This window comes from Alkalilimnicola sp. S0819, assembly GCF_009295635.1.
Classification (GTDB): domain Bacteria; phylum Pseudomonadota; class Gammaproteobacteria; order Nitrococcales; family WHIW01; genus S0819.
The window spans coordinates 1-55,523 of sequence record NZ_WHIW01000005.1; the positions used below are offsets into that span (position 1 = coordinate 1).

Sequence of the window (55,523 nt, forward strand, 5' to 3'; positions counted from 1 at the left end):
GCCGGCTCGACCTGGAGCAGACCCTCAAGCGATACTGTCATCTCTACAATCACCACATCCCGCAGAAGGCGCTGGGGCATAAAGCACCCATACAGGCCATGCGGGAATGGCAAAAACGGCGGCCGGACCTATTCGTCAAAGAAATCAGGAATCACCCGGGACCCGACACGTAGGCAGCTCAGAAATAAAAATAGAGCCGTCCGTGGCTCAAAGTACGGTTCGCTGCCGCGTAGGCAGCTCAGAAAGTTGATCGTTACGCAATATTTAACATGGCCGTGTTCGCTGCCGCGTAGGCAGCTCAGAAATAAAGGTGCCGGGGCCGGAACCGGCCACCAGGGTTCGCTGCCGCGTAGGCAGCTCAGAAAAGAGACGAACCGACTCCGCGCCATGTGGTGAAGTTCGCTGCCGCGTAGGCAGCTCAGAAAGACCGGAAACCCGTTTCTGGATCTGTGTTTATGTTCGCTGCCGCGTAGGCAGCTCAGAAACTCACCGCCAGTGGCGCTAACGTGGGCACCAAGTTCGCTGCCGCGTAGGCAGCTCAGAAAAAGGACGGACCTGTTTTTAGGAGTACATACAAGTTCGCTGCCGCGTAGGCAGCTCAGAAAAGTTCCAGCGCCTGGTACTTGGAATTGTTTTTGTTCGCTGCCGCGTAGGCAGCTCAGAAATCCACCACAACGGCCACCGGGCGGGCGGCATCGTTCGCTGCCGCGTAGGCAGCTCAGAAAACCTAGAACGGGATTTCGGCTTCCCAGTGCGGGTTCGCTGCCGCGTAGGCAGCTCAGAAATTGCAGCGTGACATATTCCCGCTTGTCATTTTGTTCGCTGCCGCGTAGGCAGCTCAGAAATTTGTAGTTGACCCGAACTGTATTAGCCTCCCGTTCGCTGCCGCGTAGGCAGCTCAGAAAATCACAGGCAAAGCCAGGCGTGCTGTATCAGTGTTCGCTGCCGCGTAGGCAGCTCAGAAATTGGCCAGGCGGTAGTAGCTGATCAGCTTGTCGTTCGCTGCCGCGTAGGCAGCTCAGAAAAAGCGCAGCGACCGCCAGCACCGTTTGCGGCGGTTCGCTGCCGCGTAGGCAGCTCAGAAATCACAGATCCCTATGCGGCACAATCGGCACGCGTTCGCTGCCGCGTAGGCAGCTCAGAAAAGCACGGGGCGGCAGCGCCGCCCCGGCTTGTTGTTCGCTGCCGCGTAGGCAGCTCAGAAAGCGCCCTCGTAGCAGTCCACTAGCATGATGCTGTTCGCTGCCGCGTAGGCAGCTCAGAAATTGATGCCCATTTCAGGAAGCGCTCCGTACCCGTTCGCTGCCGCGTAGGCAGCTCAGAAATGAAAACCCGATGGGGTTGCCGTCATGGGACAGTTCGCTGCCGCGTAGGCAGCTCAGAAAGTTGTGTTCGTGACGGGTGGCGAACTCCGCTTCGTTCGCTGCCGCGTAGGCAGCTCAGAAAGCTCGGAAACCGTCCGGGCCGCAATCGACGAAGTTCGCTGCCGCGTAGGCAGCTCAGAAAACGGCCACCGGGCGGGCGGCATCGCACACCGCGTTCGCTGCCGCGTAGGCAGCTCAGAAACATTCGCGCCGCGCCCACCGCCGTTGCCGCCCCGTTCGCTGCCGCGTAGGCAGCTCAGAAAAAGGGATAGACGGCTCAGCTCGGAAGCGGTGCGTTCGCTGCCGCGTAGGCAGCTCAGAAACAGCATCCGCGCCTTGCTGCGCACTGCTATTGGTTCGCTGCCGCGTAGGCAGCTCAGAAATCGGCGCTGGAACGGGCGACGGTCACCACGGTGTTCGCTGCCGCGTAGGCAGCTCAGAAACGGAACCCCGAGCCAATGCGTCCTCGGGCATAGTTCGCTGCCGCGTAGGCAGCTCAGAAATGTGCGTGGTGTCCCGGGCGCGGGTGCCGATGGTTCGCTGCCGCGTAGGCAGCTCAGAAATCGATGCAGTCCCCGTTATAGATGGCGTATTTGTTCGCTGCCGCGTAGGCAGCTCAGAAAAAGCGCGGTCAGGCGCTGGTCGGCCAGCTCGTGTTCGCTGCCGCGTAGGCAGCTCAGAAAAGCTCGGTGATGTGGTCGCGCACTGCGCCCTCGTTCGCTGCCGCGTAGGCAGCTCAGAAAATGAAGAAGACCGCCCTACTCCTGCTCGCCCTGTTCGCTGCCGCGTAGGCAGCTCAGAAATATTACTACCAGGTGCCGCCGGGCCAGGAAGAGTTCGCTGCCGCGTAGGCAGCTCAGAAAGCAACTACGCAACCGCCAACCCAGATCTATCGGTTCGCTGCCGCGTAGGCAGCTCAGAAATGCCCGTAGACGCCACCACGGCACTCGTCCGCGTTCGCTGCCGCGTAGGCAGCTCAGAAAATTGAGTTGATGCGTCAAAGGGTGGCCACTGTGTTCGCTGCCGCGTAGGCAGCTCAGAAAAACCCCCCAAGCAGGCCGACGAAGCCGACACTGTTCGCTGCCGCGTAGGCAGCTCAGAAAAAGCCCCCGCGCGAGTTCATGGCAACGCCTGAGTTCGCTGCCGCGTAGGCAGCTCAGAAATACATGAGCGAGCTGATGGTTGACTGTGCCGCGTTCGCTGCCGCGTAGGCAGCTCAGAAATCCCAGCGCTGATAGGGCCAAGTGGCCTTTTCGTTCGCTGCCGCGTAGGCAGCTCAGAAATCCAGAGAATCCACGTCGGTCTTGAACAGATGGTTCGCTGCCGCGTAGGCAGCTCAGAAAATCCCGTAACTGCTCACGGCCTGTCCTCCAGCGTTCGCTGCCGCGTAGGCAGCTCAGAAAATTTGGCCTTTGTAGTTGACCCGAGCTGTATTGTTCGCTGCCGCGTAGGCAGCTCAGAAATTCTGGTTGTTCCGGTAGAACTCGCCGACCGGGTTCGCTGCCGCGTAGGCAGCTCAGAAACCACCACACCGGCGTTGCCTGCGCTCTGGGGCGTTCGCTGCCGCGTAGGCAGCTCAGAAATTCCCGCTGTTTGACTTGGGTACGTCCATACAGTTCGCTGCCGCGTAGGCAGCTCAGAAAATGTCGAAGGCGGCCGATCTCCTGCGAGTAGCGTTCGCTGCCGCGTAGGCAGCTCAGAAAGTTGTCGCTGATGATCTCGGTCTCATCGGTGAGTTCGCTGCCGCGTAGGCAGCTCAGAAATGCTCGCCGGGTGCGAGCCGGTCGGTGTAGAGGTTCGCTGCCGCGTAGGCAGCTCAGAAATGCCTAAAGTAAGACTCCTTCAGCTCCGCACCGTTCGCTGCCGCGTAGGCAGCTCAGAAATCAATGTGTGCATCGTTTGCCGCCTCATCGCCGTTCGCTGCCGCGTAGGCAGCTCAGAAATGCAAAATCAGCCGAAACCTGCGCCACACAAGGTTCGCTGCCGCGTAGGCAGCTCAGAAATCACACGGACGTGCCGACACGAACAACGAGACGTTCGCTACCGCGTAGGCAGCTCAGAAATGGGATACGGCCACCACGGCGGCGGCGCCTGCGTTCGCTGCCGCGTAGGCAGCTCAGAAAAACCTCGACAACCGCGCGAACCACTTTCCCGCGTTCGCTGCCGCGTAGGCAGCTCAAAACTGTGCCGTACGTGGCAGACCGCTATGCTTGCGGGCAGCCACGGTCGGAGAATACGGTGGTGGTTCAGACGCAAGGGGTGGTGGTGAAGGTCTTCCTGCCTCGAATGTATGAGCGGCTCCGGGCCGGAAATCCCTTTCCCAGGCGGCAAACCCTTTCGCGGCCCGGAACCGCTCCTACAAGTGGGGTGTCTTGTCAGGCCGCCAACCCGCTATGCCGCAGCAGCGCATCGATGCTCGGCTTGCGCCCGCGGAAGGCCACGAACAGATCCATGGCCGGTTTCGAGCCGCCCTGCTCCAGCACCTGGCGCAGGAAATCCCGCCCGGTCTCGCGGTTGAAGATCCCTTCCTCCTCGAAGCGTGAGTAGGCATCCGCCGAGAGCACCTCGGCCCACTTGTAGCTGTAATAGCCCGCCGCGTAACCGCCGGCGAAGATGTGGCCGAAGCTGTTGGGGAAGCGGTTGAAGGCGGGCGGCTTCATCACTGCCACCTGATCGCGTACTTCGTCCAGCAGTTCGTAGATGCGCGCCCCGCGGGCGGGGTCGTATTCCAGGTGCAGGCGGAAGTCGAACAGGGAGAATTCCAGCTGGCGCACCATCTGCATGGCGGACTGGAAATTACGCGCCGCTTGCATTTTCTCGAACAGCGCCTCGGGCAGCTTTTCGCCGGTTTCATAATGGCCGCTGATCAAATCCAGCGCCTCGCGCTCCCAGCACCAGTTCTCCATGAACTGGCTGGGCAGCTCCACCGCGTCCCAGGGCACGCCGTTGATGCCGGCGACACTGGGGTAGTCGATGCGGGTGAGCATGTGGTGCAGCCCGTGGCCGAACTCGTGAAACAGGGTGGTGACCTCGTCATGGGTGAGCAGCGCGGGCTGCTCGCCCACCGGCGGGGTGAAGTTGCAGGTGAGGTAGGCCACCGGCAGCTGCTGCAGGCGCTCGTTCACGAAACGCACCCGGCACTCGTCCATCCAGGCACCGCCGCGCTTGTGGGCACGGGCGTAGAGGTCCAGGTAGAACTGGCCGCGGGGCGCGCCCTGCTCATCGTGGATCTCGTAGAAGCGCACGTCCGGGTGCCAGGTATCCGCGTCCTCGCGCGGCTGGATGCGGATGCCGTAGAGCCGGCGCACCACCTCGAACATGCCGTTCACGACCCGGTCGGCGGGGAAGTAGGGGCGCAGGTCTTCCTGGGAGATCCGGTAGCGGCTCTGGCGCAGCTTCTCGGCGTAGTAACTCAGGTCCCAGGCCTGCAGCTCCTCGGTGAGCCCCTCTACCTCGCGGGCGAAGCGCCGCAGTTCGGCGAAGTCCTCCAGCGCCCGGGGGTGGCTGCGCTCGGCCAGATCCTGCAGGAAACCCATCACCTGCGCGGTGCCCTCGGCCATCTTCGGCGCCAGGGAGAGTTCCGCGTAGTTGGCGAAACCCAGCAATTGCGCCTTCTCATGGCGCAGGGCGAGGATCTCTTCCATCAGCGGCAGGTTGTCGTACTGCCCGCCCTGGGGGCCGGTGTCCGAGGCGCGGGTGCTGAAGGCCTCGTAGACCTCGCGGCGCAGGGCGCGGCTGTCGGCGTAGCTCATGACGGGGAAGAAGCTGGGGAAGTCCAGGGTGATGACGTAGCCCGGCAGTTCCCGTCGCTCGGCCTCCTGGCGCATCACGCCCAGGGCGCTGTCGGGCACGCCGGCCAGGGCCTCGGCATCCTCGATGTGCTTGTGCCAGGCGTTGGTGGCATCCAGCAGGTTCTCCTGGTATTTGCTGGAGAGCTCCGAGAGGCGCTGGGAGATGGCCCGGTAGCGCTCCTTGTCGGCTTCGGGCAGGTCCACGCCGGCAAGTCTGAAATCCCGCAGGGCGTGTTCGATGCTCGCCTGCTGGGCGTCGCTGAGCCCCGCCCACTGGGCGCTGTCGCGGATCTGCCGGTAGGCCTCGAACAGGTGGCGGTTCTGGCCAAGCTCGGTGCCGTAGTCGCTGAGCTTCGGCAGGCAGGCGTTGTAGGCGGCGCGCAGCTCCTCGTTGTTCATTACCGCATTGAGGTGGCTCACCGGCGACCAGGCCTTGGCCAGGCGGTCGTTCATGGCTTCCAGCGGTTCGATCAGGTTCTCCCAGCTGTACGCCCGCTCGCCGCCCAGCAGGGTGGCCAGGGTGGCGCGGTTCTCGGCGAGGAGGGTGTCGATGGCCGGTTCCACGTGCTCCGGGCGGATGCGGGAGAAGGGGGGCAGCTGCTCGGTCTGGAACAACGGGTTGCCTTGGTCCATGCTCATGGTCGGGGGGAACTCCTGTAACGACTCCGGGTCTGATCGAATGTAAGGTGTTCGGGGTATTATCCCAGCCTGTCTTTCACTTGGGCCAGTGGACTCGTAAAAAATTCCCCTGACCCTATAATCCAGTGAGCAATCAGTTTTTTAGGAACCGCCGTCGTGTCCATGTTGTCGCGCGTCGAATTCTTGCCTGCCTGTCACGGGGAGCACCTGCTGCTCCAGCCGTAATACGGCCGGCTGCGCGTGTCTTGCGCGGCCGGCCCGAAAATCTCTCCCGGATTTCCCTGTCTTCGTAGGCGCGGCTCATGGCCGCGACTGGCGTGCGCCGAGCGTTCGACGTTGCGACGCCATGAGCCGCTCCTACACTGGAATTGATAACGAATTTCTGCCCACCGCATGTGGCGGTGAGCGTACCGGCGTGAAAACCGCGCCAAGAGAGGATGACCATGTTGAGTGCACAGACCGCTCAGACCCAGGCCCAGACCCTGTCCATATTCGACGTGCAGCGGCTGGAGCCGGTGCTGCTGCGCGAGGCCGGCGGCCACGAACAGCCGGAGCACGTCCTGGAGCTGGCCGCCCGGCTCTATGCCTGCGACCAGGCCCAGCCCGAGTCCATACCGACCGATGTGGTGACGATGAATAGCCGGGTGCGGTTGGAAGACATGAATTCCGGCCGCCACATCGAGATTACCCTGGTGTTCCCGCGTCTGGCGGACTCGGCTTCCGGCTGCATTTCCGTGCTCGCCCCGCTGGGTTCGGCGCTGCTGGGCGCCCGGGTGGGCCAGACGGTGGAGGCGCACACTCCGGCCGGGGAGCGTTCCTACCGCATCGAGGCGCTGCTTTATCAGCCGGAGGCGGACGGGCGCTACGACTTGTAAGCGGCTTGTGGGTTGTGTGGGAGTAAATCGTGCCGGTGGATGATCCGGGCACTTGGGGGGTGCTGTTGCTTGCCGCCTTTTTCGGCGGCGGGTTGAACGCAGTGGCGGGCGGCGGGAGTTTCTTCACGCTGCCGGCGCTGGTTTATGCCGGTTATCCGGCCTTGGTGGCCAACGCCAGCGGCACGCTGGCGTTGTTGCCGGGTTATATGGCGAGTACCTGGGGGTTTCGCGAGGATCTGCGCGCGCCCCGGGGCGTGGGCATGGGGGCGCTGCTGCTGGCGAGTCTGGCCGGTGGCGGCCTCGGTGCCTTGTTGTTGTTGTGGACCTCGGAGGAGGCGTTTCGCGCGCTGGTGCCCTGGCTGCTGCTGGCGGCCACGGCGCTGTTTGCCGCCGGCCCCTGGCTGTTGCGGCATATCCGCCGGCAGGGGGAGGCGAGCGGTGCGGCACAACTGCTGAGCCTGTTCGCCATCTGCGTGTACGGTGGTTATTTCAACGGCGGGGTGGGCATCGTGCTGCTGGCGGGCTTGAGCCTGTTGGGGCATCAGGATCTCAACCGCATGAACGGGCTGAAGAACCTGCTCTCGACGGTACTCACCGCCATTGCCGTGAGCTTCTATGCCCTGGGCGGGGTGATCGCCTGGGGGCCGGCGCTGGGGATGATGCTGGCGGCGGTGGCGGGCGGCTATGTGTTTGCGCGGCTCGCCCGGCGGTTGCCGGCGCTGGCGGTGCGCACGGTGGTGGTGTTGACCGGCGTGGTGATGACCTTGCTGTTCTTCTTCGGCTGAGTGGTATGGTGGCTTCTTGGCATTTTCACAGGAGGCAGCATGGCTGAGCGGCATTTCGATCTGATCTGCATAGGCGGCGGCAGCGGTGGGTTGGCCACCGCGCGGCGTGCGGCGAGCCACGGCGCCAGGGCGGCGGTGGTGGAGGCGGCCCGCCTGGGCGGCACCTGCGTGAACGTGGGCTGCGTGCCGAAGAAGGTCATGTGGAATGCGGCCAATGTCTTTCACGCCGTGGCGGGGGCGCATACCTACGGCATAGGCGCGGGCGAGCCCAGCCTGGACTGGACGCAGCTCAAGGCCCGCCGCGATGCCTACATCGCCCGGCTCAACGGCATCTACGAGCGCAACCTGGAGAAGGATGCGGTGAGCCTCATCGAGGGCCACGCCTGCTTCGTCGATGCTCACACGCTGGAGGTGGACGGCGAGCGGTACAGCGCCGATCACATCGTCATCGCCACCGGCGGCTACCCGGTGCGCCCGGGCATTCCGGGGGCCGAACTGGGCACGGATTCCGACGGTTTCTTCGAGCTGGAGAATCGCCCCGAGAAGGTTGCCGTGATCGGTGGCGGTTACATCGGCGTGGAACTCGCCGGCGTGCTGCACCATCTGGGTAGCCAGGTGAGCCTGATCGTGCGGGCCGATGCCCCCCTGCGCGGCTTCGACCCGCTGATCCGCGAGGGCCTGGTGGAGCTGCTGCACGCCGACAAGCTGCAGCTCATCACCCACACCGAACCGGCCGCCCTGCGTCGGGAATCGGATGGCCGCATCACCATCGAGGTCAAGGACGGCGAGACCCTCACCGGCTACGACTGCGTAATCTGGGCCACCGGCCGCGCACCCAACACCGACCGGCTGCGGCTGGACCGCGCCGGGGTGGAGCTCAACGACCGGGGCGAGGTGCCGGTGGATCGCTACCAGCGCACCAATGTGGACGGTGTCTACGCCATCGGCGACATCATCGGCCGCGCGCCCCTCACCCCGGTGGCCATCGCCGCCGGGCGCCGGCTGGCCGATCGGCTGTTCGGTGGCATGCCCGACCGCTACCTGGACTACGACACCATCCCCACCGTGGTCTTCACCCACCCGCCCATCGGCACCGTGGGCCTGACCGAGCCCGAGGCCCGTGCCGAGTACGGGCCGGAGGCGGTGAAGGTCTACACCAGCCGTTTCATCGCCATGGACTATGCTCTCACCGACGAGAAGCGCCGCAGTCAGATGAAGCTCATCTGCGTGGGCGAGGAGGAGCGCGTGGTGGGGCTGCACCTGATCGGCGTGGGCAGCGACGAGATGCTCCAGGGCTTTGCCGTGGCCATCCGCATGGGGGCCACCAAGCAGGACTTCGACAACACCGTGGCCATCCACCCCACTGCCGCCGAAGAAGTGGTCACCATGCGCTAATGCGCTCGATGCCGCCTTCCCCTGTAGTAGCGGCTCACGGCCGCGAATCTTCCGGGCCAAGGGACATCGCGGCCCTGAGCCGCTATTACAGGAAATGCAGGGAGCCCCGACCATGCTAGAACCCTTCGACGGTATCACCCCCAGCCACCCGGCCAGCGCCTGGGTGCATGATTCCGCCGTGCTCATCGGCGATGTGGAGCTGGGCGAGGACTGTTCCGTGTGGCCCCTGGTGGTGATTCGGGGTGACGTGAACTACGTGCGCATCGGCGCGCGCTCCAATGTCCAGGATGGCACCGTGATCCACGTGGCCCACAAGGGGCCGTACAACCCCACCGGCTTCCCCACCCTGGTGGGTGAGGATGTGACCATCGGCCACAAGGCGGTGGTGCATGCCTGCACAATAGGCAATCGGGTGCTGGTGGGCATGGGCGCGGTGATCATGGACGGCGCCGAGGTGGGCGATGACTGCATCATCGGCGCCAACGCCCTGGTGCCCCCGGGCAAGAAGCTCGCCGGCGGGCACCTGTACGTGGGCAGCCCGGTGAAGGCCGCCCGCGCGCTCAGTGATGAAGAAAAGGAGCAGCTGCGGTATTCGGCGGCGCATTATGTGCGCCTGAAGAACCGCTACACCGGCTGATTGGAGGCATCGCCCTTGGCCCGCGCACCTTTTCACATCAACGGCACCGAGATCCCGGCCGGCACCCGCGCCACCGTGGATCTGCCCGCCGCGCAGCTCTATACCCACACCCCGCTCACCATCCCCGTGCAGGTCATCCACGGCCGCCAGGCGGGCCCGGTGCTGCTGGTCTGCGCCGCCATCCACGGCGACGAGATCAACGGGGTCGAGATCATCCGCCGGCTGGTGAAACAGGCGGGGTTGCGCCGGCTGAGCGGCACGCTCATCGCCGTGCCCATCGTCAATGTGCTGGGCTTCATCGACCGCACCCGCTACCTCCCCGACAGGCGCGATCTGAACCGCTCCTTCCCCGGCAGCGAGAGCGGCTCGCTGGCCGCGCGGGTGGCACATCTGTTCAAGACCGCGCTGCTCGACAAGAGCACCCACGTGATCGATCTGCACACGGCCGCCATCCACCGGGCCAATCTGCCCCAGATCCGCGCCAACCTGGCCGATCCCGTGACCCGGCGCATGGCCGAGGCCTTCGGCGTGCCGCTGGTGATCAACGCCGGCTTCATCGAGGGCAGTCTGCGTCACACCGCCCACGCCCGGGGCATTCCGGTGATCACCTATGAATCCGGCGAGGCCCTGCGCTTCGACGAGCCGGGCATACGCGCCGGGCTCAAGGGTGTGCTGCGGGTGATGCGGGACCTGGCCATGCTGCCGCCCAGCCGCGCCCGCCGCCCCGCTCCCCGTCCCCAGTACGCGGCCGATTCCAGCACCTGGCTGCGCGCCGAGCAGGACGGCATTTTCCGCGCCACCGTGGGGCTGGGGGCGCGGGTGAAGAAGGGCCAGGCGCTGGGTTGGATCTCCGACCCCTTCGGCGAGAAGGAGCAGCCCTGCGAGGCCTCCATCAGCGGTATCGTCATAGGCCGCAACAACCTGCCGCTGGTGCACGAGGGCGAGGCGCTGTTCCACATCGCCCGTTTCGATGAACTGAGCCGGGCGGCCGAACACGTGGAACGCTGGGCCGAGGGCCTGGAAGCCGATGAACCGGGCCCGGCCGCCGAGCCGCCCATCGTATAAGCGCAAGGAGCCGAGACCGTGGCCGAGAACAAGCTGATTTTCTGGTTCGATTTCACCAGCACCTATTCCTTTCTGTCGGGGATGCGCATCGAGGAGGCCGCCCGCCAGGCCGGTGTGAGCCTGGAATACCGGCCCTTCCTGCTGGGGGTGGTGCTGCGCGAACGGGGCTGGGAGAACAAGGGGCCCGCCGAGTTTCCGGTGAAGGTGGCGTATATGTGGCGGGACCTGGAGCGGCGCGCGGCCCAATACGGTTTCGGCTTCCGTAAGCCCAGCGTGTTCCCGCGTCACTCGCTGCTGGCCGACCGGGTGGCCATTCATGCGGCCGCGCAGGGCTGGGTGGCGGCATTTACCCGGGCCTGCTTCGCCGCCAATTTCGCCGACGACCGGGATATCAGCGATGAGGCGGTGTTGGCGGATCTGATCGCCAGCTGCGGGCAGGATGCCGCGCAGGTGCTGGCCGCGGCGGTCAGTCAGCCGGTGAAGGACCGGCTCAAGACCAATACCGCGGAGGCGCTGTCGCGGGGCATCTTCGGCGCGCCCAGCTTCACCGTGGGTGAGGAGCTCTTCTGGGGCGATGACCGGCTGGAGGATGCCCTGGCGTGGGCGAAGAGCGTCTGAAGCACAGCCTGTAGCAGCGTTTACATGACCGCTCAACGAGCGGATGGTTCCGACCGGCCGCCGCGCAAGGTGGTTGTCTTTTCACGAACCGTGATGGGCATCACGCCTGCCCCTGCCCCTGCCCCTAAAAGGGGATAGTGGGTCCCGTGAGCTGGCCGGGCGGTTCGCCGTCGCAGCAACAATAGCAAACCCGGTCCAGTGTAAATTGGGCGCCGATGTTTCATCGGCGCTCTTTTTTCTGCCCTTAGCGATACACGTCCAGTGCGGTTATCTGGTCCAGTTCCACCGGATAGGTGTAGCTGCCGCTGCCCAGGCGCCGACGCAGGCGCAGCCGGCGCTCGGTGACCGCCTCGATCACGCCCTCGCGTCGCTCGCCGCTGCGAAGCTCCACCTGGGCGTGGCGTCCGACCAACCGGGGCAGCTCCTCCACGGCGGTGGCCTGGAAGCGCGGCGCGGTTTCCGCCGCCGGGGTCGTTTGCTCGCCAGCCTGCTCCTCGCGCCGCGCCTGCTCGGCCCGTTTCCGGGCCGAGTGTGCCGCGGCCAGCTCCGCGGGCGAGGGCGGCGCCTGATCCAGGAGGCCGCCCAGTGACACCGATTCGCCGCCCACGAACAACTCGGGCTGCAGCAGCGCCAGGGCGTCGGCGGGCTTGTACCAGGCCAGGTGTGCCAACACCAGGGGTTGGGCGGGGCGCACACTGAGGCTGCCGGACGCGCCCGGTTGCAGCATGCGCAGATAGGCCTCGCGCAGCTCGGGGCTCAGCCGCAGCCCGAGTTGCTTGCGCAGCAGCTCGGCGGCGTCGTTCACGTAGGCCTGCAGGTAAGCCTGCGGGTCGTCGCCGTGAAACTGCGCGCAGTAGCGGTTAAGGCGCCCCTGAAAGCCCAGGTCGTGGTAATTGCCGTGAGCTTCCAGCAGCTGCACGGCCGAGGGGTCGCGCTGAAACTCGGCGCCCTGGCGCAGGCGCAGTTCCATGGTGGCGCGGGCCATGTCGCGGGTCTCGCTTTCCATGCGCATGGAAAACCCGGATTCGCGCCTTTCCAGGTCCACGCTGATATCGCTGACCAGCGCATGGTAGCCCAGCCGGCGCAGTGCCGAGCCGGTCCCCGGGGGGAGATCCCCGCAGACCCGGTTGACCAGCTGCAGATTGGGGTCTTCGGCGGCGGCTTGGGCGGCGTAATCGTCCACCATGGTCATCAGCGGGCCGTTGAGGTCCATGTGCAGACCGCGCAGCTCCAGCCCGATGTGCTCGGGCATTTCCCGCCGCTGCAGGGTGCGCAGGGTTTCCAGTAGTTGCGGCAGATGCGTGGCGCGCACACCCACGGATTCGACGAGGAAGGTTTCGCCCAGGGCATGGGGCCGAATCGTCAGTTCCTGCACGCCCACCTCGCCGCGGGGCCAGACGTAGACACGTTCGTAGTCGGCGTCGGCGAAGGGGCGCATCGCGGCGACCAGCTGGTCGGCGGCCTGGCCGGTGCGATACCAGAGCCAGCCGTAGGCCGTGCCGGCGGCGCCCAGGCAGAGAATGACGAACAGGGTGAACAGTTTGCGCATGACGGTAATCCGGCGTGTTGTTGTTGTGCCTCGTGCCGCCAATGGTAGGCGCAATTGTGGACTGCTGCACTTCTTCGGTGCGTGTCTGCAGCAAACTGTGCGGCAGTTCAGGAACCCTGGCCGAGGGCTGCGGCATGATCCCACCCATCGCGACAGGGCGCGAAACTGCACAGCGGGGGGTGGCTCCGGCCCGAACAATAACAAGCAAGCAATAACAAGATGGTCGTTTGGGGAAGTTCGAGCGTCGTTCCAGCGCAGGCTGGCGGCGCTTTTCTTTTTTCTGCCGCCGCCCACTCTCCGCCGGGCCCCGGCCGCGGCGATGGTCAATGACCACCTCATCATGAGGCGGCTACAATGTGAGCTACCCATCATTTTGACAGGCCCGCCCCGTGAATCTGAAAGCCAAGCAACTGATCGCCAGCGCCCTGCGCGATGCGCTCATGGATGATTTCGACAGCGCCCGTCAGCGCATGCGCGCGCTGGAACGTGATGAACTGCGCGCATTGCAGCGGGCCTGCATGGCCTTGCAGAACCTGGCCGGCGCCAGACTGTATGCCAGCAGCCTGCAGGGAGACGCGATCAGCGATACCCTGAGCAACACGGACTCTCACAGAAGGTAAACCCATGCAGCCGCCTCGCGCCGAACGTCGCCCCCAGGTCCTCGAAGCCCACGGCGAGCGCCGGGAGGACCCCTGGTTCTGGCTGCGGGAGCGGGACGATCCGGCGGTGATCGCCTATCTGGAGGCGGAGAACGCCTACACCGAGGCGGTGATGGCCCCCACCGAGCCGCTGCAGCAGCGGCTCTACGAGGAATTCCTCGGCCGGATCAAGGAAACCGACCTCTCCGTGCCCGTGGAGCGTGACGGCTGGTATTACTACAGCCGTACCGAGCAGGGCCTGCAGTACCCGATTCTGTGCCGCAAGCGCGGCTCCCTGGCGGCGCCCGAGCAGATCGTCCTCGACCAGAACGCCCTGGCCGCGGACCACGACTACCACGATCTGGGCTGCGCGGTGGTGAGCCCCGATCATCGTCTGCTGGCCTGGGCCGAGGACACCGACGGCTCCGAGACCTACCGTTTGCACCTGCGCGCCCTGGACGGCGGCGAGGCGCCGGCGCTGGATATCCCCGGCACCGCGGCCGACGTGGAATGGTGCGCGGACAACCGCAGCTTCTACTACACCGTGCTGGACGAGACCCGCCGGCCCTGGCAGGTGCGCCGGCGCAGCCTGGACGGCACCGACACGGTGGTCTTCGAGGAACCCGACGAGGCCTATTTCGTCAGCCTCGGCCACAGCAAGGACCGGCAGCTGCTCTACATCAGCCTGGGCAGCAACGTCACCAGCGAGGAATACTTCCTGGACGCCGCGGACCCGGCCGCGGAGCCGGTGCTGTTCGCCCCCCGGGCGCACGGCGTGGAGTACGCCATCGAGCACCGGGATGGGGATTTCTGGGTGCTCAGCAACCGCGAGGCCGAGAACTTTCGCCTCTGGCGGGTGGCCCGCGAGCACTTCCGCGACCCGGCCGCCTGGCGGGAGGTGGTCCCCCACAGCGAGCGCACCAAGCTCGAGGATTTCGAACTCTTCGCGGGGCACCTGGTGCTGTACCTGCGCGATGAAGGGCTGCTGAAGATCCGCATCACGGATCTGACCACCGAGCAGAGCCACGACATCGCCTTCGACGAGCCGGTCTACGCCACCCACGGCGCCGAGAACCCCAATTACCACAGCCGCGTGCTGCGCTTTGCCTATACCTCCCTGGTCAGCCCCCGCCGCATTTACGACTACGACATGAGCAGCCGCGAGCGTCGCCTGCTCAAAGAGCAGGAAGTCCCCGGCGGCTATCGCGCCGAGGACTACGAAAGCCACCGCCTGTGGGTGCGGGCCGACGACGGCGCCGAGGTGCCCATCTCTTTGGTGCACCGCAAGGGTCTGGCCTTGGACGGGACCCACCCCTGTCTGCTCTACGGCTACGGCAGCTATGGCATCAGCATGGACCCGGGCTTCTCGCCCACGCGTCTGAGCCTGCTCGATCGGGGTGTCGTCTTCGCCATTGCCCATGTGCGCGGCGGCGGCGATCTGGGCGAGCCGTGGAAGAACGCCGGCAAGCTGCTCGCCAAGCAGGACAGCTTCACCGACTTCATCCGCGCCGCCGAGGGCCTGATCGAGCAGGGCTACACCCGCCCCGAGCGCCTGGCCATCATGGGCGGCAGCGCCGGCGGCCTGCTCATGGGCGCGGTGGTGAACCTGCGCCCGGAGCTGTTCCGCGCCGTGGTCGCCCAGGTGCCCTTCGTGGACGTGCTCTCCACCATGCAGGACCCCAGCCTGCCGCTCACCGTCATCGAGTACGATGAATGGGGCAACCCGGCGCACCCGGAGTACTACCGGGCCATCCGCGCCTATTCGCCCTACGACAATGTGCGCGCGCAAGACTATCCGCACCTGCTCATCGTTGCCGGGCTGAACGACCCGCGGGTGCAGTACTGGGAGCCGGCCAAGTGGTGCGCGAAGCTGCGGGCCTTGAAAACCGACGATAATGTGCTAATTCTCAAGACCCATATGGGCCAAGGGCATGGGGGAGCCTCCGGTCGCTACGAATCCCTGAAGGAGCTGGCCTTCGACTACGCCTTCATCCTCGACCGGCTGGGCGTGGAACGCCCGACCACGGAACAATAATCCGCCGCGGCCCCCCCCCGGCCGCGGCACCTGCGGGAGGCAGGGCCCTTGCTCTTCGATCAGGACGATTTCGAACGCACTGTTACCCGGCGGATCTGTCTGCTGGCGATCTGCGGGGTCTTTCCCTTCGCCCTGCATTGGCTGCGCTACGAGGAGGGCTACCTGGGGCCGGTGCTGCTGGTGTTCCTGGTGGCCGCCAGTGCCGCCTGGTACTGGCTGTTCCGGGGCGGCTCGGCGCGGTCACTGAAGTACGCTCTGGCGGTGCTGTATACCACCACCTCGGTCATCGCCGCCCACCGCATCGGTATCGGCGGGGTCTATTGGCTGTTTCCGTCGTGCGTCGCCAGCTTCTACCTGTTGCCCGTGCGCATGGCCATGGGCTTCAACGCCGTGGCGGTGCTCGCCGTATTGCCGGCGCTGCCCTTCGGCGCGATATCGGCGCGGCTGCTGGTCACGCTGCTGTTGGTCAATGTCTTCGGCTACATCTTCTCGCAGCTGGTCAGCGCCCAGCGTCAGGAGCTGCGGCGCATGGCATTGATGGACCCGCTCACCGGTGTCGCCAACCGCCGGGCGTTGGAGAACCGGCTGCGCGCCGCCCACGCCTCGGCGCGGCGCTACGGCCATCGCCACTCCCTGCTGCTCATCGATCTCGACCGCTTCAAGGCGGTGAACGACGAGCTGGGCCACTCGGCGGGGGACAAGTTGCTGGTGTGCATGGGGCGCTTGATTGGCGCGCGGGTGCGCGCCGCCGACATGCTGTTCCGTTACGGCGGGGAGGAGTTTGTGGTGTTGGCGCCGAACACCCACGCCGGGGCCGCGCGGGTCCTGGCCGAATCCCTGTGCGACGCGGTGCGCGAGGCCGAGTGGCTGGGCACTCGCGCGTTGACCGTGTCGATTGGAGTGGCTGAACTGGGTGACGAGGAGAGCGTGGCGCAATGGGTGGACCGGGCCGATGCCGCGCTTTACCGGGCCAAGCATCAGGGGCGGAACAGGGTTGAAATGGCCGGCTGAATCAGGCCGCGCGTAGCTCCCTGACCCAGCGCCGGCACTGTGTCCAGAAAGCCGGCTCCAGACGACATAGCGCCAGCAGCACCAGCGCATTGGCGATGGCGGCCAGCAGAAAAAGCTGCGGAATGCTCAGCCCCGCCACGCCGAGCAGCAGGCCGGCGAGTATGGCCGCGCTGACCATGAACAGCGCATTCTGGATGTTGATGGCGGCAATGATCCGCGACAGCACCTCGCGTCGCCCGCGCTGTTGCACCAAGGCATACAGCGGTACCACGAACAGCCCGCCGAACACCCCGATCAGCGCCAGATCCAGCACGGTGCGCAGTGTGAGCGCGGCCTCGGCGGGGGTGCCCAGCCACAGATCCAGCCCCGCCAGCGTCAGGCCCATCGCACCCAGCGGCATCAGCCCCGGCTCCACCCGACCGCGGGCCAGGCGCGCGGCCAGTATCGAGCCCAGCCCGATGCCTAGCGCAAACACCGCCAGCAGCCCGGTGACCATGCGCTCATCCCCCGCCAGGTGCAGCCGGGTGTAATTGGGCAGCTGCGCCAGGTACAGCGAGCCCAGGAACCAGAACCAGGAAATACCCAGCATCGCCACCCGCACCAGGCGCTGCTCGGCGGCGTAGCGCAGGCAGTTGCCGCTCTCGCGGATGGGGTTCCAGGCAAGCCGCAGCTCCGGTGCCACCGGCGCGGCGCGCGGAATGCCCTGTGCCAGCAGTAAGCCGATGAGGGCGCAGGCCACCACCGTGATCGCTACCCAGCCCACCCCGCCCCAGGCGAAAAGCACGCCACCGGCGAGGGTGCCCAGCAGGATGGCGAGGAAGGTGCCCATCTCCACCAGACCGTTGCCCGCCATGAGTTCGTGCTCGTCCAGGTGCTGGGGCAGCAGGCCATATTTCACCGGGCCGAAGAAACTCGACTGGGTGCCCATCAGGAACAGCACCGTCAGTAGCGCCGTGACCGACCCGCTGAACAGCGCCAGCGCCCCCAGGCCCATGATCAGCACCTCGGCGAGCTTGATGCGGCGGATCAGCAGCCCCTTTTCGTACTTGTCGGCCAGCTGCCCGGCGGCGGACGAGAACAAGAAGAAGGGCAGCACGAACAGCCCCGCCGCGGCATTCACCAGAATGTGCCCCGCCTCGCCGCTGGCCAGCTCGAAGGCGATCAGCAGAATCAGCGCGTTCTTGAAGACGTTGTCATTGAAGGCGCCCAGGAACTGCGTGGCGAAGTACGGCGCGAAGCGGCGTCGTTTCAGCAGGTGAAAAATGCGGTTCTGGTTGTTCATGTACTGCCTGGACGCCCGGTTCCTGACTAAGGTGCCCCAAGCCTAGCGCGCCCGGGGCTTGCCGTGAACGTCTCGGGGCCGCAAATCGGAAGCATGCACCCCAAGAGATGCGAGCGTCGGGCCGTGGACGCAGGAAACTCATCGCCCCGAAAGCACGTGGCCCGCCGCCTGGCGGCGGGGGTTGCGGCCTATGCGGGGCTGTCCGCCTGGTATCGCTTCCGGCCCAATCCACCGGGCATCAATGGCTGGGATGCCAGCTATCCGGTGCCCGCCGAGCAGGTCCGGTTGTGGCACGACGATACCTGGTACGAGCAGGGCCGGCGCCACAGCCACCGGCAGATAGCCGCGCGCATCCGCGCCCTGGTGCGCGAGGCGCGCGAATTCGTGCTGATGGACGTGTTCCTGTTCAATCTGCATCACACCGAGCGAGGCAAATTCATCCCCATTACCCGCCTGATGGCCGAGACCCTGGCCGCCCAGCCCTGCCCGCGTTATTTCATCACCGATCCCTTGAACACCTCCTACGGGACGGCTCGCTGTGACCCGCTGGAATGGCTGCGCGCGGCGGGTGTGCGGATCTGCCTGACCGATCTGCGCCGCCTGCGTGACAACAACCTGCTCTATGCGCCCTTGTGGCGCCTGGGGCTGCAGTGGTTCGGCACCGCGGGGCGGGGCTGGATACCGAACCCGCTGGAGGAAGGGCGCACCACCACCCTGCGAGCCGTGCTGGCCGCCGCCAACACGCGGGGGAATCATCGCAAGGTGATCGTCGCCGACGATGGCGCTGGCGAATACCGCACCCTGGTCAGTTCGGCGAACCTGGAAGATGCCAGCTGTTATTTCCTCAACGCCGCGCTGGAGGTGCGCAGCCGACCGGTGGCCTACCATTTCTTCGAGGCCGAGCGTGCCCTGGCCGCCATGTCCGGCTGCACGATCCCCGCGCACATTCCCGGCCCGGGCCCGGAGCCGGCGGGGGATGCGCTGGTCACGCCCTTGCTGGGTGCGCAGATACTTCGGGCCATGCTGGCCGACATCGCCTCCGCGTCGCGGGGCGAGCGGCTGTATCTGTTCACGCTGTTCCTGGCCGAGCGGCGGGTGATGCGCGCTGTGCGGGCGGCGGCGGCGCGCGGCGTGCGGGTGTGCGTGATTCTGGATATGAACAAGTACAGCTTCGGCGAGCCCAAGAACGGCGTGCCCAATCAATTGACGGGCGCCGAGTTGCTGCATGGGGGTGGGGTGCGGGTGCGCTGGGCGAACACCGCGCGGGAGGAGTTCCACACCAAGTTCATGCTGCTGCGTCGGCGCCGCGAGAGCATCATTCATGCCGGCTCCGCCAATTGCACCCGGCGCAGCCTGTCCGACACGAACCCGGAGGCGAACATGCGGGTGCGGGTGGGCAACGATACCCGTGTGGCACGCCAGGCCTGGGACTATGTGCGCTGCCTGGAAGAACCGCCCCGCAGCCTGGACTTCGCCGCCGGCAACGGTCTGGACAGTGCGACGCGCCGCTGGCTGGCACGCTTCCAGGAAGCCACCGGCACGGCCACCTGGTAAGCCCATGAGCGAGCGTTTGCGCATCGCGGTATGCAACCTGCAGGGTGGGGTGGGAACCACCCGGGGGTGGTGGCATTACCTGAGCACCGGTTGGCGCTACTGGCTGCCCCATGGCAACGGCATGGTGCTGGAGGCGGCGCGCTTTCTGCGCGAGGAGCGGGTGGATCTGGCGCTGTGCTCCGAGGTGGAGAACGCCTCGCGCCGGTGCTGTCGGGTGGATCAGGCGCGCCTGCTCGCGGATGCCGCCGGCCTTCGCCATGTGCTGTTCTTCGAGACCTTCCGTCTGGGCGAGCGTATCCGCCAGGGCAATGCCGTACTCGCCCGCTATCCGCTCGCGCGCATGGGCAACCACCGCCTGCCCGGGCGCGGGCAGCCGCGCTATCTGAGCGAGGCGAGCCTTGCGCTGGGGCGGGGGGCGTTGCGCTGTTACGTGACGCATCTGAGCCTGGAGCAGAAGTTCCGTCTCCGGCAGATCCGCCAGCTGGAGGCCTTTCTCGGGGAGAGCGACGAGCCGCGGGTGCTGGGCGGGGATTTCAACGTCAGCCACCGGGCCGAGCTGGAACTGCTGCGGGACAGCCCGCTCACCCAGGCCATTTCGCCGGCCACCTTCCCGTCCTGGAAGCCACGCCGACACCTGGAGCATCTGTTCGCCAGCCGGCACCTGCATATCGAGCGGGTACGGGTGTTCGAACGCTTTCGCTTCTCCGATCACCTGCCGTTGCTGGTGGACGTGGCGTTGGAGGATGTCTGAGATTTCCTACAAAACCTTGGGTGAGATCGCCTAGTCGGCGGGTCGAAAACCCGGGATAGTGCACAGCAACAAAAACAAACAAGAAAAGCCGCCAGCAGGACGTTTAGCGGCTGGGAGCGGAGGAGGAGAGGCGACCGGCAAAGTATCGGGCAGCCAGCGGCAGGGTAGGCGCTCCAAGGATCGGAGCCCGTACCCCAGTCCGTTAGACATCAGACCGTGATCGGGTTTTCCCGATCGCGGTTTTTCTTTTGGGAGACACTGAACCATTCCTCTAAGGCTCGGGGCGGCTCTCATCCAGTGGGGCGAATTCCTCCTGGCGGGGGCGCAGGCAGATCTCGCGGCCCCGGATATCCTCGGTGTACAGGCGCACCGGGGCGCGCCAGACCTGGTGAATGTAATTGAGCACTTCCCGGGCACGCTCGGTGTGCAGGCCGCGCCCGTCGCCGTGGGCGTCGTGGCGGAGGGTCAGGGCGCCGTCGGGGCGCAGTTCCTCGACCCGGATGCGGGGGGCCCCGAAATGGTAGCGGGGGCCGAGGATCTGTTCATGCAACTGGGGCAGGGTGCCGGGTGTTACCCGTACTTCGCCGTTGCGTCGGGCGGACCAGAGAAACAGCCCCAGCTCTCGGGCGTGCGCCGCGCTGAGGTGATTGCGGATGAAGCTGAAATCATCCTCCTCGGCCATGATCCGCCGGGCGGCATCCAGGCCCTGTTCCGTGATGATGCGCTCCCACAGGCTGAAGCCCAGGTGGTAGGGGTTGATCTGCAGGGCGACGCGGGATTCGCCACCGTAGGGGCGCACCACGTCGGAGTGGGTCTTCATGCAGTCCAGCCAGGTCTGGGTGGGGAGGAAGCTCGCCTCGCGCAGCAGGCGGGCATGCCAGTAGCTGGCCCAGCCTTCGTTCATGATCTGGCAGTTGAATACCGGCTGGAAGTAATAGGCCTCTTCGCGCACGGCGAGGAAGATGTCCCGCTCCCAGTCCTCCAGCCAGGGGCCGTAGCGGGCGATGAACCAGAGCAGGTCTTCTTCCGGGTGCGGCGGCAGGGGCAGTGCCTGGCGAGCGCTGTCGCCGGGCTCGGGGTCGGGGGTGTCGGGCAGCTGGGCGTAGCGTTCGGCAAAGGCGTCCGGGGGGCGGGCGGGCGCCGGCGGCGCGTGGCGGGGGTAGTCGGGGCGGGCGAGAGGCTGGTGTGTGTCGATGTGCGGCTCCAGCGCCAGGGCGGCGTCCAGCACCTGTTCCACCCGCTTGATGCCCTGGCGCTCGATCACCGCGTCGATACGGTGGGCGTGGGCGGCGGCCTGTTCGACGATGTGGGCGCCGGCTTCGTGGTGGCTGCGCACGAAGCCGGCGTTGTTGCCGGAAAAATCCGCATGCCCCAGCACATGGGCCACCACCAGCACGTTCTCCTGCACGCTGTTGGTTTCCACCAGGTAGGCGCGGTTGGGGGCGCCGGGAAAGACTACCTCGAAAATGCGGGAGTGGCCCATGCGGTGCTGGATCATCTGCTGGATCCAGCGCACGCCAAAGGACCAGTGGGGCATGCGCACCGGCAGGCCGTAGACGGCCACCTCCATCATGAAGCTCTCGGGCACCAGCTCGAAGTCCACCGGGTGATGGCGCAGGCCGTGGCGGGCGGCCAGTGCCTCCAGGCGCGGGATGTAGTCGCGCAGGCGCTCAGCCATGGGCGCTGGCCTCCCGGGCCTGGTCGCTGAAGAAGCGCCGTATGGCGGGCCAGATGTCTTCCTCGGTGGACAGGGCGTAGCTGCCGCAGGGGAAGCCCTGCAACTGCAGGGCGCGGTAGAGCTGGGCCACCTCGGTTTCCAGCCGCCGCATGATGTGGTGCGACACTTCGGCGTAGCCGAGGAAGTTCATCTGTTCGGCGAGCCCGTGCAGGCTGCTCATCGCCGCCTGGCGGTCCTCGCTGAAGTTGTGCCCGTCGGTGGCGTAGAAGAGGTAGGCGTTGTAGCGGGTCGGGTCGTAGCGCTCGCGCAGCACCCGGGCGGCCAGCTCGAAGGCGGTGGAGCTGCGGGTGCCGCCCTCGCCGTGGACCTGGAAAAACGCCTCTTCCTGGAATTCCCAGGCCTGCACCGTGTGGGCGATGAACACGGTTTCCATGCTGGCGAATTGTCGGCGTATGCCCTGCAGCGCCCAGAAGAAGAAGGTCTTGGCGAGCCGGCGGCAGTGCTCGTCCATGCTGGAGGATACGTCCAGCAGCAGAAACACCACGGCCTGGGTGTTGGGGCGCCGGCGGCGGGTGAGCTGACGAAAGCGCAGGTCCTCGTCGGCGATGGGCACTCGGCTTCGGGGCAGCGCGTGGCGACGCTTGATGGCCTCTTTCAGGGTGCGGCGCCGGTCCAGCCTGGGGCGCGCGCCGCGCTTGTCCCAGCCCTCGCGTACCGGCTCCTCGTGTTCCAACGCATGGCCCGCGCGGGGCTTGAGATGTGGCAGTTGCAGCTCCTCCCAGAGCCAGTCGAGGATGTCGTCCACCTGGAATTCCAGCACCATGCGGATGCCCCCTTCGTCCTCGCCACCTTCGCCTTCCCGGGCGCCCTCGGGCTGCAGGCCGCGGCGCCGGGCCCGGCGCAGGACGTCGCCGGGCTGGGCGGGGCCCTGGCCGGCACCCTGCTGTTCTTCGGTGTCGGCCAAGCGAAAGCGGGCATGCTCCATGAAGCGCACAGGCACCTGTACCGTGCGTCGGCCCGGGCGGCTCAGCACATCGGAGCCGGCCACCAGGTCCGGCAACTGGCCGCGCACCGCTTCGCGCACCTTTTCGTTGTGGCGCAGCCAGTCCCGGGTGCCGCGGGAGAACAGTTCGTACCAGCGCTGGTCCTCGGTTCCGGGGTTCATGGGGCCTCCGGGCTCATTCCTGGGAGAGCAGCGTGGTGACGTAGCTCAGCGCCTCGCGGGCACTGTGCTCGTCGTAGCCGTACTCGTCGATCAGGCGCTGGGCGACAGCGGCGATCTTCTGCTGGGCCTGGTCATCGGGGCGGGCGCTGGAGGTGACCAGGCGCAGCACCTCGCGCCGCTCCTCGAACAGATACTGCTGCATGGCTTCGCGCAGCCGGGCGTGGGCGTCCAGGGTGAAGCGCTCGCCTTTCTTGAAGGCCATCATGGCCTTGCGCACCACTTCCTGGCGGAAGCTGTGCTTGCCGGCATCGGAGATGTTGATCTTCTCTTCCACCGCGCGCAGGAAGCGCTCGTCCGGGCGGCGGGTTTCGTTGGTGATGGGGTCTTCCACCGGACGGTTGTCCAGCGAGGCCTCCACTTCGTCCAGGTATTTCTCCAGCAGCTCCTGGCTTTCCTGCTCGAAGGAGACGAACAGCGCCTTGTGCACGTCCTCCTTTACCCAGTGGTTGTAGAAGTCCTTGCGGGCGGTGACCAGGTAGTCCACCCATTGGCGGCGCTGCCGCGCCTCGATGCGCGCATCGTTCTCTATCGCGTCCTTGAGCGTGATCAGTACGTCCATGCTGCTCAGGCTCTGGCGCTCGCTGCGCGAGAGGGCGCCGGACAGGGCATTGACCACGAAGCGCGGCGAGACACCGGACAGGCCCTCCTCGTCGGATTCGTGGCGGATGCGCTCCAGCTCCGCCCGCGAATGACCGTCCACGTCTTCGCCGGCGTACAGGCGCAGCTTGCGGGAGAGGTCCAGGTCCTCGCGCTCCGAGGGCTGCAGGCGGGAGAGCACGGCGAACACGGCCGCCAGTTCCAGGGCGTGGGGGTCCAGGTGCACATCGCGGAAGCTGGGGGCGGCGGCGATCAGCTTGCGGTAGATGCGCGCCTCGTCGTGGTAATTCAGCGTATAGGGAACCTGGACGATGACCATGCGATCGAGCAGGGCTTCGTTCTCCTGCTCCTGCAGAAAACGGCGGAACTCCGCCAGGTTGGTGTGGGCGATGATGGTCTCGTCCACGTGAATCAGCGGAAAGCGCGCCACCTTGACGTTGCGCTCCTGGGTGAGGGTGAGCAGCAGGTAGAGAAACTCCCGCTTGACCTTGAGGATTTCGATCATCTCCAGCATGCCGCGGCTGGCGGCGTACACCGCCCCGGACCAGGACCAGGCCCGGGGGTCCCCTTCGTCGCCGTAATCGGCCACCCGGGCGAGATCCACCGAGCCGATGAGGTCGGCGATGTCGGCGGTGCTGGGGTCGTGGGGGGCGTAGGTGCCCACCCCCACCCGGCGGGATTCGGACAGGAATACCCGCTCCACCGGCACGCGCATGAAATCCCCCTGGTATTCGTCCTCCACCAGGCTGCGCGCCCAGGGGCTGGGCTCGCCCTGGATCTCCACCCCGTAGGTGTCGCGGAACTGCCCGCGCAGGCTCCAGGGCACCAGGTTGAGCGGGTTTTCGTGCAGCGGCGAGCCCTGCAGGGCGTACAGGGCGCCGTCCTCGGTGTGGCTGTACTCTTCCAGACCGCGCTTGAGCAGGATCACCAGGCTGGATTTGCCCCCCGAGGGCGGGCCCAGCAGCAGGAGCAGACGCCGCCCCACCTCGGAGCCGGCGCTGGCGGCCTTGAAGTAATCGCTGATCCGGGCCAGCGGCCGCTCCATCCCGAACAGTTCCCGGGAAAACAGCCTGGGGGCGGACGCCGGGCTTTCGCCGGATTCCTTGCGCTGCATCCAGCAGAGCATGTCCCAGATGTACTGGTGACTGTTGCGGGCGACCTGGTGGGCCTGTCGCGGCACGATGTGCTCGAGAAACTCGCCGAAGCTCCCGCGCCACTGCCGGCCCCGGTGTTCGTCCTTGAAGCCTTGTAGAGCCTGAAGGAACCGGTCGTGCCCGCCCGCGCTGTCCATGCCTGCCATGGAACACCTCCTGATCCGGGTAAAGGATCGATGTGCCGGCTGCCATCGGAATGCGCCACGATGCAGCGAGACGCCGCTGTACCTGATCACATGCGGTTTGCCCGGCGACGGTACAACGGCGGGGGCTATAATCGCCGCCCATGAGTGATGCGCGATTGCATGTGCTGGGGGCAGGCAGTATCGGCCTGTTGATGGCGGCCGGGCTGGCTCGGGGTGCCGGGCTGGCGCCGCTGTTGATCCGCCGCACAGGCAGTGAGCCCGCCCGGCGGCGGGTCTATGAGCTGCGCGAAGGCGAATCCGTGGAAAGGGTCAGTCTGCCGCAGAGCGCGGCCGAGGCCCTGGCCGGGCCGGTGCGCCGGCTGCTGGTCTGCACCAAGGCGCAGGATGTGCTGCCGGCGCTGGAATCGCTGGGCGCGGCATTGGACCCGGCGGCGGTTATTCTGCTGCTGCACAACGGCATGGGCGTGCAGCAGGCGGTGGCCCGGCGCTGGCCCGGTTGTGCGGTGGCGGCGGGAACCACCACCGAAGGGGCCTACCGCCCGGCGCCGGATCGGTTGGTGCATGCCGGGCGCGGCCTGACTCGCTTGGGTCGGCTGCAGGGCGAGGGCGCCGATTGGGCGGCCTGGCTGAATGCGGCGGGTTTTCGCGCCGAGTGGGCCGAACCCATCGAATACCATCTGGCCGACAAGCTGCGGGTCAACGCCCTGATCAATCCGCTCACGGTGTTGCACGATTGCCGCAACGGCGAGTTGCTGGAGCGCCCTGCGGCGCTGGCGCGAATGCAGGTGCTGGGCGAGGAGGCGGACCGGGTGCTGGCGGCGGCCGGCTGGCAATATCCACGCCCGGCTTTCGAGGCGGCCTGCGCGGTGGCGCGCGCCACCGGGGCGAACTATTCCTCCATGCACCAGGACGCCCGGGCCGGGCGCACCCTGGAGATTGCTGCGATCAACGGCTACCTGCTGGCGCTTGCGCGCGCGCACCGCTTGCCGGCCCCCGCCCACGCGGCGTTAATGGGTGAGTTTTCGACCTCCTGACCCCATGCCCTCTGAGCAAGTCTGTGATTTGCGCTGATCTGGAGGCCACGGGGGCATGTCGACCATGAGCGCTGCCTTGTCCAGGGCCGTGGCGCCGGCTATCGATGGGCTGGCTCCGCGTGATGTGTACCACACTCTGCTCGCCCACGGCCCTGAGGCCGATGAACTGGCGGGGCGCTTTCTGTGCCGGCAATTGGCGCAGCTGCCGCCCCGGCGCACGGAATTGCCCCGCGCGCCGCGTCGCCTGTATCGCTGGAGCGTGCGCAACTGGCGGCGCACCGCCCGGGCCTATCGCCGCTATCTGGCCGAGCGGCAGCTGGGCGCGCCCCGGCGGCTCTTTGGCAGCCGCGCTCATGCCCTGTACTTTCTGCGCGGCGTGGCGCCCACCAAGCTGGTGGACGGCGCCTGGCTTTACGGCTGTCTGCATTGTCGGGCTGACGAGCGCTTTCGCGGCCTGATCCGCACCTACCTGGAGGAATTGGGCGAGGGGGAGCCGGCGCTGAACCACGTGCTGCTGTATCAGCGCCTGTTGCGGCAACTGGGCTGCGCGCCCGAGCGGCCGCTGTCCCAGGCGCACTATCTGCCCGGGGCGATCCAGCTCGCCTTCGCACGCCAGCCCCGGCGTTTCCTGCCCGAGCTGCTGGGCTACAACCTGGGCTACGAGCAATTGCCTCTGCATGTGCCCATCACCGCCTACGAGTTGCGCGAGTTGGGTCTGGATGCCCGCTACTTCATTCTGCATCTCACGGTCGATAACAGCGCCAGCGGTCATGGCCGCAAGGCGGTGGAAGCGGTGCGGGCGCTGCTGCCCGACAGCGCCGAGGCGCGAGCACGACTGGAGGCGGGGTTTCGCCTCAACGAACTCGGGGCAAGCACCCACAGCGTCGTTGCCGAGTTCGATTTGCAGGCCGAGTTGCTGGCGGCCCTGCGCGACAAGGCGGTTTTCGGGGTCGGCCTGCACTCCGACCACTGCCGCATTGCCGGCCTGAGCGTCAACCAATGGCTGGCGCGTCCCGAACGCCTGGCCGATTTCCTCCAGGCGCTGCAGCAGGAGGGTTGGGTGCGTCGCGGCCGCGACCCGGCGCACAGTCGTTTCTGGCGCCTGATCGAGGGGGAGCGCGCGGCCATGCAGGGCGTGTTCACCCCCTGGGAGCGGGCGCTGATCCATGACTGGATCGCCGATGGTCATGAAAGTGCCCGGTGGGCGGCGCCCGCCGGCGACTCCGCCCCGAGCCGCCGCGGGCAAGCTGACGCCGCACCCGCGGCCAGCGCCGAGGACATGGCGTCGCTGGTGGCGCTGATGCGCCCGGGCCGTCATCACAGCCCCGAAGGGCTGGCGGCTACCGCGGCATTCGCGCGGGAGTTCGGCACCTGATGCGCGCGGCGGCCAGGGAGCGGGCGATACGCGAGCCCCGGGCGCCGGCGCGGCTGCTGGCGCTGCTCAAGGAACTGCGCGCCCGGGGATACGCCCATACCACTGTCACGCCGGCCACCCACGCCCGCGTCAATGGGCGCAAGGGGCAGGCCTGGGCGCGGGATATCAACGGCGTGCTGGGCTGGAGCCGGCCCTTCAGCGGCGATGTGTTGCCCGGGCCGCTGCTGTCACGACTGCAGGCCGCCGATCTGCTGGAGCAAGTGCCCGGCGGCTGGCGGAGCCGGGTGCGGGTCTCCAGTCTGGATGGCGTGTGCTATCTGCACTCGGCCTGGCCCACGCAGGACCCGCGCGCCGTGTTCTTCGGGCCGGACAGTCACCGCTTTGCCCACTGGCTGAGCGAGTGGCTGGCGCACTGTCGGGTGCCGCCCGCCCGCGCAGTGGATATCGGTTGCGGGGCCGGGCCGGGGGCGGTGACGGTGGCGCGGCATTGCCCGCAAGCGGAGGTGTGGGGCGTGGACATCAACGACCGGGCGCTGGCTTACGCGGCGGCCAGCGCCGAAGCGGCCGGTCTGGACGGCATCCGCTGGCGCCATGGCGACCTGCTGCAGGGCCTGCCGGGAGAGTTCGATCTGATCGTCGCCAACCCGCCCTATCTGCTGGATGCGGCGCGGCGACAGTACCGTCATGGCGGCGGTGCGCGCGGTGAAGGCTTGTCGCTGCGCATACTCGAGTGCGCGCTGGAGCGGCTCGCCCCCGCTGGCACACTCTTGCTGTATACAGGGGCGGCAATGGTTCGCGGCGCCGACCCGTTCTTGGCGCGACTGCAGGCGCGCCTGGCGGGTGAGCCGGTGAGCTGGCGCTATCGGGAGCTGGACCCGGATGTGTTCGGCGAGGAGCTGGAACAGGCGCCCTATGCCGACGTCGAGCGCATCGCGGCGGTGGGGCTGCAGGTATGCCGACCCGGGCGCTGTGCCAGGGATGACCGTTTTACGGCCCCTCGGCGGCGGCTCAGAAGCCGTAGAACTCGCTCACCGCCTGGCGGTGTTTGCCCAACGACTCCATGGGCAGGGTGACGAAGATCCCCTGGCCGCTGGTGATCAGTTCCCCGTCCCGGTTGCGAATCTCGCCGCGGGTGTAGACCTTGCGCCCGTCCACCCGCTCGATCCAGCATTCCAGCCCCGCTTCATGTCCCAGGGGCATCAGGCTCTTGTAGTCGATGCTGATGTTGACCGTCACCACCGGGTAATGGTTGAACCAGCCCATCACCCCCATGGCCTCGTCGAGAATGGCGGCCAGGGCGCCGCCGTGGGCGAAGTCCGGCGGGCCGGCGGCCTCGGGGCCGAACCAGATATCGGCGAACAGCCGGCCGTCGTCCCGGCGCAGGAAATACTGCACGCGCAGCCGATTCGCATTGCTGGCGCCGCTGACGAAGGAGCTTCGATAGAAGTCCATGTCCACCTTCTCCAGCCCGGTTTGTTCGGCGTAGGTCATGCTGACTCTCCCGTGAATGACGCGCTGCCGCATACTGCCGTGAAGCTTGGTTTCTCGCAAGCGGGGCGGGAGAATGCAGCGAGCTTTCAACAGAGGCGGGACATGCAAAGCGGAAACCTGCTGGCGAATCTGCCGGCGCACCTGCCCGAGGAGCTCTTCGAGCCCCTGCTGCAGGGCGAGGGCCTGCGCATCGAGCGTATCGTCTCCACGGGTCAGGCCACGCCCGAGGGGCAGTGGTACGAGCAGGAAGACAATGAGTGGGTGCTGCTGCTGCAGGGCGCGGCCGGGGTGCTTTTCGATGGTGAACCCGCGCCCCGGGAGCTCGCCCCCGGGGATTGGCTGCGGATTCCCGCCGGCTGCCGGCATCGGGTGGCCTGGACCAGTGCCGAGCAGGCCAGCGTCTGGCTGGCGGTACATTACCGCTGAACCAGCACCGCCGGCGGTGGCAGGGCGGGCGGTGGGATCAGGCGCGGCTCAGCGTGCCCAGCACCTGCTCCATGGCTTCGTCCTCCACGCCCCGGTCTTCCAGGTCGCAGTTGTAGGTGACGAACAGGGCTACCGGCCCGGTGCGCAGATACCACTCCCGCCAGTGTTCGTCGTCTTCGGTGTAGCTGAAGGTGAAGCCGCTGAATTCGCCCAGTTCCACCGCCTCGGCGCGGGCGCCGGCGGCGAGGTGTTCGGCGGCGAATTCGCGCAAGTCCCCGTCGGTGACGTCCTGTTCCGCCACCAGGCCGCTGATCTGCAGCGCGCCTACGCCGTCCTCTTCGTAGATGATGGTGGAGTCCTCGTCCTCTTCCACCTCCCAGTGGGCGGGTAGATCGATTTTCCAGTCGTGGCCGTGCAATTCGGTCATGGGGCATCCCGGTGGTGAAGTGTTGCCCCGCAGCTTAGGCGAGGGGCGCGGAATTGGAAAGCGTCGCCCAAGGGGCGGGCTTGGCCGTGAATAGCCTCCGCCCGCCCAAAGTGTATCAATGTTGCATCGCCGCATTGTCCTACAGCGCCTGTCAGCGAGGACTGACGCGATACATCGTCTTCGTCCCGCAGGGGTATCGCCAACAGTGGCGTAGAGTGGATCTCGCTCCCGAAGGCCGGCGACGGCAGCTGCTGGCGCCGCCGGGAGGAGCGGCCACCGTCGCCGGGAAGGCGCAAGCGGACAGGGACGTTCGCGGTGGCCACCTTCATCGCTCGGGGCGCCGGAGTGACAGCCGGCGCCCCTTCAGGGCCAAGCCTTGTGGGTCCACCCTGTGCCGGCTGAATCAAACGGCGCGCCACTCTGGCATGCTGTAGGCTTCCGTCGATTCGAGTTGGAGCCCGCCTCTCTCATGCGCCCGCCTTGCTGTTCCACCATGACCTGCCATGTCTGAAGCCCATTACGTTCCTGCCGGCCCAGCCGAAGTCGAGCTGGAAGTGAAGAAAAGCCGTTTCATCGCCCGCGCCGAGGCGGTGGCGGATCGCGAGCAGGCGATGACCGTGCTGGCCGAGGCGCGGGCGCGCTACCCGGATGCCCGCCACCACTGCTGGGCCTATGTGCTGGGCGACCCGGCCAGCGCCCGCAGCGCGGCGATGAACGATGACGGCGAACCTGGGGGTACGGCCGGAAAGCCCATACTGAATGTCATACAGCACAAGCAGATTGGCGACGTGATGGTGGTGGTCAGCCGCTATTTCGGCGGCGTGAAGCTGGGCGCGGGCGGTCTGGTGCGTGCCTACTCGGGGGCCACCGAGGCGGTGCTTTCGGCCCTGAGCGTGCGCCGGCCCGTGCACCGGGATCTGTGGTGGCTGGAACTGGGTTTCGCGCAGGAGCAGGCCTGCCGGCATTGGGCCGCGGCGCATGGCGCGAGCGTGCAGGGCGTCGTTTACGGTAAAGGCGTCCGCCTGGGCCTGGAGGTGCCCCGCGCACAGGTTCAAGCCCTGGAAGCGTGGTGTGCCGCCCAGGGCGCGCGGCTCAGGCGGGCCGACTGAGGGCCGCGCCGGCCTGCTGAAAAATTCGCTCTCCCAACGCCGGAGGTGTCGAAGTGGACGGTGCAAGCGTGAAGCGTCTGGCTGTCTGTCTTTGCCTGCTGCTCGGCAGCGCCGCTGCCTCGGGTGCGGGTTTGGAGCTGGGCTTGCGCGGTGGCCAGGGGGGCGCGAACCTGGATTCCGGCACCGTCACCCGCCAGGAGGTATTTCTCCGCCGCCCGCTGGCACGGCGCTATGGCCTGGGGGGGCGCTGGCAGGCAAGGCCGTACTGGGCGCTGACCGCCGGCACGCTCAAGGCGGACGGGGATCACTCCGCGGCGCTGGGTGTTGGGGGCGGGGCGCGTTTCGCACCGCAAGGCGCGAGCCTGGGGCTGGATCTGGGCCTCTCCGCCTTCTGGCTGGAGGAGTACGAGCTCGATAGTTTCGAGCTCGGTGGCCATTGGCAATTTACCAGCCACCTGGGCGTCTACTGGCAGCCCCATCCCCGCTGGGGGCTGACCTATCGCGTGCAACACACCTCCAATGCGGGGCTCTACCGGCGCAACGAAGGCTTGAACATGCAGACGCTGGAGCTCTGGTACCGCTGGCCCTGAGCCACCCCATGGCATACTGGCGGCCATGAGTCGCCCCCGTTCCGACACCTTGCCCATCGATGAGATCCTGCCCCGGCTGCTGGCCGTTCTGGCCGAGCGGTCGGCCGCCGTGCTGCAGGTCCCGCCCGGCGCGGGGAAAACCACCCGGGTGCCCCTGGCGCTGCTCGATCAGCCCTGGCTGCGGGGCCGGCGCGTGCTCATGCTGGAGCCGCGACGGCTGGCCGCCCGGGCGGCGGCGCGGTTCATGGCCGCGCAGCTGGGCGAGCCGGTGGGGCACACGGTGGGTTATCGGATGCGCCTGGATACCCGGGTGAGCGAGGCCACCCGCATCGAGGTGGTCACCGAAGGCGTGCTCACCCGCCTGCTGCAGGACGACCCGGAGCTGGGGGCCTACGGCGCGGTGGTGTTCGATGAGTTCCATGAGCGCTCCTTGCAGGCGGATCTGGGGCTGGTGCTGGTGCGCGAGGCGCAGCAGGCACTGCGCGAGGAGCTGCGCATCCTGGTCATGTCCGCCACCCTGGACGCGGGGCCGGTCGCCCGGTTGCTGGACGATGCACCCCTGATCAGCAGTGCCGGTCGCAGCTACCCGGTGGAGGCGCGCTATCGACCCGGACGCGGTGATCCGGTGGCCCGCGTGGCGGCCGTGGTGCGAGAAGCCCTGGCCGCGCAGACGGGCTCGCTGCTGGTCTTCCTGCCCGGCGGCGGGGAGATACGCCGGGTGGTGAGGGCTCTTGCTGATGCGCTGCCTGCGGAGGCCTATCTGGCACCCCTCTACGGCGACCTGGACCAGGCGGCCCAGGATGCCGCGCTGGTGCCGGCGCCCCCGGGGCGGCGCAAGGTGGTGCTGGCCACTGCCATCGCCGAAACCAGCCTGACCATCGAGGGCGTGCGGGTGGTGGTGGATGCCGGTCTGGAGCGCCGGGCCGCCTTCGACCCGGTCAGCGGCATGACCCGCCTGTTGACCCGGCGGGTATCCCGTGCCGCGGCGGAGCAACGCCTGGGGCGGGCCGGTCGCTTGGAGCCCGGTGTCTGCTATCGCCTCTGGGCGGAAGAGGAGCAGGGCCGACTGGCGGCCTTCAGTGGCGCCGAGATCCTGGATGCCGATCTGAGCGGTCTGGCGCTGGAGCTGGCGCAATGGGGCGTGAGCGACCCCTCGGAATTGCGCTGGTTGGACCCGCCCCCGGCGCCCGCCTGGGAGGCGGCGACCGCGTTGTTGCGCGAACTCGGGGCGCTGGATGGGCAGGGGCGGATCAGCGCCCACGGCCGTGAGTTGCTGAGCCTGGGGCAGCCGCCGCGCCTGGGGCATATGCTGCTGCGCGGCCGTGGCTGGGGGTTGGGGCGCCTGGCGGCGGAAATGGCCGCCTTGCTGGGCGCGCGGGACCCGCTGGCGCGCCTAGGGCATGCCGATCTCGGCGCGCGGCTGCAGGCGCTGCGTCATGACCGCCGCGACGGTGCTCTGCGCCCGTTGCGCCGTCAGGCCGATGCCCTGGCCCGCAGTACGGGCCGCGGGCGCGACCTTGCCCCGATCCTTCCCGAGCCGCAGGCGATAGGCCTGCTGCTCGCTCAAGCCTACCCCGACCGCGTCGCGCTGCGCCGCCCCGGCCGTGTACCCCGCTACCAACTGGCCAATGGCCGTGGCGCGGTGCTCTCGGAAGACGACCCGCTGGCGCAGGAACCCTGTCTGGTGGCGGCGGCCCTGGACGGCAATCCCCGCGAGGCGCGCATTTTCCTGGCCGCGCCCCTGGCGCTGGAAACGGTGGCGGAGCATTTCGGCGATGTCATCGAGCGCCACGAGAGCATCGTCTGGGACGAGCGAGAGCAGGCGGTGAAGGCCCGGCGTCAGCGGCGCTACCGTGCGCTGGTGCTGGAGGATGCGCCGCTGTCCGCGCCGAACCCGGAGGCGGTGCTGGCCGCCCTGCTGCGGGGCGTTCGCGCCGCCGGGCTGCAGGCGCTGCCCTGGGATGAAGGCTGCCGGCAATGGCGCGCCCGTGTGGCGCTGCTGAGCACACTGGAGCCGGAGCACTGGCCGGCGATGGATGACCAGGTGTAGCGCGCCGCTCGTTTTGCGACGCCGCGACAGTGAATTTGCGACGCTGGCGCGGCCCCATTCTAACCCTCCTCGCAAAGTGCGTTTGAACACCGGCTAAACGTCGCTTCGCTGGCGCTTGCGGCCCGCCGCTCAGGCGGGCTCTTCCTCCCGGCCAGCGACCAGCACATCACCCGCCAACAGCCGCTGCCGCTCGGCGTCGGAAAACATGATGCGGACCTCTTGGTTGTCGCGTGGTCGGATGCCGGCGAGGCCCGATGCTGGGACCACCAAGGTGCCCACGTCGGTGGCGTTCGGGTACAGAGACGAGAACAACTTCGGGGGCGACCCGTTGAGGTAGAACATCAGGTTGTAGTAGACCGCGTCGTCGTACACGGAGCACTCGACTGCCCTATACCTCAGCTCGCGCCACGACGGCGGCCTGGCCCAGCCGCTGATAGCCTTGAGCAGACCGAGCGTGACGGCGCGGCTTTGCGGGCTGGCTGCGTAAACGAAGTTCAGGAGCCACGCGAGCCCTGTCGGCGTAAACTCGATGATCTGGCCGAAACCGTCTGTGTCGAGTTTTATCCCACGCTCCTGAAGCCGACCCAGGTCTCGCGTTCCTAGTAGTGCCATACGATCCTCCCCGCGGTGCTCTACATACTGGCGGGATCATTCAACCAGCTCGCCGGTGCAGAGGGAAGGGCGCTCGGCGGCGCGGCTCAGCTGCGGAGAAAGCAGCAGATCCTGCAGCGTAATCCGCCAGACATCCCCCGCCCGCAGCAGCGGGAAGCCTACCGCCTGGCAGTTCCACGCCGCCCATCGGATGATTGCAGGCGGATCATGCTGGCCGCAGAGAATCCAATGCAGCCAAGGTATTGTCGGCGGCGGCGGCCGCTTCGGCGTCAGAGCCGGCATTTTGCACATCCGCCTTCCCCTGCAAGCGCAGGGCGCGGACCTGGGCCAGAACCTGGCGCCATTGTGCGCCCGTGTCGATCACGTCCTGCGCGGCCGCGCGCGGCGTCATTCCCGATGCGTCGGCCCACGCCTGCACTTCATCGGGCACGGCGTCACCGGGCTCGCCGGCATCCTGCCAGCCCCGCGCGGCGGCCTCGGCTTCGCGATACTCCTGGTCGACCAAATCGCCAGGGGAAACGAACCGCAGGCGGGCGGCACCGGCGGCGAGGTCAATGGTGGCCTTCAGCTCGTCTCGGGTCTTCGGTTCCGGCCCCGGCGGGGCTACGAACTGCCCGTTATCGTAGATGTGCCGCTCGGTCACATCGCCTGGAGCGTCAACCCACACGAACGGGGCTGCGATTGGAAACTGCTCACCGTCTGGCACTATCTGCGCCACGCGGTCGCCGGCTATTAATGCTTTCATGCTGCGTGCTCTCCTACTCGTATTCGTAGACAATCACAACGCCGGGCGCGCCAACACCGCCCAGCACTGCGCCGCCGACAGACATGCCGCCGCTACCGCCGCCTCCGTACGATCCACCGGCAATGCCGTCAATTGACGATGCCTGAACCGGGCCGCCCGCGCCCAGCACCGTGTCGCCCCCCGTATTAATCGGCACGTAGTCACCTCCGATGACCGCGCCGCCGCCGCCGCTCCCCCCTCGCACATTAATATCGCCACCAACGCCGATACCGCCTGGCGTGCCCGGTGCGTAGTCGATCGCCGCGACGCCGCTTGTCACTCCGCCGTTGCCGCCGCTTGCGGAGCAATGCGAGCCGAAACTGCTGGCCCCACCGGCGTTGCCGTTAGCTCCCGCGCTGGACGTTCCGCCTGCCCCTACAGTGACTGTCTCGCTCGCCGCCAACGCCGCGCCGGCGATCAGTTTCCGAGAATAGCCACCGCCACCGCCGCCGGCGCCGCACCGGCCGCCGCCTCCGACCGCGCCGGCGCCGCCGCCGCCTGCGCCCTGCACTTCGACCTCGACGGCGCGGCACCACACGGGCTTAGACCAGGTGTCCGAAGCGGTGAACACGGACACGTTGCGCAGCCGGTAGCTGCTGCGCGGTTCGCTAGATTTCCAGTCGGAGTCCTGCGCGGTCAGCACGAACCGCTGCCCGGTGCCTAGCCCCAGACTCGGCGCGCCCTCGATCGTATCCGGCTCGGTGTCGTCCGGCTGGATGGTGGCTGCACTGGCGGCGGTGGAGTCAACGCGGGCAAGCTCAAACCGCAGGCCTGCATTGATCCCGGCCGGCGGCAGATTCAGCGTGACGTCGCCCGCGCTTGCATCTACCAACACCAGGCCAGCCTCGGCCAATGTCAGCGCTTTGGGGGAATCCGCGGCAGTCACTGTCGTAACCTTCCGCCCAGCGGCGCGGCTCATCGCCTCATGGAGCTGGGTCAGGTCCCCTTCGTCCGGCGTGATTCCGAACTGCTGAAGAACATGGACGATCTCCCGCTGAGGGTGTTCGATCGCCGGTGCCGGCGGAATGCTCCCCTCGGTACCGGTGGATGCGTCGCCGTTGACGTAGGGATCGTTCGCCGCGCCGCCAACAGGGGGTTGGTACTTCATTGGTCTTAGGCTCCTGTGTAGTCCACGAACACGGTCGTGTGCGCCGGCTTGCGGCGCTTGAATAGGCATTCCAGGTCGTCAGCCCGGTCGATCTTGAGCAGCGGGTCCGTGCCCAGCTCGCTCTCACCACAGCGGAAGTACGTGGTGCGGGGCTCACTGAGACGGGCTCGCCAGACGAACCGCATCTCCGCGGGGTTGAGCTGGTCGACGCCGCACTGGGATATCCCGCATACGAAGGGTGAGTACTCGACGATCTCGATGCCGTAGCCGAGCGCCGCGGCCAGGTCGATAAAGAACTGGCGGGACAACCCACCCTCATAGAGGAGCTTGGCCACGACGCTGCCGCGGCGCTCCTGGATGGTCTGGTCGTCGCCGCTGCAGGGGTCCGGCAGGCCGAGGACGCGCTCCCAGTCTGCGAGCAGTTCCAGGGTGTAGCGCGGATCGGACTCGCCGATGAGCGCGGCCGCGCGGTCGTATAGTCGGGCGTTCTCATCGGCCAGCGCCGCGAGAAGCCGGGTGAAGACCGCCTCCAGCTCACGCGGCAGGGCCTGCCCCGGGGGAAGAAGGGCCTGCAGCTCGGCCAGGCATTGGTCTGCAGTGCGGCTCATAGCGACTGCCAGGTGATGGTGCCCAGCACCGGGATCTCGCCGGTGCTGTGAGTGATATCCGCCGAGTGGGAGGTCAGATCATGATCCGCTTCGCCGGCGGCCACACTGATGGCCTCGCGCAGGTGGCTGATCTTGATCGTCACGCCGGGTTGCCCTTCGCGCCGGAGCATGTCGGCCAGCTCGGCCTCGGCGGCCTGCTGCACGGTCGTGGTGTTAGGCGAGAGCTTGATGGTGAGGTTCAGCGGCACGGCGATCGGCGCCACCACGTACAGGTCCTTCATCCCCACCGGCCGCAGCCCATCGAGGTGATCCTGGACGATCTGCACGTCGGCGGCCTGGGGAATGCCGTCCGAGCCGTTGTCATCCATCATGAACCGTACCGTGACGGTGCCGATGCCGGATTCGTTGGAGTAGCTCCACGCGCGTGTGACGCCGGCAACAGCCTTTGCCCACTTGACGTAATCGTGGGCGGCACCGCCCTGGGGCGGGACGCTCATGCGCTCGATGATGCGATCGCGCCAGTCGTCGATCGGCTCGATGTCGGCACCACCACCCAGGCCGTCGGCGCCCACCGTGGCCGTGCTATCGACCCCGGCGATGGCCGTCACCAGGGTCAGCTCGGCGCCGGCGCTCTGGTTGCCGTCCACGCCGGCCTCGGCGGCAGTCACCACCAGGCTGGCGGTGTCGCTACTGATGGTGGCCTCGGCATCCGTGGTGTAGAGCAACTCGCCCTGGCCCTGCAGCTCCGTGCCAGCCGGGATCACCGCGCCGTCGGTGCCGGTGAAGTCGACGTTGCCGGTGGCGGCGGCCGCGGCCTTGCGGGGTTCCTCATAGAAGTCACCGAAACGGGTCAGTTGGTCGGCGTCGCAGGTATCCGGAAAGAGCTGCTTGGCGTTCCACGCCAGATGCCCGTGCAGGCTGTGCGCGGCACCGGCGTTGACGTAGGCCAGCACCTCCAGAAGGTTGCGGCGCAGCCACGGGTTGGCGTCGGGCAGGCGCGACTGCATGTCGGCCCGGTGGCGTTCGATCAGTTGCTGGATGGTCGGACGAGCGAAGGGCATCAGATGTTCTCCCAGGCGTAGCTGTAGCGGCCGGTGAAGTCGGTGCCGCGGGGGCGGTAGATGCGCACCTGCAGGCCGAGCACGCCGCGGCGAACCACTTCGGCCTCCACCTCAACGCGGGTGGCCACACTGTCCTCCAGGAGCCACTGCAGGGCTTCCTCGGCGTACTCCCGGGCGCGGTTCACCACGCTTTGCAGCTGCTTCTCGCGGGCCAGCAGCCACAGGCGGCTGCCGATCCTGTCGCCGGCGGCCTGGGCATAGGCATCGGCCCACCAGCCGCGGCGGTCGGCTTGGTCGCCGGGCAGCTCGTCGTCCGGCTCGGCGCGGCGGTCGGTGAACAGGGACAAGATCACGGCAGTCTGCAGCCCGGCATCGGTCTCCAGGCTGCCGCCCTCAAGGGCCAGGTCCGCGGCGTCGTCCTGCCAGTTCAGCATCAGGTCGCTCATGCATCCCCCATCTTCTGGTTCGGTGTGCTGGTCGGGCCGCCGTTATCGTTCTCGGGGTGCGTGTGGCTGTCGTAGACCTGGCGCATGCCGGCCATCGAGCGGCTGTTGCTGCCGACGTTGTCGGTGATATCACCCTCGGCCTCGATGCGCCCGGTGCAGTGCGTGAGCGGCGTATCCAGCACCACCTTGGTAGAGGCGTGGACCTGGACCAGGGGAGCCGTCACGTCCACCTCCGCGCCCGCCACGACCTCCACCAGCCGGCCGCGCTTGAAGTGCAGGTAATCACCCTCGGAGGTGTACAGCGCCACTTCACCCGCGGCGAGGTTCTTCTTGCGGTACCGGCCGTCCTCGGAGACCAGCACGATGGCGTGGGAGCGGTCGCCGCCGACGCAGAAGAAGAACTGCTCCGCGCCGGGATGGGCGTGGGCGGTGAAGCCGTAGGGCTGGACGTGCTGGACGCGGTCCAGGATCTCGCCGGACAGCCCCCGGATCTGAACCTCCTGGACCTTGCGGCCATCGTCGGTGGTCAGCAGCACACCGCGGCCGGTCATGTTCCGCAGCCGCTTGGCCAGCGGCCGCATCAGCTTGCTGAACAGGCGTACCAGGTCGGTCAAAACGACACCTCCTCGGGCTCGGGCTCGGCCTGCAGGTCGAAGGCCGCCGGCGGCGCCAGGCTCAGCTCGGTGCGGGTGCCTTCGCGATCGCTCTGCATGAAACCCACCCCGACGATCAGCCAGGTGGTGTCCAGGCCCAGCATGGGCGAGCGGATCTCGGCCAGGGTGTTGGGCTGCCACAACTCGCCGCCGGCTGACCAGTCGCGCACGGTCACCGTCACCCGGGTGGAACGGGCGATGGCCAGATCCCGCTCGAAGCGAGCCCGCCGGCCCGCGGAGGCGGTGTTCACCCGATCCTCGGCGCGTACCAGCGTCGGGCGGTAGCGCCCGATGGCCGAGTCCACCGCCTCGCCCAAGGCGTGGGCGGCCTGCTCGGGGCTGACGAAGTCGCCGCCCTTGTCCTGGCCCTTGACGATGTAGCGGCTGTAACGGTCCCGCCAGCTGTACTGCGCCCGCGCACTGATGAGGTTCTCGCCCTCGATGAGGGCCGCCGGCGCCCGGCCGGTACCGGTGCGGGTGATGACCAGATCGCCCTGGGCGTCGGAGGTGAGCAGCACCGCACGCATGCGCGCCAGGCGGTCGAGGAAGTCGAAGGCCGTCTCGCCCTCATCGATCTTGGCGGCCTCGTTGCCGAAGGCCTCGCCGATGTCGGCTGCCTTGCGCACATTGAGACCGAAGGGGGCGCAGATATCGCGCGCCACCCGCATCAAATCGGCGTTCACCCACTGGCCGCTGGCGTGGATGGCCGCGCAGTCCACCAGGTCCGCCGTGCGGCCGCGGCCGCGCACCGACAGCCGACGACCGTCCGGGCCGAACTCAGGCGCCACATCGTCCACATAGCCGGTGATCACCCGCTCGCCGTCCACTTCCACGGTGCAGGCCTCGCCGTTGCGGATCGGCCGGCGCACGTCCTGGCCGGCCCAGCGGTCGGTCACCTGTAGCTCGAAGGTGCCGGCGAGCTGCTCGATGGAGCGGGCCACCCGCACCGTGGTCCAGCCGCCGTACACTTGGCCGCCGACGAAAAGCCGTACGTCAGGCATCGCTCAACACCTCGATGGTCTGCCCACCGGGCACGAAGCCAGGATGGCTGAGGCGATTGCGCTCCACGATCTCCTCTGCCCGGCGGGCATCACCGAGGACGCGGTGAGCCAGCACCAAGGCCGGCAGGGTGGCCTGTGGGGTGACGTGGTTGACGCGGGCAAGCTGCGCGCCGCGCCGGGTCAGGTCCTGAACCGTGGCGGCCCGCAGGTCCACCAGGGCCACGTAAGTGTCGTCGTTGGCCGTGAAGGCCTGGTCATCGAGTTGCTCGGCCAGCTGCTCCTGCATGGCCAGCGCCTCATCCGCTGTCTCCCACTCCACCGTCGCAGCGGTGCGAGCCGCCTCGATGACGGCTGTGCGGCGCACCAGATTGTGGAGGGCCGTCTGGTTGTCGGCCTGTTGCCGGCGGTTGGCGGTGGTGGCCGGCACCGCAGCGTCATCGCCGCCGGCGCCGAACAGCTTGCGGTACACGCCCAGGGCGGCCAGCGGGTTGTCCGCTAGGCCGGCCACATCACTGATCAGGCCGGTGACGCGCTCGGCCAGGGCCGCCGGCGTGCGGATCAACTGCGCCAGCTCATTGCTTGCCTGTTGCAGATCCCGCGTCCAGCCCACCAGCTGGTCCGGCACGCTCGGAATCCGGGAGGTCAGCCCGCTCAGGGTGTCGAGCAGGCCGGCGCCGGTGCTCTCGGCGGCATCGGCCACCCACTGGGGCCGGCCGGCGGTGCTGAAGGCGCCGGCAAACTCGTCGCGCACGGCCGCGCCTGCACCATCGGCCCGCTGGCCGACCAGTGAAGGGGTGTGCACACGGGCGTGGGGCTCGCGCTCCTCGCCGGCCTCCACGAAGGTGATGGAGAAACGGGCCATGCCGCCTTCACGGGTGGTCTGACGCACCCGGCCGCGGTCCTGTACCGCCACCCGAACGGTGCCGTAGTAGGGATGAACCAGCAGGCCGGGCCCGGGCTGCTCCAGGGCCTCGATCAGCGCATCCCGGGCGGCCATGTAGTCCGCGCCCAGCACATAGCACTCCACGCGGTACTCCCGGTGGGCGCGTCCCATGTCCTCGGCGAAGGGGACATCGCGGTTGGGGTAGCTGTGCAGCGCCGTGCGCCGGCCAAAGCCTTCCTCGCTGGCGTCGATCAGAAACGCCGCGCCGCGGAACTTCCCCTGTCGCAGTTGCTCACGCCAGCTCACAGGCTCGCCCCCATCAGCCCGGCGTCCACGTCCAGCTCCATGCCGCCCTCGGCGCGGGCCGCCCCGACCCGCGGCCGGCCCTGGTCATCGAACTCGATGCGCAGCACACCGCCCACATTGGCGTTGACCTGGCCGGCGCTGCGCACCGGCGAGTTGCCGCCCGCGCGCAGCGGCTCGCCCAGCGGCATGGCACCGCCGCCACCTTGCAGCCCGAGCTTGTCCTTGACCCAGTCGGGCATCCAATCAATGAGCGCGCGGATCTTGCCGGTCAGCCACTGGCGCACGGCGAGGAAGCGCTCGCTGATGCCGTTGCCGAAGCTGCCGATCAGCTTCTTGCCGGCGGTGGACAGGTCATAACCCATCACCGCTTTGAACAGGGCATTAAGCGGCTTCATGATCAGGTTGACCGGGCTGAAGGCCAGCAGGATCTTGCTCAGCCCCACCAGAATGCCGTCCTTGAACAGCCCCTTCACCCGATCCAGGCCGGACTGCAAAGCACCCGTGATCGCCCCCCAGATCCCGCTGAAAAACCCCTTGATACGCTCCAGCGCGAAGTAGACCGTGCCGCCGATCGCATCCCACAGCCGGCTGAACCAGGCCGAGATCGGCTCCCAGTGCTTGACGATCAGATACACCGCCGCGGCAATGGCCGCCACGGCGGCGATGATCCAGCCCACGGGGGTGGCCAGCAGCGCCAGGCCAAAGCCCTTGGTGGCGATAGCCGCGCCGATGAAGCCTTTGCCCAGCGTGAACATGGCCACCACCAGACTGCCCACGGAGGCGATGAGTTTGGCGCCAATCAGCGCAGCGACAATGCCGAGCGCCACTCTCCACCCGCCGACCAGGTCCACCAGCCAGCTGATCGCCGCGCCCACCGCCTTGAGCTTTTCCCAGAACGACTTGATGCCGTTGATCAGCCGCTGGGTGATCACCTCCCGATTGGCGGCGATCAGCTCCGCGGTCTGGGTGAGCCAGCGGGTCATCGCGGGCATGATCTTGGTCACCACCGCATCGCGCACCCCGCCCAGTGCGGCCATGAACTTGCTCATGGCGTCGGTGTAGTCCTCGGAGCGCTCCGCGCCTTCCTCGCTCAGCTGCCCCAGCCGACGCTTCTCGGCCATCATCTCGCGCATGGCCGCGCTGCCCTCGCCGAGCATGTTGACCATGTTCACGCCTTCGGAATCGAACAGCTTGAAGGCCAGGCGCACCCGCAGGGCCGGGTCCTCGATCTCGGCCATACGGTCAGACACGTCCTGGAGCAGCTTGCCGGAGGGGCGCATCTTGCCGTTGGCGTCCTGCAGATCGATGCCCAGATAGCGCAAGGCGTCGCGCGCCTCACCGGTGCCGGCGGCGGCCTCGGCCGCCCGGCGGGTGAAGCGCTGCAGGGCCATGTCAAAGGTCTGTTGGGCGACACCCGAACGCTCGGCGGCGTAGCGGTACTGTTGCAGCTCCTCCACGCCCAGGCCGAGCTTGCGGGCGGTCTTGGCGATGTTGTCGCCGGCCCTTGCCACATGGTTGGTCATGCCGAACAGGGCAGCGCCGGCGGCGCCGGCGGCGGCCCCGACGATACCGATGCGCCGGGCCAGCCGCCCGGCCTCGCTGCGCACGACCTGGAAGCGCTCACCGACCCGGCGGACGTCGCGCCCCAAACGAGCAAAGCCGGAGCGCTCGGCGAACTGGCGGACGGTGGCACGGATACGGCGGACCGGCTTGGTGATCCGATCCACCAGCTCCATGATGACCGCTGCGCGCATTTCCGCCATGTGCTACCCCAGTTGCTTGCTCTGTTCCTTGTTGATGCGCTGCGCCTGGCGGTGCCAGAACAGCAGCTCATCAAAGTCCAGCCCCCAGATCTCCGAGGGCTGGAAGCCGAAGACGTAGGCGATGTCGCCTATGACGTCTTCCCAGTCCGCCGGCGCCGCTTGAAAAAACCTTCAAGCCAGGCGGTCATGCCCTCGATGTCCTCGACCTCCAGCTCGTCGATAGTGCTGGGAGGCACGTCCGCCAGCTCGGCCATCATTTCGTACATGGCCTCCACCTCGTTGGCGTACTCCCCGAGCAGCTTGAGCTGCTTGGCCTTGGGCTTGCGCAGGGTCAGCTCGGTGATCTGCTTGCCGTGGGCGTCCACCGGCTCGGTCAGGGTGAAGGTCTTTTGCTTTTCCTTAGCCATCAATTAGCCCTCTCGTGGCGCATGGCGGCGAATTTCAGCGGCACCTCGCCCTCGCCGTCGTTCAGCTCCGGGGTGTCGGTCAGCCAGGCGTTGTGCAGCACCCAGCGCTGGCCGGTGTCGGCCTCGAAGGTGAGCGTCACATCGGAGCTTGCGGCGATGGCCTCCAGGTCGGTCTGGCTGGTGTGGGAGATGGTGCATTCCACCTCCGGGGCCACCGTCTCCTCGGCATAGCCGTGGACCTCGTGGCCGACGATGGTGTTGCGGTTGTGCCCCCCGAGCTTGAGCTTGGCCCCTTTCTTGGTGCGCAGCTGCTTGCCGTCGATCTTGATGAATACGCGGCCGGTAACCTGCATGGTCGGTGTCTCCTCTTACAGCCGGAACTGCGTCTGCTCGGCGTAGATGCGGAACTGGTTGACCAGGTCCGGGTGGCTCTGAACGTTGATCCGGTTCGGGTCCGAGCCGCCGGCGTCGATATCCCGCTCCACGATCAGGTCCTCCTTGTACTGCTCGATGTTCTCCACCAGGCCCCGGGTCTCCAGCTCGCGCATCAGCGAGATCAGCTCATCGCGGATGTCGTTCGGGGTGACCAGCGCCTGGCCCTCGCCGGCGCGGGTACCGTTGGAGGCCAGCTTGTGGCGCGGGTACTTCTGGGTGATCCGAGCCCGGGTGGCGTAGCGGATGTAGGACAGCGTCGCCGGCGTGTTCACGTCCAGATACGACGGGTCCTCCACCCCAAAGGCGTTGGTCTGGTAGGTGGTCAGCTGCCGCTCGATGAGCACCTGGCCGCCGGCGTCCACCATGTAGGTGCTGATGCCGTCATACAGGTGCAGGTTGCGCTCCTCCATCGTCCAGCGATCCTCCACCGCCGGCGGCTTCAGCCCCACCAGCGGCAGGGTCTGCAGCGGCCGGGCCGGGTCGATGGCGATGCTCGCCGCCGCGGTGAACGCATCCACCGTGGCCCAGAGGTAGGGCGGTTCGGGCACCTTGTTTGTGCCCATCACCGAGACGTGCTTGCCGTTGCGGCCATCGCCGAAGGTGCCGGTATCGCTGTGGGTGCCGCGGTGGGCGGCGTAGGCAATGCCGTCGATCTGCCGCGTCGGTCCCCAGCGATCCGCCAGCTCGATCTCCAGTGCGGCCAGGTTGGCCGCGTCGGTGTAGGGCATGACGATGGTGTGGTACCACTCATCGCCCAGGGCGGTGATGGCGGTGGCCACGTCCGGGTTGCCACTGCCGTTGGCCATCGCGGTGATGGTCGCGCCCACGCCGGCCGGCAGCGACTCGCCGGTGTAGTAGCTGTGGCGAATGTCGATGTCGTTGCCGGTCTCGCCCTTCCAGCGGGCGGTCAGGTCCACCTCGCTGGCGGTGGTGCCGTTGACGGCGGCGGTGGCCGGCGCGGTGTCCTCGGCGTTGATGGCGGCCACTAGGGCGCTGGCCATCGCATCGGCGGTATCCCCCGAGCTGACTCCCACCTTCACCCGCTTGCCGCCGATGTACCAGTACATGGTCCCGCTCTGGGTGGCCGGGCCGCTGAAGGCGATCTTGCCGGTGGCTGCCGCCCCCGCGCCATCCTCGTCCAGGGCGATCGCCCAGGTCTCGGTGTAGCGGTTGGCCTGCTTCCCATAGCGGAACATCTCGGCGAGCATCGAGCCGCGGCCGAAGTACTGCTCCGCCTGGTCATAGGAGGTGATACGCACGGGCACGCCCTCGGCCACGGTGCCGGTGGCCAGGCGCTGGCCCAGCACCAGGATCTTGTGGGAGATCGCCGGGGTGCCGGAGACGGCCTGGGAGTTGTCGAACTCGATGTAGACCAGCGGTACACGCAGGTTCGACGGGATCTGGTTGAAGGACACGGCCATCGGTTACTCCTTCGCCTGCTTGGGCTTTTTCGGGGCGGTGAGGTCGATCACGTCGCCGTCGCGCAGCCGGCGCAGCCAATAGCTGCTGGCGGGCTTGTGCTCGCCCTTGGCCGCGAGCGGCTGGGCGGTGATCGGGTCGCGGACCTGGCGGCCCGGGGCTGGCTTGATGTGCAGCTTCTTGTCCACGGCTTACTCCTGGGCAAGGGTGATGGTGTCGCTGGCGTCGGCCGTGCCGTCGGCCGGCGCCAGGTCGTAGTCCTGGTGATGGGTGATGAAGTCGGCGAGCGTCGCCGAGTCCACTTCGGGTGCGAGGTCCACGGCCTGCTGCCACGCCACGCCCCAAAGCGCTACACCCTGTTTGTCGAGCGCGGCGGAGTACAGGTTGTCGGCTTCCAGGCGCTGTGGGCGGTGTGCCCAATCGAGCCCCCAGGTGTTGTTGGCCACCACCTGGAGCAGGGCCTCCACCAGCGCCAGGCCGGCGGCATCGCGAGGCCTGCCTCGTGCATCCCGCGTGACCACGAAGGCCGCGCAGGTCAGCGTCGGGGTAATCTCGTTCTCGGCGGCTAATGCTGGAATTCGACGCACCGCGACCAACACTGCAGGAGCGCGCAAGGCGTAGCGGCGCAGCTCCTTCTCATCGAAGCGCCCGCCGTGGGCCTCGCAGCTTTTCAGCTCGGTGAGCGCCTGACTGATGCCGGCGACCACCGCGTCACGGAAGCTCAGTAGCCTCACAGCCCGCCCTCCTGAGTTCGGAGCCAGTCATCGACAACCGCGTCGAGGTCCTCTTCGTTGGCGCTGGAGATGCCAAGATACGCACGCTCGGGGATATTGCTGCCCACGCCTGCGCCGCCAAACTGATGGATAGCGGCATAGACCAGGTTCGAGCCCCATTCGACGCGGCCGCCCGAGACTCGTGACTGGATGGAGTCGAGCAAATCACCTTCGCCCAGCAGGAGGCTGTGGCCGCCGTGGCGAGTGCCGGCGTAGCGGGCTGACCAATCCGGCCAGGCAGCGCCGTCGGGCCCGCGCTTCTCCTCCTGGATGCGGCGCCGGGTTTGCGACTCGCCTTCCGCCCCCAAGCCTTCCAGCAGTCCCTCGCGATCCAGATCGCCCAGTTTCTCCAGGCGTTTATCCAGTGATCGAAGTTGGTTTAAATCGAATTTCAGCGCCGTGCCCGCCATCAGAAAACCCGCCCTCGACCGCGGCCGTAGCGGCGCTCAGGTCCGGTTACGGTGGCGATTCCGTTGCTGCTCGCCGGCGGCACGGGTAGCCCGAGGCTGACTCCACCGCGGGCGATACGTGACAACAGGGCGGTGGCGTCCTCGTAGCGCTGGCGGCGTTCATCAGTGCCGGCGTCGGCTGCTGGGCTGAGCCGATACACCGCGATATCCACTGTCAGGCGGGTGAGCACCGCCGGCGTGCTTGCCAGCGGTAGTGCGTAGCGAGCGGCGAGATAGGTGTCCACCTCGGCGGTTGCATCCGCCAAGGCCCGATCAACGACGCCCGCGTCGGCCTGACCGTCACCGTCGCGATCGGCGGCCAGGACCAGGGCCTCCTCGCCGTAGCGGTCGATGATGTCCTGCTCGGTGGCGTACATGGCGCCTTACTCCGTCTCGCCCTCGGTCACCACCAGGCGGGGCTCGCTCTTCAGGGCGGCGACCTGGTCGTCGCTGAGATCCTTCACCGCGAGCACGCTCTCGTGGCGGCCGAAGCGGATGCCGGCACGGCGGAAGCTGCCGCCGGGGGCGCGGACCCGTAGCACCGCCTGGCGCTTGTTGGTTGTGGGCTTGGTGTCGGTAGCCGGCTTCTTGTTGCTGTCGGCCGGGGTCTGCTTGGCTTTCGGGTTCTGCTTGGTCTCGGCCACGGTTGCCTCCGGGGATGGGAATGGGCTCAGGGGATCGCGGGGCCGCAGCCCCGCGCCGGGTCAGACTCAGGCGGTGCCGGTGCTGCCGTAGGCCAGCTGCCAGAAGCCGTAGCCGCCGGCCGCTCGGGCCTCGGCGCCGAAGCGGTACTTCTTGCGCATGAACACGTTGTCCGAGTCCATCTCGGTCTGCTGGACGAAGTCCGGCGCCTTGCGCTGCTGGTAGATGAAGGGCTTGACCGGCTTGCTGGTATCCAGCAGGAACCAGGCGGTGTCGGATTCGAGCCGCGCATCCACGACGATCTCGGCGGTGCCCTTGTAGGGGTTGGGCTTGCCGTCCTCGAGGCGGTCGTTGGTCACCAGGGCCCGGGCGGTGTCCTCCAGCGCCGGCGGCACCAGCAGGACGTTCGGGATGATGTTCAGGGGCCGGCCCTCGTCGTCCTTGAACTTGCGCATGGCGGTGCGGGCCGCACCGTAGCTGCCCTGGGCGGCGGCCAACGTGGCGATGGACAAGGCGGTGGTGCCCTTGTTGGAGACACTCGCGCCGGCCACCTCGTGGTCGGTGTCGAAGAAGGGCTGGCCGTCGTAGCACAGATTGCTGAAGCCCGAGTTGACCAGGTCGAACACGATCTCGTCGGGCAGCTGCTTGGCCGAGTAGGCCGCCATCTGCGCCTGCGGGGCGTAGATGCCCAGCTGGTCGTCCTCGATGTGGTTGCGGTCCACCTCGACGGTGGCCTCCCAGTCGTCGTTGACGATGGTGTACTTGAACGCCGCCAGCGCTTTCACGGCCTTGTCGCCGATCCACTTGCGCATGCGCGGGAAGCTGGACAGCCAGGCGTAATCGTTCTGGCTGGAGCCCGAGGGCACCAGCATGGCGATCTTCTGCCACTGGCTGGGGGCCTCGCTGAAGGCCTTGTTGAAGGTGGTCTTCAGGTTGACGAAGATCGCGTGCAGGGTGGTCTTGTTGATCAGCATGGTTGTGTTCTCTCCTTACTCGACCCAGACGCCGTCGTCGTCGACGCCGATGACCACGCCGGCCTCGGAACGGGTGCCGGTGCCATCGGTGCCGGCCACCGTCTCGTCGTCGACGATGTAGCAGCGCTTGCCCAGCAGGCTCTGGCCGACGGGGTCGCTGTCCGAATTGCTGAAGCGGAAGGCCTGCCGGCGGCGCACCAGGACCTGCTCGTCGCCATCGGCGCCGGCGCTGTTGTCGACGTGCTCCTCGGCGCGGCCCAGGTAGGTGAGCCCGGTGGCGGTGCTGCCGGGGGCGACGTAGCCGGTGGCGTTGGCCACGACCAGGGCGCCGGCGAAGACCTCGGCGCCGGCGGCCAGCGCCATCGAGACCAGCTCGCCGTTCATATAGGGGGTGTGTCGGTCAGCGGTGAGCGGCATGATCAGTTACCTCCTGCCTGGGAATATTCACGGATGTCGTCGGCGGAGTTGCCGAACATGGCCGCGACCTGGGAGGTCTCGCTGTTGAGCGCCTTCTCCTGATCGGGCTGCTTGCCGTCCAGGCCGGAGTCGGCGGCGACCACCGGGGCGGCCGCGACGTACTGCTTGAACGCATCCAGCCCGCCGTCCTGGCGACAGGCGGCCTTGTGGTACTCGGCGGTGGCGGGGGTGATCTTGCCGGCCTCCAGGGCTTGGTTGATCGCGGTCTCGATCTCGCGCTCCTGCGCCTGCTGCAGGTGCTGCTGCAGCTGCTGCTCGGCGTTGGTGGCGCGGCTCAGTGCGGCGTCGTGGTCGGCGCGCGGGACGAATTTCTCCAGGGGCGGCTGCTCGGCCTGGTTGCGGGCGGTCTGCAGGCTTCCCTGCATCGAGTTGATGGCCGATACGGCGTCGCTCTCGGTGGCGTCGTCGGCCAGGCGCAGGGCCTTGCGGATTGCTTCGGGCAACACCATCGTGGCGGCCTCCTTCTGCGGGTGGGAAAGATCGTTCAGCCCCTGGTTAAGGGCCGTTAAAAAGAGGTTCGGCCGGTTGGTCAGGCCGGCGGAGCTCAGCGTGGCGATGCGCCGGGTGGCCGGCTCGAACAGGAAAACGGGGGAGAGGTAACGGTAGTGCTTGCGCTCGATCTGGTTGCGCGCGGCCTCGGTCCACTCGACGCGGCCCCAGAGCGCGTCGCCGTCGCGCAGCTCCAGCTCCTCGATCCAGCCGGCCGCGGGGGCGGGCTCGCCCTTGGGGGCCTTGTGCTCGCTGGCGTGCTCCCAGTCGATGGGCAGCGCCGCGCCGCTGGCGTTGAAGGTGGCGACCAGGCGCTCCGGCTGATCCTTGACCCAGCGCCGGCCGTCGCGACCGACGACGTCGCGCCCGGCGGGAATCAGCTCGACCCACTCCGGCGCGCCGCCGTCGGTGGGCAGCTCGGCGTTGAGGGCGATGCGGCCGGCGGTGGCGTCGGCCTGGTTAAGCGCGGTGAGGAGTGTGTGATCCATGCCGCCAAGATAGGCGGCGGTGGGTCAGGGGAGGAGGCTGAAAGGGTTCAGTGGGAAGGCGGCCCGTCGTCTCGCGACGGCACACCCTGGATTACCTTGGGAGCCTGAGGCTGGGTTGCCAGCCGGCTCTTTCGGAGACGCTCGAGCTGCTCCTTACGCTGCTCTCTCTCTCGCCGGCGAACACCCAGGTCGATCCGCGCCTCGTCAATGCTGGCGCGCCACTTGGACCAGACGAAGAATACCCATAGCACAAAGGCGGCGCTCCCGATCGGCGTCGCCGCCAACAAGTGCTTAAGCCAAGTCGGCAGTATAGCCACTAAGACTGGCACAAAGAACGCCGTCAGGCCTAGCGCCAGTGAAACCGCGAGCAGCGCATCAAGGCGCTTTTGGATTCGCTCGGCTGCGCGTAGGCGCTTCTGGACGAAGCGCCAATCATCGCCCTCTACAGCGAGCTCAAACAGCCCTTGAAGGCGCTGCCTCAACACGCCGACCAGGGCCGCGAGCACGCCAAACCATAACGGTCCGCCCCATCTCGCCTGGTTGGCGAGCAAGCCGAGCAGCTCCTGCGGCAAGAGGTAGGCCGCGAGCGCACTGGGCAGGAGGAAACAGCCGGCGGCGGCGAGCCAGAAGCCCATCTATGTTATGACTCCATTTTCCAGACAGTCCATCAGCCAGTCCTGCATGCGGTGAAAGACGTCTTCGGCGTCCGGCACATTGTTCCAATGAACGATGCCTACGGATTTCGAAAGGCGCAGCTCATCGCCTTTGACCTTCCCCATGCGGTATGTCTCGATCTCCACGTCGTCCGGGTACTGGTGGCGAAGCGCGGTACTGACAGCCTCCATCGCGCGTTGCGCTGGGTCTTGGTCATCGTCGCTGGCTCGGCCGACACGGCGTATGTTGACCTCGACGACCAGATCCTCTGCATCGGCAAACTGACCAAGCTTGAGTGCCTCAAGCTCCTTGCTGCCGAACAAACTTTCCAGCCATTGCCGGCCCCGCCCCGCAACCACAGACCGGACGGGTTGAGAGCTTCGGTTCTCTCCGCCAGCGGATCTGGGGGTGGACGCTTCAAATACCGGAGCGCCCACGCAGACCGATTTGGCTTGCTTGAGCGCTTTTGTTCCTTTCGCCGACAGCCCCTGCTTGATCACGATACGCTCATGTGGCTCGAGCAGCTGAGCCTCTTCGTCGATCAGCCAGCGGAGATGGTTCTCCAGTTCCCGCCCGGTCAACGAGGTGGTCTGCAATAGCACCAGATGGTTCCCGCTGGCGCCGAAGTACAGGGTCGCCTCCAGGAATTCCCGGGGCCTTCCGTCCTGGGTCTTGGATGCCGCCATCTGCTCGATCTCGAGTTCCTCCTGGTCCTCCGCCAGTGTCAGAACTTCCCGATTTCGTCCGGTCTCGTAGAGCACGAGAGTCCCAAAGACCATTCCTTCGGCACGCCGCTTGGTGTTGATGAAGCGATGCAGCTGAGCGTCGGGGTCATCCCCCAGCTTCTCCCATCGATCGGCCACCGTGCGATGCGTGTCAAAAAGAACCTGCCGCAGCAGCTCTTCAATTGTCCGCCCCTCGCCGAGGTCACTGATATACCGATACTGGAACCGTTTTGCTTTTTTGCTCTTTGCCATCGGCTTCCCGCCCTCACCAATAATCGAATGAGGACTGGATCACACCGTGATCAACGTTGCAAACCGTCGCGGCGATCGCTGTACGCGTCGGGCAATGGGCGTGATGGCGTTTAAATCCCGCTCAAAGCGTTTAAAAGGTTCGCGCCCGAGCGCCGGTGTCGCAACGAGACAAAGAGCGCTTACAGCGCCTCTGGCTCGGCCTGGGGTTTTGTCGCCTCCGGGCCTATACTGGGTGTGGGACGCGGGTGACACGGTGCAAGTCTGCCTGCCGTAGCACGCACCTTCGGGTGCGGAGCGCCATGTGGGGTTCTGGCAGGCCCCACCCCGCGGCCTACTCTTCTTCCCAGTCGCGCACCAGTTCGCCTCGGCGCTGGTCGCGCCGCATCTCCCGCTCGTTGGTCCGGTAGTAGCTCTGCAGGTACAGGCTCTCGCCGTCGCGCGTGCTCTTGAACACCGCCTTGTAGAGCCGCCCCTCGATGAAGAAGAACGACAGCTGCCGCTCGCCCAGGGCGATGACCCGACCGGCGCGCACGCCCCGGGGAAGGCTGCGGTAGTCGTCGGTCGTCAGATCAGGGTGGCGCTCACGCTGCTTGGCCAGGGTCTCGGCGGAGAGCAGCGCCGTCTGCCGGCGGCCTTCGATGCGCTCCACCAGCTCGCGGGGCAGTACGGCAATGGGAAAGGCCCCCTCGGGCGTCTCCAAGAAGTGATCGAAGGCGGGGCTCGCTACGGTCTGGTCCACGGCCGCGGCCGCGAGCTGCTCATCGGCCCGGTCCAGCTTCTCGCTCAGCGCCCCTTGCACCTGCGCCCGACGCGTCTTGCCCGGGTTTGTGTCCCAGCCCGGGTCGATGCCCTCAGGGACGCGTTCAACCTCACCTGTGCGTTTATTAACCCACTCCCGGTGACGGATCTCCGGGGCCTCGGTGCGCACGTTTCCATCGGCACGCAGACGCTCCGCTTCGCGGCGAGAGACTTGGCGTACATGGCACTTGCAGCCCCAGCCGTTGCGCGGCGCGTGCGTATCCCACCAGGGGTGGTCCATCGGGAGCATCAGGCCCTCCCAGGCAGCGTGCTCCGGGCGGTGCGCCTCGCTGGGACCCAGCTGATAGATCAGATACGGATGGCTGCGCCGGGCGCGCTCGATGCGCTGCCACTGGCCGGCGTCTCGTGCGGTTCTGAGGTTGGTGCGGTAGATGGTGCGCAGCCGGCGGGGGCTGCCCAGCTGCACCTCGCGGATCTCACCGGTGAGCGGGTCCTGCATGTCGCTCATACCCCACCAGCCCTTGCGCTGCAGGGTCGGTGTCAAATCCCGGGCGAACTCGCGAAAGGTCCGCCCCTCGGTCAGCGCCTCGTCGACCGCCGCCCGCATATCCTCGAGTAGATCCAGCTGCATGGCCTTGGCCACCGTGAAGGCGTTGGCGTGCTCCTCGCGCCAGACGTCCCGGTGGTCGAAGCTCGGTCGAATGCCCTTGGCGCGGAAGTAGGCCAGCGCGTCCTCGGGCACCGGGCCGGGGGCGGTCTGCTCAGGCATCCGGTGACCTCTCGGCATCGCCGCTGCCCCGAGCCTGGAAGGTGGCCCGGGCGAGGCGTTGCATCAGTTCGCCGGCGTCCATCTCCTGGAGTAGCGACGGCAGCGCCTGCAGGAACTCCTCGTAGCTGCCGGCGCGCTCGGCCAGGGCGTGCAGCGGATCGACCACCGGGGCCAGCTGCGGCTCCCACTCGGCAGCGAGTTCCGCCTCCAGTTCGTCGACCAGCTCGGCCGGTGCCTGGCGGTTGAGCGCGGTGGCGGTGTACTGATTGAGCGCCGGCGGTGCGGCGGGCGCGGCCGGCAGGCCCAGCACCTCGGCGCCATCGTCCGGATCCGGAATGCCGGCCTTATCGCGCACCACCGACTGCTCCACGCGCAGGCCCAGCGGGACCAGCTTCGCGAGCAGGTCCGCCAGGCCGGCCAGGTCCTCGGGCTCGGTGATCTGGAGCTCCAGGCGGGGATAGCGTTCCTGCGGGCCGTAGTTCAGGTCGATGAACGGCCGCACCAGGTCCCGGTTGAGCGTGTCGGCCAGCTGGCGTGCATCCGCCTGCTGGATGTCGCCGCGCACGTCGTTGTGGACGTTGGCCTGGGATTGGCTGGAGCCGTCGTCGGCGGTCATGGTCTGGCCCAGCACGGCCTTGGAGGTCTGCTTGTCCAGCCATTCGGCGAGGTTGAGGAACAGCTGATCGCCGCCACGTTGCCCGCCGCCGGCTTCCTCGAACTCGATGCGCATCGATTCGGGAATGACGGCAGCGGCGTCGGTGCCGATGTTGGCCACGGCGTTGATCAGGGTCTGGATATCGTCCGCCGAGGCGTTGGGGCCGTAGCGGCCGAGGCGCAGCGGCATGCCGAAGACCTCGGCGAAGGCCATCCAGTCGGTGAGCGCGTAGGCCTTGCACATGTAGCTGGCGGCAACCAGGCGGGCAAGCCCGCGGCGCACCGGCAGGCCGGATTTGAGCCGGGGCATGTGGACGATGAACTTGTAGGGCGGCAGGGCGACGCCTGAGAGGTCGCCCTCATCGAGCAGCCGCAGTTCCCGGCCTGTCGTCTGGTCGAAGACGAAGAAGCGCGGATCGCGCCAGACGTACTCCTGCGGCCACCACTCCGGACCGCGCCGGTTCCAGAGGATCTCGACCGCAGAGTAGCCCTTGCCCAGGGCGTCCAGCGCGTCGTCGAGCATCTCGCCAAAGGCGGGCCGGCGAGTGAGTTCGCGCACGGCGTCGGCCAATTCCACGTCGCGGGCCGCATCACTTGCCGCCTCCACCGCGACCGGCAGCCCGGACACGGCGCGCTTGCGGGTGCCGAGCACGCTAGCATAGTGCGGCTCGCGCTCCTCCATCTCCTCGGCGAGGGTGAGGTAGTCGTGGTGATCGCCCTGGGCTGCGCTGTGCAGCAGCGCGGCCAGCCGGTCGGGCGAGAGCGCGGCGGCGACGGAATGGGCGTTCCAGACCTGGCGGATGCCGGTCAGGCGTGGGGCGGCAACCTCCCGGGTCAACTCCTGCCGGCGCAAGGGCTGGCCGCGATGATCTACGATGTCGGGCATTACCATTTACCTCGCATGCTGCGAAAGCCGGCGGTGGTGCGCACCGGCCGCTGATGCGGTTGGCCACCGCCGGGGGTGTGGGTTGAGACCGGGATGTAGCCGTACTCCTGGACCTCGCTGAGGCTGGCGTAGTAGCCGAGCGCAATGGCGATGGCGGCATCCCCGTGGCGGTTCTTGTCCGCGCCGGTCTTCGCATCGGGCAGCTTCGGTATGCCCTTGATCACCTGCAGGGCGCGCAGGTCGTTGAGTACGTCCAGGTCGCGCGGCAGCTCGATCAGGTCGTCCTCGAAGGCGGCCTTGAACTTGGGCATGTTCTCCAGGTACCAGCCCTGGGAGAGCATCACCGGCTCCATGCGACCGGCGCCGTAGCGGTAGACGGCCTGCTCGGCCAGGTACTGGCCGTTACCGCGGGCATCCAGCGCGCCGGCCTGCAGCCGCGGGAGCCGATCGGCGATGTAGTAGAACACCTGCTCCTGCTGCTTGAAGGGCACGTTGCGCAGCTCGACCAGGAACGGCACCACGCGCTTCAACTGCTGGGTGCTGGCCACCGGGGCGAGCACGGTCAGATCGCCGGAGCGGCCGAAGTCCTCGCCGATGGCGTGGGGGAGCTTCGGGTCGAGTGCGGCGAGCAGCGGCTGGAGATGCAGCTCGCACCAGTCGCGCATCTCGGCCTCGCGCAGGTGTTCGGGCCAGGCGTTGAATTCGGCCGAGCCTTCGAAGCGCAGCACCGGCGCCTCGACCATGCGAGCCTCGATCATCGCCCGGGAGAGGTAGGCGCCGCCCCCGCTCTTCGGGACGCAGTAGTACTCCTCCAGCGCGTCCTCGCGGGTGGCGGTATCGCGCAGCAGGTTGTCCTTCCACTCGTCCTCGGCATCCTGGCTCCACGCCATGCCGCGCACCTGGCAGATGCGCTTGTAGAGGCCCTGCTCGCAGGCGTCGTCCAGGGTGAGGCGGTGGACGCTGTAGCGGCGCTTGCCGGCACGGCTGTCCTGGATCAGCTCATTGAACAGGTTTTCAACACCGTTGTGGGTGCTGATTAAACGCACATTGGCACCCCACATGGTCAGCGCCAGTGCGGCCTTGAGTACCTCGGCCAGCTGCTCGTGGAAGGCGGCCTCGTCGATGGTGACGTTGCCCTGGCGGCCGCGCAGGTTGGACGGGCGTGAGCTCAGCGCCTGGATCTTGAAGCCGGAGTTGAAGCGGATGTTGAAGGTGAGGATGTCCTGGTCCTCGTCCTGCAGGATCTCTTCCTCGACCTCGGAGGCGGCGCGATTGAAGGCGCGCGCCCACATGCCGCAGGCCTCGATGAACTCGATGGCCATCTCCTTGTTGGAGCCCACGTAATAGTGGTTGGTGCCGCCGGCGGACTTGGCCGCACTGGCCGTGAGCACCGCGTCGGCGGCTTCCGCCCAGGTCAGCCCCGTGCGGCGGCTCTTCTCGGCGATCTTCAGCTGCGCGCGGTCGGCGACCCACGCCTTCTGGTACGGCAGCAGAACCGAGGCGGGCAGCGCCGACATGTCAGGCGATCCCCAGGATTTCGCGCTTGATGGTGTCGATGGAGTCGCGGCTCATGCCTTGGCCGGTGAGGGTCTTCTCCGCAACGGAGGCGGCCTCGGCGGCGACCTCGCGGCGCACCCGCAGGCGCATGTCGGTGGCGGTCTTGTCGGCACCGGCCAGGTCCTTGATGGCCTTGGCGAGGAACATGATGTCCTGGGGTGAGGCGCCGGCGTCTTCGCCGCCCAGATCGCCCATCAC

At 67.4% G+C, this 55,523-nt stretch carries 54 protein-coding genes, 1 pseudogene and 1 CRISPR repeat array (1 of these 56 running past the window's edge); of the genes and pseudogenes, 19 read left to right on the forward strand and 36 right to left on the reverse strand.

The features are described 5' to 3' along the window. A pseudogene (locus tag GBG68_RS14325) lies at positions 1 to 173 on the forward strand (IS481 family transposase); the annotation flags it as partial. 44 nt (positions 174 to 217) lie between these two features. Next, a CRISPR array of direct repeats spans positions 218 to 3,547; the repeat unit is 28 nt; unit sequence GTTCGCTGCCGCGTAGGCAGCTCAGAAA. A 192-nt stretch (positions 3,548 to 3,739) separates the two neighbouring features. Here the strand turns inward: GBG68_RS14325 and prlC are convergent. Then, positions 3,740 to 5,794: an oligopeptidase A gene (prlC, locus tag GBG68_RS05610; RefSeq protein ID WP_226801674.1), complete on the reverse strand. Its 2,055-nt coding sequence runs from the start codon at positions 5,792 to 5,794 to the stop codon at positions 3,740 to 3,742. Between the two features lie 443 nt (positions 5,795 to 6,237). Between prlC and GBG68_RS05615 the strand changes: the two genes are divergently transcribed. The 6 genes from GBG68_RS05615 (at position 6,238) to GBG68_RS05640 (ending at position 11,169) form a co-directional block, all read left to right on the forward strand. Next, a complete protein-coding gene (locus GBG68_RS05615; protein ID WP_193222233.1) occupies positions 6,238 to 6,669 on the forward strand; it encodes a GreA/GreB family elongation factor in 432 nt (143 codons plus the stop codon). A gap of 29 nt (positions 6,670 to 6,698) precedes the next feature. Further along, positions 6,699 to 7,454 carry a sulfite exporter TauE/SafE family protein gene (locus GBG68_RS05620; protein WP_226801676.1) on the forward strand — a complete coding sequence of 252 codons (756 nt, stop codon included), beginning with the start codon at positions 6,699 to 6,701 and terminating at the stop codon, positions 7,452 to 7,454. A gap of 39 nt (positions 7,455 to 7,493) precedes the next feature. Beyond that, positions 7,494 to 8,849, forward strand: coding sequence for a glutathione-disulfide reductase (gene gor, locus GBG68_RS05625; RefSeq protein ID WP_152145954.1), 1,356 nt, complete (start codon positions 7,494 to 7,496; stop codon positions 8,847 to 8,849). 112 nt (positions 8,850 to 8,961) lie between these two features. Then, positions 8,962 to 9,486: a gamma carbonic anhydrase family protein gene (locus GBG68_RS05630; RefSeq protein ID WP_152145955.1), complete on the forward strand. Its 525-nt coding sequence runs from the start codon at positions 8,962 to 8,964 to the stop codon at positions 9,484 to 9,486. A 15-nt stretch (positions 9,487 to 9,501) separates the two neighbouring features. Next, a complete protein-coding gene (locus GBG68_RS05635) occupies positions 9,502 to 10,551 on the forward strand; it encodes a succinylglutamate desuccinylase/aspartoacylase family protein (protein WP_152145956.1) in 1,050 nt (349 codons plus the stop codon). Positions 10,552 to 10,569: 18 nt separating this feature from the next. Beyond that, positions 10,570 to 11,169 (forward strand): 2-hydroxychromene-2-carboxylate isomerase, encoded by a 600-nt coding sequence (locus GBG68_RS05640; protein WP_152145957.1) that lies wholly within the window; start codon positions 10,570 to 10,572, stop codon positions 11,167 to 11,169. A gap of 244 nt (positions 11,170 to 11,413) precedes the next feature. Here the strand turns inward: GBG68_RS05640 and GBG68_RS05645 are convergent, their stop codons facing one another. After that, positions 11,414 to 12,718, reverse strand: coding sequence for a hypothetical protein (locus GBG68_RS05645; protein WP_152145958.1), 1,305 nt, complete (start codon positions 12,716 to 12,718; stop codon positions 11,414 to 11,416). Positions 12,719 to 13,107: 389 nt separating this feature from the next. Between GBG68_RS05645 and GBG68_RS05650 the strand changes: the two genes are divergently transcribed. Genes GBG68_RS05650 through GBG68_RS05660 form a run of 3 tightly spaced genes read left to right on the forward strand, consistent with a single transcriptional unit; the run spans position 13,108 to position 16,402 of the window. Then, positions 13,108 to 13,338 (forward strand): hypothetical protein, encoded by a 231-nt coding sequence (locus tag GBG68_RS05650; protein ID WP_152145959.1) that lies wholly within the window; start codon positions 13,108 to 13,110, stop codon positions 13,336 to 13,338. A gap of 4 nt (positions 13,339 to 13,342) precedes the next feature. Then, entirely contained in the window at positions 13,343 to 15,391 is a 2,049-nt protein-coding gene (locus GBG68_RS05655) for a S9 family peptidase (RefSeq protein ID WP_152145960.1), read from the forward strand. 48 nt (positions 15,392 to 15,439) lie between these two features. Further along, positions 15,440 to 16,402, forward strand: coding sequence for a GGDEF domain-containing protein (locus GBG68_RS05660; RefSeq protein WP_152145961.1), 963 nt, complete (start codon positions 15,440 to 15,442; stop codon positions 16,400 to 16,402). 1 nt (position 16,403) lies between these two features. Here GBG68_RS05660 and GBG68_RS05665 read toward each other — a convergent pair whose 3' ends face one another. Next, a complete protein-coding gene (locus tag GBG68_RS05665; RefSeq protein WP_152145962.1) occupies positions 16,404 to 17,684 on the reverse strand; it encodes an MFS transporter in 1,281 nt (426 codons plus the stop codon). A gap of 156 nt (positions 17,685 to 17,840) precedes the next feature. Between GBG68_RS05665 and GBG68_RS14625 the strand changes: the two genes are divergently transcribed. Continuing rightward, the gene (locus GBG68_RS14625) at positions 17,841 to 19,238 is read left to right on the forward strand and encodes a phospholipase D-like domain-containing protein (RefSeq protein ID WP_193222234.1); all 1,398 of its coding nucleotides are present in this window, start codon (positions 17,841 to 17,843) and stop codon (positions 19,236 to 19,238) included. Between the two features lie 4 nt (positions 19,239 to 19,242). After that, complete coding sequence (locus tag GBG68_RS05675) at positions 19,243 to 19,989, forward strand: endonuclease/exonuclease/phosphatase family protein (RefSeq protein WP_152145964.1); 747 nt, start codon at positions 19,243 to 19,245, stop codon at positions 19,987 to 19,989. A 271-nt stretch (positions 19,990 to 20,260) separates the two neighbouring features. Here the strand turns inward: GBG68_RS05675 and GBG68_RS05680 are convergent, their stop codons facing one another. The 3 genes from GBG68_RS05680 to GBG68_RS05690 are packed head-to-tail and all read right to left on the reverse strand — an operon-like array spanning position 20,261 to position 24,789. Beyond that, positions 20,261 to 21,667 (reverse strand): SpoVR family protein, encoded by a 1,407-nt coding sequence (locus GBG68_RS05680; RefSeq protein WP_152145965.1) that lies wholly within the window; start codon positions 21,665 to 21,667, stop codon positions 20,261 to 20,263. Then, positions 21,660 to 22,832 (reverse strand): DUF444 family protein, encoded by a 1,173-nt coding sequence (locus tag GBG68_RS05685; protein ID WP_152145966.1) that lies wholly within the window; start codon positions 22,830 to 22,832, stop codon positions 21,660 to 21,662. The genes GBG68_RS05680 and GBG68_RS05685 overlap by 8 nt, the downstream gene beginning before the upstream one ends. A gap of 13 nt (positions 22,833 to 22,845) precedes the next feature. After that, entirely contained in the window at positions 22,846 to 24,789 is a 1,944-nt protein-coding gene (locus tag GBG68_RS05690) for a serine protein kinase (RefSeq protein ID WP_152145967.1), read from the reverse strand. Between the two features lie 140 nt (positions 24,790 to 24,929). Here GBG68_RS05690 and GBG68_RS05695 point away from each other — a divergent pair, with 140 nt between their 5' ends. The 3 genes from GBG68_RS05695 (at position 24,930) to GBG68_RS05705 (ending at position 28,271) form a co-directional block, all read left to right on the forward strand. Continuing rightward, positions 24,930 to 25,823, forward strand: a complete 894-nt coding sequence (locus tag GBG68_RS05695; protein ID WP_152145968.1) for a ketopantoate reductase family protein — start codon at positions 24,930 to 24,932, stop codon at positions 25,821 to 25,823. Between the two features lie 64 nt (positions 25,824 to 25,887). Then, positions 25,888 to 27,198, forward strand: a complete 1,311-nt coding sequence (locus GBG68_RS05700) for an iron-containing redox enzyme family protein (protein ID WP_152145969.1) — start codon at positions 25,888 to 25,890, stop codon at positions 27,196 to 27,198. Further along, positions 27,198 to 28,271, forward strand: coding sequence for a methyltransferase (locus tag GBG68_RS05705; protein ID WP_152145970.1), 1,074 nt, complete (start codon positions 27,198 to 27,200; stop codon positions 28,269 to 28,271). The genes GBG68_RS05700 and GBG68_RS05705 overlap by 1 nt, the downstream gene beginning before the upstream one ends. Here GBG68_RS05705 and GBG68_RS05710 read toward each other — a convergent pair. Further along, entirely contained in the window at positions 28,207 to 28,689 is a 483-nt protein-coding gene (locus GBG68_RS05710) for a PaaI family thioesterase (protein WP_193222235.1), read from the reverse strand. The genes GBG68_RS05705 and GBG68_RS05710 overlap by 65 nt on opposite strands. A 102-nt stretch (positions 28,690 to 28,791) precedes the next feature. Between GBG68_RS05710 and GBG68_RS05715 the strand changes: the two genes are divergently transcribed. After that, positions 28,792 to 29,115, forward strand: coding sequence for a cupin domain-containing protein (locus tag GBG68_RS05715; protein WP_152145972.1), 324 nt, complete (start codon positions 28,792 to 28,794; stop codon positions 29,113 to 29,115). Positions 29,116 to 29,152: 37 nt separating this feature from the next. Here the strand turns inward: GBG68_RS05715 and GBG68_RS05720 are convergent, their stop codons facing one another. Beyond that, complete coding sequence (locus GBG68_RS05720; RefSeq protein WP_152145973.1) at positions 29,153 to 29,542, reverse strand: hypothetical protein; 390 nt, start codon at positions 29,540 to 29,542, stop codon at positions 29,153 to 29,155. Positions 29,543 to 30,045: 503 nt separating this feature from the next. On the opposite strand from GBG68_RS05720, the gene GBG68_RS05725 reads away from it, so the two are divergent. From GBG68_RS05725 to hrpB, 3 genes are all read left to right on the forward strand, one after another. Continuing rightward, positions 30,046 to 30,651 carry an IMPACT family protein gene (locus GBG68_RS05725; protein ID WP_152145974.1) on the forward strand — a complete coding sequence of 202 codons (606 nt, stop codon included), beginning with the start codon at positions 30,046 to 30,048 and terminating at the stop codon, positions 30,649 to 30,651. 68 nt (positions 30,652 to 30,719) lie between these two features. Beyond that, the gene (locus tag GBG68_RS05730; protein WP_152765540.1) at positions 30,720 to 31,241 is read left to right on the forward strand and encodes an acyloxyacyl hydrolase; all 522 of its coding nucleotides are present in this window, start codon (positions 30,720 to 30,722) and stop codon (positions 31,239 to 31,241) included. A 25-nt stretch (positions 31,242 to 31,266) separates the two neighbouring features. After that, entirely contained in the window at positions 31,267 to 33,291 is a 2,025-nt protein-coding gene (gene hrpB, locus GBG68_RS05735) for an ATP-dependent helicase HrpB (RefSeq protein ID WP_152145976.1), read from the forward strand. Positions 33,292 to 33,420: 129 nt separating this feature from the next. Here hrpB and GBG68_RS05740 read toward each other — a convergent pair whose 3' ends face one another. The 28 genes from GBG68_RS05740 to GBG68_RS05880 form a co-directional block, all read right to left on the reverse strand. Further along, positions 33,421 to 33,903: a hypothetical protein gene (locus GBG68_RS05740; protein ID WP_152145977.1), complete on the reverse strand. Its 483-nt coding sequence runs from the start codon at positions 33,901 to 33,903 to the stop codon at positions 33,421 to 33,423. 205 nt (positions 33,904 to 34,108) lie between these two features. Beyond that, the gene (locus tag GBG68_RS05745) at positions 34,109 to 34,648 is read right to left on the reverse strand and encodes a hypothetical protein (RefSeq protein WP_152145978.1); all 540 of its coding nucleotides are present in this window, start codon (positions 34,646 to 34,648) and stop codon (positions 34,109 to 34,111) included. A 13-nt stretch (positions 34,649 to 34,661) separates the two neighbouring features. Further along, entirely contained in the window at positions 34,662 to 35,795 is a 1,134-nt protein-coding gene (locus GBG68_RS14130) for a hypothetical protein (RefSeq protein ID WP_193222236.1), read from the reverse strand. Between the two features lie 5 nt (positions 35,796 to 35,800). Beyond that, entirely contained in the window at positions 35,801 to 36,403 is a 603-nt protein-coding gene (locus GBG68_RS05760) for a YmfQ family protein (RefSeq protein ID WP_152145980.1), read from the reverse strand. Then, the gene (locus tag GBG68_RS05765) at positions 36,400 to 37,464 is read right to left on the reverse strand and encodes a baseplate J/gp47 family protein (protein ID WP_152145981.1); all 1,065 of its coding nucleotides are present in this window, start codon (positions 37,462 to 37,464) and stop codon (positions 36,400 to 36,402) included. The genes GBG68_RS05760 and GBG68_RS05765 overlap by 4 nt, the downstream gene beginning before the upstream one ends. Further along, on the reverse strand, positions 37,464 to 37,910 hold the full coding sequence (locus tag GBG68_RS05770) for a phage GP46 family protein (RefSeq protein WP_152145982.1): 447 nt from the start codon (positions 37,908 to 37,910) through the stop codon (positions 37,464 to 37,466). Before GBG68_RS05770 ends, GBG68_RS05765 begins: the two co-directional genes overlap by 1 nt. Further along, on the reverse strand, positions 37,907 to 38,524 hold the full coding sequence (locus GBG68_RS05775; RefSeq protein ID WP_152145983.1) for a phage baseplate assembly protein V: 618 nt from the start codon (positions 38,522 to 38,524) through the stop codon (positions 37,907 to 37,909). Before GBG68_RS05775 ends, GBG68_RS05770 begins: the two co-directional genes overlap by 4 nt. After that, complete coding sequence (locus tag GBG68_RS05780) at positions 38,521 to 39,564, reverse strand: phage baseplate assembly protein (RefSeq protein WP_152145984.1); 1,044 nt, start codon at positions 39,562 to 39,564, stop codon at positions 38,521 to 38,523. Before GBG68_RS05780 ends, GBG68_RS05775 begins: the two co-directional genes overlap by 4 nt. Beyond that, positions 39,557 to 40,753: a DNA circularization protein gene (locus GBG68_RS05785; RefSeq protein ID WP_152145985.1), complete on the reverse strand. Its 1,197-nt coding sequence runs from the start codon at positions 40,751 to 40,753 to the stop codon at positions 39,557 to 39,559. The genes GBG68_RS05780 and GBG68_RS05785 overlap by 8 nt, the downstream gene beginning before the upstream one ends. Next, positions 40,750 to 42,516, reverse strand: a complete 1,767-nt coding sequence (locus GBG68_RS05790; protein WP_152145986.1) for a hypothetical protein — start codon at positions 42,514 to 42,516, stop codon at positions 40,750 to 40,752. Before GBG68_RS05790 ends, GBG68_RS05785 begins: the two co-directional genes overlap by 4 nt. A gap of 3 nt (positions 42,517 to 42,519) precedes the next feature. Continuing rightward, positions 42,520 to 42,648: a GpE family phage tail protein gene (locus GBG68_RS14710; RefSeq protein WP_152146149.1), complete on the reverse strand. Its 129-nt coding sequence runs from the start codon at positions 42,646 to 42,648 to the stop codon at positions 42,520 to 42,522. Next, the gene (locus GBG68_RS05800; protein ID WP_152145987.1) at positions 42,645 to 42,923 is read right to left on the reverse strand and encodes a phage tail assembly protein; all 279 of its coding nucleotides are present in this window, start codon (positions 42,921 to 42,923) and stop codon (positions 42,645 to 42,647) included. Before GBG68_RS05800 ends, GBG68_RS14710 begins: the two co-directional genes overlap by 4 nt. Further along, complete coding sequence (locus GBG68_RS05805) at positions 42,923 to 43,276, reverse strand: phage tail tube protein (protein WP_152145988.1); 354 nt, start codon at positions 43,274 to 43,276, stop codon at positions 42,923 to 42,925. The genes GBG68_RS05800 and GBG68_RS05805 overlap by 1 nt, the downstream gene beginning before the upstream one ends. A 15-nt stretch (positions 43,277 to 43,291) precedes the next feature. Continuing rightward, positions 43,292 to 44,779, reverse strand: coding sequence for a phage tail sheath subtilisin-like domain-containing protein (locus GBG68_RS05810; protein ID WP_152145989.1), 1,488 nt, complete (start codon positions 44,777 to 44,779; stop codon positions 43,292 to 43,294). Between the two features lie 3 nt (positions 44,780 to 44,782). Beyond that, a complete protein-coding gene (locus GBG68_RS05815; protein WP_152145990.1) occupies positions 44,783 to 44,965 on the reverse strand; it encodes a DUF2635 domain-containing protein in 183 nt (60 codons plus the stop codon). 3 nt (positions 44,966 to 44,968) lie between these two features. Continuing rightward, complete coding sequence (locus GBG68_RS05820) at positions 44,969 to 45,511, reverse strand: hypothetical protein (protein WP_152145991.1); 543 nt, start codon at positions 45,509 to 45,511, stop codon at positions 44,969 to 44,971. Continuing rightward, the gene (locus GBG68_RS05825) at positions 45,508 to 45,960 is read right to left on the reverse strand and encodes a phage virion morphogenesis protein (protein WP_152145992.1); all 453 of its coding nucleotides are present in this window, start codon (positions 45,958 to 45,960) and stop codon (positions 45,508 to 45,510) included. Before GBG68_RS05825 ends, GBG68_RS05820 begins: the two co-directional genes overlap by 4 nt. Beyond that, on the reverse strand, positions 45,960 to 46,376 hold the full coding sequence (locus GBG68_RS05830) for a gp436 family protein (RefSeq protein WP_152145993.1): 417 nt from the start codon (positions 46,374 to 46,376) through the stop codon (positions 45,960 to 45,962). The genes GBG68_RS05825 and GBG68_RS05830 overlap by 1 nt, the downstream gene beginning before the upstream one ends. A 6-nt stretch (positions 46,377 to 46,382) precedes the next feature. Next, a complete protein-coding gene (locus GBG68_RS05835) occupies positions 46,383 to 46,643 on the reverse strand; it encodes an HI1506-related protein (RefSeq protein ID WP_152145994.1) in 261 nt (86 codons plus the stop codon). 66 nt (positions 46,644 to 46,709) lie between these two features. Next, positions 46,710 to 47,615 (reverse strand): Mu-like prophage major head subunit gpT family protein, encoded by a 906-nt coding sequence (locus tag GBG68_RS05840; protein ID WP_152145995.1) that lies wholly within the window; start codon positions 47,613 to 47,615, stop codon positions 46,710 to 46,712. Between the two features lie 15 nt (positions 47,616 to 47,630). Beyond that, complete coding sequence (locus GBG68_RS05845; RefSeq protein ID WP_152145996.1) at positions 47,631 to 48,032, reverse strand: hypothetical protein; 402 nt, start codon at positions 48,030 to 48,032, stop codon at positions 47,631 to 47,633. A gap of 2 nt (positions 48,033 to 48,034) precedes the next feature. Beyond that, positions 48,035 to 49,069, reverse strand: a complete 1,035-nt coding sequence (locus tag GBG68_RS05850; protein ID WP_152145997.1) for a phage protease — start codon at positions 49,067 to 49,069, stop codon at positions 48,035 to 48,037. 47 nt (positions 49,070 to 49,116) lie between these two features. After that, positions 49,117 to 49,704, reverse strand: coding sequence for a hypothetical protein (locus tag GBG68_RS05855; protein ID WP_152145998.1), 588 nt, complete (start codon positions 49,702 to 49,704; stop codon positions 49,117 to 49,119). Beyond that, positions 49,705 to 50,700: a hypothetical protein gene (locus GBG68_RS05860; RefSeq protein ID WP_152145999.1), complete on the reverse strand. Its 996-nt coding sequence runs from the start codon at positions 50,698 to 50,700 to the stop codon at positions 49,705 to 49,707. Positions 50,701 to 51,031: 331 nt separating this feature from the next. Next, the gene (locus GBG68_RS05865; protein WP_152146000.1) at positions 51,032 to 52,228 is read right to left on the reverse strand and encodes a phage minor head protein; all 1,197 of its coding nucleotides are present in this window, start codon (positions 52,226 to 52,228) and stop codon (positions 51,032 to 51,034) included. After that, positions 52,221 to 53,768, reverse strand: a complete 1,548-nt coding sequence (locus GBG68_RS05870; protein ID WP_226801677.1) for a DUF935 domain-containing protein — start codon at positions 53,766 to 53,768, stop codon at positions 52,221 to 52,223. Before GBG68_RS05870 ends, GBG68_RS05865 begins: the two co-directional genes overlap by 8 nt. Then, complete coding sequence (locus tag GBG68_RS05875) at positions 53,768 to 55,285, reverse strand: terminase large subunit domain-containing protein (protein ID WP_152146002.1); 1,518 nt, start codon at positions 55,283 to 55,285, stop codon at positions 53,768 to 53,770. The genes GBG68_RS05870 and GBG68_RS05875 overlap by 1 nt, the downstream gene beginning before the upstream one ends. 1 nt (position 55,286) lies before the next feature. Beyond that, a protein-coding gene (locus GBG68_RS05880) for a phage protein Gp27 family protein (protein WP_152146003.1) crosses the window boundary here: on the reverse strand, positions 55,287 to 55,523 show its 3' end. It continues 294 nt past the right edge of the window; 237 of the gene's 531 nt are visible here — the last part of the coding sequence; its start codon lies off the right edge, out of view; the stop codon is at positions 55,287 to 55,289.

Bases quoted from the DNA above. Each gene is read 5' to 3' on its own strand.
- GBG68_RS05830 (WP_152145993.1), bottom strand. From the start codon at position 46,376: ATGTACGCCACCGAGCAGGACATCATCGACCGCTACGGCGAGGAGGCC.
- GBG68_RS05855 (WP_152145998.1), bottom strand. From the start codon at position 49,704: ATGGGCTTCTGGCTCGCCGCCGCCGGCTGTTTCCTCCTGCCCAGTGCG.
- hrpB (WP_152145976.1), top strand. From the start codon at position 31,267: ATGAGTCGCCCCCGTTCCGACACCTTGCCCATCGATGAGATCCTGCCC.
- prlC (WP_226801674.1), bottom strand. From the start codon at position 5,794: ATGAGCATGGACCAAGGCAACCCGTTGTTCCAGACCGAGCAGCTGCCC.
- GBG68_RS05695 (WP_152145968.1), top strand. From the start codon at position 24,930: ATGAGTGATGCGCGATTGCATGTGCTGGGGGCAGGCAGTATCGGCCTG.
- GBG68_RS05685 (WP_152145966.1), bottom strand. From the start codon at position 22,832: ATGAACCCCGGAACCGAGGACCAGCGCTGGTACGAACTGTTCTCCCGC.
- GBG68_RS05875 (WP_152146002.1), bottom strand. From the start codon at position 55,285: ATGTCGGCGCTGCCCGCCTCGGTTCTGCTGCCGTACCAGAAGGCGTGG.
- GBG68_RS05645 (WP_152145958.1), bottom strand. From the start codon at position 12,718: ATGCGCAAACTGTTCACCCTGTTCGTCATTCTCTGCCTGGGCGCCGCC.
- gor (WP_152145954.1), top strand. From the start codon at position 7,494: ATGGCTGAGCGGCATTTCGATCTGATCTGCATAGGCGGCGGCAGCGGT.
- GBG68_RS05860 (WP_152145999.1), bottom strand. From the start codon at position 50,700: ATGGCAAAGAGCAAAAAAGCAAAACGGTTCCAGTATCGGTATATCAGT.
- GBG68_RS05690 (WP_152145967.1), bottom strand. From the start codon at position 24,789: ATGGCAGGCATGGACAGCGCGGGCGGGCACGACCGGTTCCTTCAGGCT.
- GBG68_RS05825 (WP_152145992.1), bottom strand. From the start codon at position 45,960: ATGGCGGGCACGGCGCTGAAATTCGATTTAAACCAACTTCGATCACTG.
- GBG68_RS05745 (WP_152145978.1), bottom strand. From the start codon at position 34,648: ATGAAAGCATTAATAGCCGGCGACCGCGTGGCGCAGATAGTGCCAGAC.
- GBG68_RS05800 (WP_152145987.1), bottom strand. From the start codon at position 42,923: ATGGCTAAGGAAAAGCAAAAGACCTTCACCCTGACCGAGCCGGTGGAC.
- GBG68_RS05810 (WP_152145989.1), bottom strand. From the start codon at position 44,779: ATGGCCGTGTCCTTCAACCAGATCCCGTCGAACCTGCGTGTACCGCTG.
- GBG68_RS05740 (WP_152145977.1), bottom strand. From the start codon at position 33,903: ATGGCACTACTAGGAACGCGAGACCTGGGTCGGCTTCAGGAGCGTGGG.
- GBG68_RS05720 (WP_152145973.1), bottom strand. From the start codon at position 29,542: ATGACCGAATTGCACGGCCACGACTGGAAAATCGATCTACCCGCCCAC.
- GBG68_RS05700 (WP_152145969.1), top strand. From the start codon at position 25,888: ATGAGCGCTGCCTTGTCCAGGGCCGTGGCGCCGGCTATCGATGGGCTG.
- GBG68_RS05850 (WP_152145997.1), bottom strand. From the start codon at position 49,069: ATGGATCACACACTCCTCACCGCGCTTAACCAGGCCGACGCCACCGCC.
- GBG68_RS05870 (WP_226801677.1), bottom strand. From the start codon at position 53,768: ATGCCCGACATCGTAGATCATCGCGGCCAGCCCTTGCGCCGGCAGGAG.
- GBG68_RS05845 (WP_152145996.1), bottom strand. From the start codon at position 48,032: ATGCCGCTCACCGCTGACCGACACACCCCCTATATGAACGGCGAGCTG.
- GBG68_RS05765 (WP_152145981.1), bottom strand. From the start codon at position 37,464: ATGCCCTTCGCTCGTCCGACCATCCAGCAACTGATCGAACGCCACCGG.
- GBG68_RS05710 (WP_193222235.1), bottom strand. From the start codon at position 28,689: ATGACCTACGCCGAACAAACCGGGCTGGAGAAGGTGGACATGGACTTC.
- GBG68_RS05715 (WP_152145972.1), top strand. From the start codon at position 28,792: ATGCAAAGCGGAAACCTGCTGGCGAATCTGCCGGCGCACCTGCCCGAG.
- GBG68_RS14130 (WP_193222236.1), bottom strand. From the start codon at position 35,795: ATGAAGTACCAACCCCCTGTTGGCGGCGCGGCGAACGATCCCTACGTC.
- GBG68_RS05865 (WP_152146000.1), bottom strand. From the start codon at position 52,228: ATGCCTGAGCAGACCGCCCCCGGCCCGGTGCCCGAGGACGCGCTGGCC.
- GBG68_RS05725 (WP_152145974.1), top strand. From the start codon at position 30,046: ATGTCTGAAGCCCATTACGTTCCTGCCGGCCCAGCCGAAGTCGAGCTG.
- GBG68_RS05665 (WP_152145962.1), bottom strand. From the start codon at position 17,684: ATGAACAACCAGAACCGCATTTTTCACCTGCTGAAACGACGCCGCTTC.
- GBG68_RS05680 (WP_152145965.1), bottom strand. From the start codon at position 21,667: ATGGCTGAGCGCCTGCGCGACTACATCCCGCGCCTGGAGGCACTGGCC.
- GBG68_RS05805 (WP_152145988.1), bottom strand. From the start codon at position 43,276: ATGCAGGTTACCGGCCGCGTATTCATCAAGATCGACGGCAAGCAGCTG.
- GBG68_RS05790 (WP_152145986.1), bottom strand. From the start codon at position 42,516: ATGGCGGAAATGCGCGCAGCGGTCATCATGGAGCTGGTGGATCGGATC.
- GBG68_RS05780 (WP_152145984.1), bottom strand. From the start codon at position 39,564: ATGCCTGACGTACGGCTTTTCGTCGGCGGCCAAGTGTACGGCGGCTGG.
- GBG68_RS05630 (WP_152145955.1), top strand. From the start codon at position 8,962: ATGCTAGAACCCTTCGACGGTATCACCCCCAGCCACCCGGCCAGCGCC.
- GBG68_RS05615 (WP_193222233.1), top strand. From the start codon at position 6,238: ATGTTGAGTGCACAGACCGCTCAGACCCAGGCCCAGACCCTGTCCATA.
- GBG68_RS05770 (WP_152145982.1), bottom strand. From the start codon at position 37,910: ATGAGCGACCTGATGCTGAACTGGCAGGACGACGCCGCGGACCTGGCC.
- GBG68_RS05840 (WP_152145995.1), bottom strand. From the start codon at position 47,615: ATGCTGATCAACAAGACCACCCTGCACGCGATCTTCGTCAACCTGAAG.
- GBG68_RS05675 (WP_152145964.1), top strand. From the start codon at position 19,243: ATGAGCGAGCGTTTGCGCATCGCGGTATGCAACCTGCAGGGTGGGGTG.
- GBG68_RS05760 (WP_152145980.1), bottom strand. From the start codon at position 36,403: ATGAGCCGCACTGCAGACCAATGCCTGGCCGAGCTGCAGGCCCTTCTT.
- GBG68_RS05655 (WP_152145960.1), top strand. From the start codon at position 13,343: ATGCAGCCGCCTCGCGCCGAACGTCGCCCCCAGGTCCTCGAAGCCCAC.
- GBG68_RS05705 (WP_152145970.1), top strand. From the start codon at position 27,198: ATGCGCGCGGCGGCCAGGGAGCGGGCGATACGCGAGCCCCGGGCGCCG.